A 56,842-nucleotide genomic window follows, 5' to 3' on the forward strand; every position below is an offset into this window, starting at 1 on the left:
GCGGGGGGCCAGCCCCCCGCACCCCCCGGCGTCGTCACAACCCGCTGGCGTCCAGCACTTGGGCGATGACGGGGGCGAGCCGGTCGGCCCAGATCTGCTGGCCTCCGGGTGTGGCGATCAGGTCGTTTCGCACCTCGATCAGCATGTTCGGCCGGCCGTGGCGCAGGGCGTGGCGATCGACGCTGTCGCCGTCCAGATGCCCGTCATAGGGCTGATTTTCGCCGGTGATCCACCCCTCGTCGCGACAGGCGGCGACCATCGCGGGCCCAAGCCTGGCATCGGCATGCGAATAGAGGATGCCCACCTGCCACGGCCGGGGCGGGCGTCCGCGCAACTGCGGGGTGAAGCTGTGGACGGCGCAGATGCAGCGGTCCGGGTGCAGCGCCGCGACCCGCGCCAGCGCCGCATGATAGGGACGGTGCAGCCGGTCCAGCCGGCGCTGGCGCTCGGCCGCGTCGGCCAGCCGGTTCGTCGGGATCACCGTCCCGTCATAGAGCCGCATCAGCAGGGTGGGGTCGTCCTCTCCGCGGTTCGGATCGATCACCAGGCGCGAGAAATCGGACAGGATCGCAGGCGCGTCCAGCCGTTCGGCCAGCCGTTCCGTCAGACCCGCCGCGCCCACGTCATAGGCGATGTGGCGCGCCATGTCGGCGGGCGCGATGCCCAGGGTGCCGCCGCCGACCCAGTCGGGCACGCGGTTCGTGGCGTGATCGCAGGTGATCAGCCACCGCGAGGGGCGGTCCTGACCCAGGATGCGGAAGGGCGTCGCTGTCGTGTCATCGGTCATGATGCAGGCTGTCTACGACGAACGGCGGACAGACGCCAGTTGCCGACCATCGGCAATTGCGGCATAGATAGCGCTAAACCTGAGACAAGGGCGGGATGATGAGACGACATCGCAACGTGAAGATCGTGGCAACCCTGGGACCGGCATCATCGTCGAAGGAGATGATCCGCGCCCTGTTCGATGCCGGGGCCGACGTGTTCCGCCTGAACATGAGCCATGGCAGCCACGACGACCACCGGGAACGCCACACCACCATCCGCGAGATCGAGGCCGAGACCGGCCGTCCCATCGCCATCCTGGCCGACCTGCAGGGCCCCAAGCTGCGCGTGGGTCCCTTTGCCGCCGGGCCGCACGATCTGGCCGTGGGCGATCACTTCCGGTTCGACCTGGCGCCTGATCTGGGCGATGCGACCCGCGTCTCGTTGCCGCACCCCGAGATCTTTGCGGCCCTCATCGAAGGGTCGGAACTGCTGGTCAATGACGGCAAGATCCGCCTGACGGTGCAGAAATGCGGCCCCGATTTCGCCGATTGCGTGGTCACGGTCGCCGGCGCGATCAGCGACCGCAAGGGCGTGAACGTCCCCGACGTGGTGCTGCCGCTGGCCGCGCTGTCGGACAAGGACCGCGCGGACCTGGAATTCGCCTGCGAGCTGGGCGTCGACTGGCTGGCGCTGTCCTTCGTCCAGCGCGCCGAGGACGTCGAGGAGGCCAAGACCCTGGCCAAGGGTCGCGCCGCGATCCTGTCCAAGATCGAAAAGCCCGCCGCCGTCCGCGCCTTTGACGAGATCCTGCAGGCCTCCGACGGGATCATGGTCGCGCGCGGCGATCTGGGCGTGGAACTGCCCGTTCATTCCGTGCCGCCGATCCAGAAGCGTCTGGTCCGCCTGTGCCGCAGCGCCGCCAAGCCGGTGATCGTCGCGACCCAGATGCTGGAATCGATGATCGACAGCCCTATGCCGACCCGCGCCGAGGTCAGCGACGTCGCCAACGCCATCTATGAGGGTGCCGACGCGGTCATGCTGTCCGCCGAGAGCGCCGCCGGCAGCTTCCCGGTCGAGGCCGTGCGCACGATGGACAACGTCGCCCGTTCGGTCGAGGCCGACCCGAACTATCGCTCGATCATCGAGGCGGCGCGCAAGGCCAGCCTGTCGTCCGTCCCCGACGCCATCGTGACTGCCGCGCGCGAGATCGCCGAGACCACCGACGTGGCCGCCATCTGCGCGTTCAGCCAGTCGGGCAAGACGATCAGCCTGATCGCCCGCGAACGGCCCCGCGTGCCGATTCTGGCGCTGTCGCCGATCCTGACCGTCACGCGCCGCATGGTGCTGACCTGGGGCACGCATTGCGTGACCACCCCGCGCATGTCGCGCTTCAAGGAGGCCGTGATCATCGGCACCCGCGCGGCCCGCGAATACGGGTTCGCGGACGAGACGCGGCAGGTCGTGGTGATGGCGGGCGTGCCCTTCAACGTGCCGGGCACGACGAACATCCTGCGCATCGCACCCTGCGATGACCGCTTGATCTTCGCCACCGACCCGGAATAACGCTGGGGCCTTGAAACCCGGGGGGTGCTGATGTCCGATCTTCTTCTGCTGGCAGGGGTTGCCCTGTGCGTGCTGTCCGTGGTGCTGGCCGTGGTCCAGCTGCTGCAGACGCAGCCGCCCCGCGCGGCGATCCTGGCCCTGCTGGGCGGGATCGTCCTGTTGTTCGCGGGGGCCTATCTGGACCCCGAACCGTTCGGCGCGGACACGATTCCCGCCGCCCTGCGGACGGTCACGGGCGGTACGCCCGCCTCCTGACCCTCTTGCACAATCCCGCGCGCCTGTGTAAGGCGACGCTTCCGTTCCCGTGCGGCCGGCCGACATGGCATTGCCGAGCCGCGCGTTCACTCTGATGAAGGAGATGAAAATGCCGAAGATGAAGACCAAATCCGCTGCCAAGAAGCGGTTCTCGATGACGGCCTCGGGCAAGGTCAAGGCAGGTCAGGCCGGCAAACGCCACGGCATGATCAAGCGCACGACCAAGTTCATTCGCGACGCGCGCGGCACCACCATCCTGTCGGATGCGGATGCCAAGATCGTCAAGAAATACATGCCCTACGCTCGCTGATCAGGAGAACCACACATGTCCCGCGTTAAATCCGGCAAGGTGACCCACGCCCGTCACAAGAAAGTCCTTGAGCAAGCCAAGGGCTACTATGGCGCGCGCTCGCGCAACTTCCGCACCGCCACCCAGGCTGTCGACAAGGCAAACCAGTACGCGACCCGCGACCGCAAGAACCGCAAGCGCAACTTCCGCGCGCTGTGGATCCAGCGCATCAACGCCGCCGTCCGCGCCATCGACACCGAAATGACCTATTCGCGCTTCATCAACCTGCTGTCGAAAGCTGGCATCGAGGTTGACCGCAAGGTCCTGGCCGACCTGGCCGTGAACGAGCCCGACGCCTTCGGCGCGATCGTGGCACAGGCCAAAGCCGCCGCCTGATCGCGGCCCACCGCATTGCCGCAAAGGCCCGTTCCCGATCCGGGGGCGGGCCTTTGTCATGCGCGGAACCCGCGCGCCGGTTCGGCGTTATTCCCCCATAGAGACACACCCATCAAGGAGATCCCCATGGGCGAGATGACCGACAAGGCGAAAGCCGCAGGCAACAAGCTGGCAGGCAACGTGAAAGAGGGCATCGGCAAGATGACCGACAACGAGCGTCTGGAAGCCGAAGGCAAGGCGCAGCAGGCAAAAGGGACCGCACAGAACGTGTCGGGCACCGTCAAGGGCAAGCTGGGCAACGACATCTGATCGTAACCCGATTCGACTGCTAAGGCCCCGCGTTTGCGGGGCCTTTTTCATGGTGGCCCCTCAGCCCAGCAGCAGCTTGGCCGCGATGGACCACATGACCACGGCGATGACGGCCTCCAGCACGCGCCATGCGGTGGGGTTCGCAAAGACCGGCCGCAGCCATGCCGCGCCATAGCCCAAGGCGAAGAAGAACAGGAACGACCCCGTCACCGCCCCTGCCGCGAACGCCCCCTGATCCCCCGGGAACCGGGTCGAGATCGTGCCCAGCAGCACCACCGTATCCAGATAGACATGCGGGTTCAGCCATGTCAGCGCCAGACAGGCCAGCACCGTCCGGCGCAGCCCGCCGGGCCCGCCCGCACCGCTCGTCTCCAGCGCGCCGGTCGCGCTGATCGCCGCGCGCAGGCTGCGGGCGCCGTACCAGATCAGGAACGCGGCCCCCGCCACGCGCATCACCGGGTCGATCCACGGCAGCATCGTGGCGATCCGCCCGAAGCTGGTCACCCCCAGCACGATCAGCACCGCATCCGACAGCGCGCAGGTCAGGCAGACCGCCAGCACGTGGTCCCCGCGCAGCCCCTGCCGCAGCACGAACGCGTTCTGCGCCCCGATCGCCATGATCAGGCTGAGGCCGGTCATCAGTCCCGTCAGAAAGATCGCAAGGTTCATGGGGGCATCCGGTCATGGGGTCGCGCTTGATCTAGCCCCCGGCGGCGGATTAGACAAATTCATGTTGCTAAGCCTGGGTAAGGAAAACTGATGCTGGACTATGCCGCCGCCCGCGCCGTCGCGATGATCGTGCAGACCGGCAGCTTTGACGGGGCGGCCCGCATCCTTGGCGTGACGCCGTCGGCCATCTCGCAACGGGTCCGCACGCTGGAGGACCGGCTTGGCACCGTTCTGATCCGCCGCGGCCAGCCCTGCACCGCGACAGAGGCCGGCGCCCGCCTGTGCCGTCACATGGACCATGTCGGCATGCTGGAACAGACGCTGGCCCAGCACCTGCCGGGTCTGGCCGATGACGATGCGGCGCGGGTGACGGTGACCATCGCCACCAATGCCGACAGCCTGGGCACCTGGCTGATGCCCGCGCTGGCCGCCCATGCGCGTGACAGCGGCCACCTGTTCCAGATCGCCATCGACGACGAACAGCACACCGCCGATGGGCTGCGGCAGGGCAGGGTGCTGGCCGCGGTGACATCGCTGGACAGCCCGGTGCAGGGCTGCGCGGTGCGGCCCTTGGGTCGCCTGCGCTATCACGCGACGGCCAGCCCCGATTTCATGCGGCGTCATTTCCCGGACGGGGTGACGGCGGCTGCGCTGGCCCGCGCCCCGGCGCTGGCCTTCGACCGCAAGGACGGGTTGCAGCTGGCATGGGTCCGGCAGGTCACGGGGCAGTCCCCGGTGCTGCCCGCGCACGGGCTGGCCTCGACCCAGGGGTTCGTGGATGCCTGCCGGGCTGGGCTGGGCTGGGGGCTGAACCCGGCGATGCTGGTCGCGGATGACCTGGCATCGGGGCGGCTGGTCCAGATGGTGCCGGACACGCCGCTGGACGTCGCACTCTACTGGCAAATCGGGCGGCTGGCGGCGGACAGGCTGGCCGGGCTGACCCGCGCGGTGCAGGCGGCGGCATCCGCGGCGCTGTTGCCCGCGACATCTGCGCCGCCACCCGGCGGTTGACCCGCGGCCCCCGCGGCCCCAGCTTGAAGGGATCGCCCCAGCCAAAGGCCGCCCCCATGTTCGACCTGCCCCAAGCCGACCCCGCCAAGGTGCCGCTGGCGACCGTGCCCTTGGCCTGTGGGGCACCGCCATGACCGCGCGCCGCAACGTGCTGGAGCTGATCCCCGCCATCGCCACCCGCCAGCCCATCGTCTCGGGCAAGACCGGCGTCAGCTGGCACATGGTGATGGACCCCACGGCCCTGCGCCGGATCCTCAAGGAAAAGCTGGACGACTATCCGAAATCGGTGACGACCAAGCTGATCCTGAACCCCGCCATCGGCGACAGCCTGTTCGTGGCCGAAGGCGCGCATTGGCGCTGGCAGCGCCGCGCCGCGGCCCCCGCCTTCGCGCAACGCCATGTCGAGGCGCTTGGCCCCGTGATGACCGCCGCCGCCGAGGCGTCCTGCCGCCGCCTGTCGCAGGCGCGCGGCCCGGTGGACCTGTTCCAGGAGACGGTGGCCGCGACCTTCGACGTGATCTCGGACGTGACCTTTTCCGGCGACGGCATGTTCGACCGCGACGCGGTGCACCAGTCGATCGACGCCTATATCGCGCAGACCGCGAAACTGTCGCTGATGGACGTGCTGGGCCTGCCCGCCTGGCTGCCACGGCCGGGGCGGCTGTTTTCCGGGCCTGGTCTGAAGCGGATGAAGGCCATCGCCGACCAGTCCATCGCCGCCCGCGCGCAGGCCGCCGAAAAGCACGGGCCGCCCGACCTTCTGGACTTGCTGCTGGTGGCCCAGGACCCCGAGACCGGCCGCACGATGACCCGGGACGAGCTGCGTGACAACCTGCTGACCTTCATCGTGGCGGGGCACGAGACGACCGCCCTGACCCTGGCCTGGGCGCTGTACCTGATGGCCTTCGCCCCCGACATCCAGGAAGCCGCCGCGGCCGAGGCCCGCGCCGCCCTTGGCGACCGCGCCGCCACCGCCGCCGATCTGGGCGCGCTGCCCCTGACCATGCGCATCGTGAACGAGACGCTGCGCCTGTACCCGCCCGCCGCCTTCCTGTCGCGCACCGCCCAGGCCCGCGACACGCTGTGCGGGCGCCAGGTCAATCCCGGCGACACGGTGATGATGCCGATCTATGCCCTGCACCGCCACCACCTGCTGTGGGACCGGCCCGACGCCTTCGACCCCGACCGCTTTCTGACCGCGCCCGACCGCTATGCCTTCCTGCCCTTCGGGGCGGGGCCGCGCATCTGCATCGGCGCCAGCTTTGCGCTGCAGGAGGCGGTGATCATCCTGTCGACCCTGCTGGCCCGCTTCCGCTTTGCCCGCGTGCCGGGGCGCGAACCCCAGCCGCGCATGATCCTGACGCTCCGCCCCGAAGGCGGGGTCTGGCTGACGGTGACGCGGCGCGACTAAGCGGCTTGCGGTCACTCACATGGCTGTTACAGACTGCCACTTGAAAAGGCAGCGGAGAACGCCATGACCGCCATCGTCGATTTCCTGAACAACATCTTCTGGAACTACGTCCTGATCTACGGCCTGCTGGGCGTAGGCATCTATTTCACCGTCCGTCTGGGCTTCATCCAGTTCCTGAACTTTGCCGAGATGTGGCGCTGCGTGCGCGGCTCCGGAGAGACGGACAAGGACGGCATCACCCCCTTCCAGGCACTGTCCGTATCGCTGGCCAGCCGCGTGGGCACCGGCAACATCGCGGGCGTCGCGGTCGCGCTGACCCTGGGCGGTCCGGGCGCGATCTTCTGGATGTGGATGGTGGCGCTGGTCGGCATGGCCACGGCCTATGCGGAATCCACGCTGGCGCAGCTTTACAAGACGCATGGCGCCGACGGCATGTATCGCGGCGGCCCCGCGCAATACATCGCCCGCGGCCTGGGCCTGCCCTGGCTGGCGGCGCTGTTCGCGGTCGCACTGATCATCGCCTTCGGCCTGGTGTTCAACGCGGTCCAGGCCAACTCCATCGCCCAGGCGGTCGAGGGCGCGTTCGGCGTCAGCGCCGGCATGGTGGGCATCGCGGTCGCGGTCCTGTCGGGTGTCATCATCTTCGGCGGCATCCCCCAGATCGCGCGCACCGCGCAGCTGGTCGTGCCGCTGATGGCGGGCCTCTACCTGATCGCGGCGATCATCATCCTGGTGATGAACATCACCGAGGTGCCGAGCATCCTGGCGGGCATCGTGCGCTCTGCCTTCGGGTTGCAGGAAACCGTGGGCGGCGTCGCGGGCGGCGTCATGGCCGCGATGCTGAACGGCATCAAGCGCGGCCTGTTCTCGAACGAGGCCGGCATGGGCTCGGCCCCCAACATCGCCGCCGTCGCGGTGCCGAACCCGCACCACCCGGCCAGCCAGGGCTTCGTGCAGGCGCTGGGCGTGTTCATCGACACCATCCTGGTCTGCACGGCCACGGCGGTGATGATCCTGTTGGCCGACGTCATGCCCTCGGAACAGCTGACCGGCGTGAACCTGACCCAGGCCGCGCTGACCGACCATTTCGGCAATTTCGGCCAGATCTTCGTGGCGGTGGCGATCTTCTTCTTCGCCTTCACCTCGATCATCGGCAACTACTCCTATGCCGAAAACGCCATCGTCTATCTGGGTGCGGGCAAGCCGGGGATCATGGTCCTGCGGTTGGCTGCGCTGGGCATGGTGATCTGGGGCTCGCTGCAGGCGGTCACGACCGTCTTCAACTTTGCCGATGCCAGCATGGGCCTGATGGCCACGATCAACCTGATCGCCATCGTCGCGCTGTCGGGCACCGTCGCGGTCGTCACCCGCGACTATCTGCGCCAGCGCAAGGCGGGGACCGAACCGCAGTTCCACATCGCCGACCACCCCGGCATCGCGCCGGGCGTGAACCGTGACATCTGGAAATAATCCGGTCCGGGCGCGCGGCCTTTACCCCGCGCGCCCGGCCATGCTAACGCGGGCGCAACGTGAAAGAGGCCCGCGATGGATGATCTGACCCCCCTGCGCCAGCAATGGCTTGACCGCATCAACGCCGCCACCGACCCTCAGGCGATCGAGGAAGTGCGCCTGGCGGCCCTGGGCAAGAAGGGCGATCTGTCCCTGCGCATGCGCGAACTGGGCCGCATGTCGCCCGAGGAACGCCAGACCACCGGCAAGGCCCTGAACCAGATCCGCGACGAGATCGACGCCGCCCTGCGCGCGCGCAAGCTGTCGCTTGAGGATGCGGCGCTGGACGCGCGCCTCAAGGACGAATGGCTGGACGTGACCCTTCCGGGCCGCCCGCGTCGCCAGGGAACGATCCACCCGATCAGCCAAGTCACGGACGAGGTCACCGCGATCTTCGCCGACATGGGCTTCGCCGTCGCCGAAGGTCCGCAGGTCGAAAGCGACTGGTACAATTTCGACGCGCTGAACATCGCCCCAGAACACCCCGCACGCCAGGAACACGACACGTTCTTCATGCACCGCGCACCCGGCGACGACCGGCCGCCGCACGTGCTGCGCACCCACACCTCGCCTGTCCAGATCCGCGCCATGCAGGATCAGGGCGCACCCATCCGCGTCATCGCGCCGGGCCGCGTCTACCGCATGGACATGGACCAGACCCACACGCCGATGTTCCACCAGATCGAGGGCCTGGCCATCGACCGCGACATCAGCATGGCCCATCTGAAATGGACGCTGGAGGAATTCTGCCGCGCCTTCTTCGAGGTCCCTTCGGTCGAGCTGCGCTTCCGCGCGTCGCATTTCCCCTTCACCGAACCCTCGGCCGAGGTCGACATCCGCTGCTCCTGGGAGGGCGGCCAGCTGAAGATCGGCGAGGGCAATTCCTGGCTGGAGATCCTGGGCTCGGGCATGGTCCACCCCCACGTCCTGCGCTCGGGCGGGATCGATCCCGACCAATGGCAGGGCTTCGCCTTCGGCATGGGCATCGACCGCATCGCGATGCTGAAATACGGTATCCCCGACCTGCGCGCGTTCTTCGAATCGGACCTCCGCTGGCTACGCCACTACGGCTTCGCCGCCGGCGACGTGCCCAGCATCAGCGGCGGTCTCAGCCGCTGAATGCCGCGCGCCGCCCCATCCGGGGCGGCACGCGCAAGCCGTCAGCCGGTGACGGGCATCGCCCCAGAGGACGCTGACAGGGCAGGGGCGGTCGGCGTGGCATAGGCCCCCATCTCGAAGGCCAGCTTCTGGCGCAGGGCCTGTTGATCGGCCCGGATGATCCCCGGGATCAGGAACAGGTCGACAAAGGCCCAGATGCCGACCGCAGCCAGCAGGATCAGTCCGACACCGATGATCGCGGTGACCCAGCCCAGAATCCACAGGATCAGCATCGTCACTGCGGTCCCCGTCTTGCCCAGATAGAACCTGTGCGCACCGAACCCCCCAAGGAAGACCAGCAAAAGATAGGCGATCACGGGCGACTTGGCATCATTGGTGACGCGCTGTTCGATCAGGATCTGTTGGTTGGTATCAAGGCGCACGGTGAAATCTCCGGTTCAAATGGAATATGGCGGTGATGATCACCGCCATAACATGATCCCCGATTTTAGATCACGGAAACGTCACCATCCGGTTAACACGCGCGTGTTCAGCGCAGCCGCCGCCGGATATCCTCGCGGTCGGCACGGACCATGCCGGGGATCAGGAACAGGTCGATGATGCACCACAGCACCACGAACCCCACCGCCGGCCAGCCGATCAGGATCGGCACCGTCAGCCAGCCCACGCCCCAGATGGCCAGCATGATGAAGCCGCTGATCCAGCGGCCCAGATACATGCGGTGCACGCCGAACCCCCATAGGAAGATCAGCAGCAGATAGGCGATCAGCGGCGATTTCGCCTCGTTGGCCACCCGCTGCTCGATCAGCAATTCGCGCTGCACATCCATCCGTCCGGCTCTCCTGTCAAAATCCGCGCGCCACATCGGTGCGCGCCTTCAAGATAGGAACCCGCCGCCGCAAGACAAGATCCGGCCCCCGATCCTCTCCGTTGGCCAAATACCCGAAATACCTCTGCCACGCGCAACACCACCGCGCGCAAGCGGTGTACAGCCTGTGCACGCGCGGTGCCTGCCCGGTGCAGCCCCGGTGCGGGGGCAAACCCAATGAAATAAGGCCCCCGGCCGCATCGCGCAGCGGGGGCCCTGCACCAGCACCGTCCGCGCAACAGGCGCGGGGTGCGCAACGCCGCTATTCGACGCGTTCGAACCGCTCGAAGACCAGGCCCACGGGCCGGATCGGCGCGCCCGGCTGATCGGGGCGGTTCACGTCGGTCAGCGCCATCCGGTACTCTCCGGGTTCCAGCACGACCGGCCCCAACCGCGCATCCACGCTGCCGTCCATGTCGTCCGCCTGCGCCACCACCGCCCCGTCCCGAGAGAACAGCGCCAGCTTGGCGTCCACGCCCACCAGCCCACCATAGGCGCTGACCATCAGCGCCGTCTCGCGTTCCAGGGTGAAGGTCAGCCATTGCGCGGTGCCGTCCTGCAGCACGACCGTCTCGCGGTCCGCGGCCAGGTCGATGGCCTGCATCGGGTAATCGCCGTCCGTGGGCGGCGCCAGCTCCCCCTTGCGCCAGGCGGTGCGCAGATAGCTGTCGCGGTCCAGCGCCTCGACGCTGACGGTGATCGTGCCCTCGCCCGAGGAAATCGGCGCGACGCCCAGGCAATAGTCGCCCGCGGCCAGCCCGCTTGGGAAATCCAGGCGCGCGTTCAGCCCGTCCGCATCGTCATTGGCCGCGATCTGCGCGCCCGATCTGTCGAACAGCACCATGTTCGGGTCCAGCCCGTCGCTGACCGCCCGCAGGGTCACGGACGCGCTGTTTTCCAACGCGAATTTCAGATAGCGCACCGTGCCGTCCGTCTGCGCCTGCGCGGGCAGGGCGGCGTCCAGCGGCCCTTGGCCCAGGCTTTCGGCGGGGGTGTCGGCGGTGCAGGCGGCGATGGTGGTATCGACCGGATCGGCCAGCAGGGCGGGCATCTCGGGGCGGGTCAGCTGCACGGTGGCGGTCATGTCCGCGTCCCCGATGGGGATCAGCCGCACGCAGTAATCGCCCGGCCCGACCGACTGTTCGATCCGTGAATTCAGCCCGATGGCGTCGTCATTCTCGGCCAGCAGGTCGCCGTCCGGCGTCTCCAGTCGGATCGACGGGTCGGCGTCCGACATCGCCTCCAGCCGCAGGGGCTGCATGTCGCCGGTCACGCGGAACATGGCATAGGGGTTGTCGCTGGCGGTGGTGGTCATCTGCCGGGACAGGGCGGCACCGGCGGCGGTGATGTCGCTGGCATCCGGACTTTCGCCCAGCCAGGTGGCGGGTTGGCCGGAACACAGGGGCTGGGGCGGGGCGTCCTGCGCCTGCGCGGGCAGGGTCGCCAGCAGCAGCAGGGGCAGGGGGGCAAGACGGGACATGAGACTCATGATGACACCTTGAGGTTGCTTCGCGGCACAGTCGCACCGCGCAGGCCCCCCGGCAAGCACCGTGAATTGCCCTGCAATCGTGGAAATCCGCCGATCCGGCTTGACCCAGACCGCATGGCACGGTTCAAGGCGGCAAAGTCCCCGTGCGGGCCGACCCGGAAGGCAGACGCCATGAAGTTCACCCTCTCCTGGCTCAAGGAGCATCTGGATACCACCGCGACCCTCGACCAGATCGCCGAGGCGCTGACCGACCTTGGCCTGGAGGTCGAGGAGATCGCCGACCCCGCGGCCAAGCTGGGCACGTTCACCCTGGCGCGGATCGAGGATGCGCAGCAACATCCCGATGCCGACCGCCTGCGCGTCTGTCGCGTGATGACGGACGAGGGCGAAAAGCAGATCGTCTGCGGCGCGCCCAATGCGCGGGCGGGCATCACGGTCGTGCTGGCCAAGCCCGGCGATTACGTCCCTGGCATCGACACGACGCTTGGCGTGGGCAAGATCCGCGGCGTCGAAAGCCACGGCATGATGGCCAGCGAACGCGAGCTGGAGCTGTCCGAGGAGCATGACGGCATCATTGAGCTTCCTTCGGGCGAGGTCGGCCAGCGCTTCGTCGATTGGCTGGCGCAGAACGCGCCCGACAAGATCGACCCGATGATCCATATCAAGATCACCCCGAACCGTCCCGACGCCCTGGGCGTCCACGGCATCGCCCGCGATCTGGCTGCGCGCGGTCTGGGGACGCTGAAACCCGTGGCGGTGGACCCGGTGCCGGGGGCTTTCCCCTGTCCGGTGGGCGTGACCATCGACGCCGGGGTTGCCGCCAAGGCACCGTTCTTTGCGGGCCGCGTGGTGCGGGGCGTGACGAACGGCCCGTCGCCCGCTTGGCTGCAAAAGCGGCTGCGCGCGATCGGCCTGCGCCCGATCAATGCGCTGGTGGACATCACCAACTTCTTCACCTTCGACCTGAACCGCCCGCTGCATGTCTTTGACGCGGCCAAGGTCGCGGGCGGCCTGACCCTGCGCGGCGCGCGGGCGGGCGAGGAACTGGTGGCGCTGGACGACAAGACCTATGTCCTGCCCGAAGGCGCGGTGGTGATCTGCGACGACCACGGCATCGAGAGCATCGCGGGCATCATGGGCGGCGCGGCTTCGGGCGCGTCCGAGGAGACGACCGATGTCTTCATCGAGGCCGCCTATTTCGACCCGATCAGCACCGCCGCCACCGGCCGCGCGCTGAAGATCAACAGCGATGCCCGCTATCGGTTCGAACGCGGCATCGACCCGGCCTTCACCCTGTCGGGGCTGGAGAAGGCCACGCGCATGGTGATGGACCTGTGCGGCGGCGAGGCTTCCGAGGTCGTGACCGCGGGCGCGCTGCCCGACACGGCACGCGCCTATGGCCTGGACCCGCAGCGGACCAGCCGCCTGGTGGGCATGGACATCCCCGAGGCCGATCAGCGCGCCACGCTGGAGGCCCTGGCTTTCGCCTTGAGGGCGACATGGCGCATGTGCCGTCCTGGCGCCCCGACGTGCTGGGCGAGGCCGATCTGGTCGAGGAGATCGCCCGCATCGCCAGCCTGACCAAGCTGCAGGGCAAGCCCCTGCCGCGCGCGCAGGCGGGGGTGCCCAAACCCGTGCTGACACCGCTGCAGGTCCGCGAAAAGACCGCGCGTCGGATGGCGGCGGCCTTGGGTTACAACGAATGCGTGACCTACAGCTTTATCGACCAGGCCTCGGCGGCGCTGTTCGGCGGCGGTTCCGACGCCGTGCGCGTCGACAACCCGATCAGCAGCGAGATGTCGCATCTGCGTCCCGACCTGCTGCCCGGCCTGCTGCAGGCCGCGGCGCGCAACCAGGCGCGCGGCTTTGCCGACCTGGCGCTGTTCGAGATGGGCCCGGTCTTTTCGGGCGGAGAGCCGGGCGAGCAGGCGGTCCGCATCAGCGGTCTGCTGGTCGGCCAGACCGCGCCGCGCGACCCGTTCGGCAGCCGCCGCAAGGTGGACCTGTATGACGCCAAGGCCGATGCCGAGGCGATCCTGAACGCCATCGGCGCGCCCGCCAAGGCTCAGGTCAACCGCAAGCTGGATGGCTGGTGGCATCCGGGACGGTCGGGCAACATCGCCTTGGGCCCCAACGTGCTGGCCACGTTCGGGGAAATCCACCCCAAGGTCCTGCGCCAGATGGACGTCAAGGGCCCGGCCGTGGGCTTTACGATTCATCTGGCCGCAGTGCCCTTCCCCAAGGCCAAGACGCCGACGCGACCAGCGCTGGAACTGTCGGAACTGCAGGCTGTCGACCGCGACTTCGCCTTTGTCGTGGATGCGCAGGTCGAGGCGCTGACCCTGGTCAATGCCGCCGCCGGCGCCGACAAGGCGCTGATCGCCGGCGTGTCGGTCTTTGATCAGTTCCAGGGGCTGGAGGGCGGGCAGAAGTCGCTGGCCATCACCGTGCGCCTGCAGCCGCGCGACAAGACCCTGACCGATGCCGATATCGAGGCGGTCAGCCGCAAGATCGTCGAAAAGGTCGAAAAGGCCACGGGCGGCCGCCTGCGCGCCTGACCCGGTGCGCGCCACCGCAACGAAAAGACCCCGACCGGATCTCCGGGCGGGGTCTTTTCATGTCGGGCAATCGATGCGCGTCTTAGAAGATCAGCGACAGGATGCCGATCACGACAAGCAGGCCGATGATGAAGATGATGCCTGCGGCACCGCCGATGAACTTGAGCATGTCGGTCTCCTGTTGGTTTACGCAGGACAACCGGAAAGGGGCAGGGTGGTTCCCGCCTGACGCCGTGCGGCGCAGGAAAACAGGATAATCGCATGTGGGAACGGGTGAGAGGCTGGACAACGACCCATGCGGGACTCGTTACGGCTGCTTCCTTCCGGACCTGACCGATTTGGCGAGGCGCTTGCCCGCGCCAACCTCTCGGGCGCACAGATAGGATGGCCGCGCGGCGGATGCAAGCCCATGCGCGCGGCTTACAGCGTCAGCCGCATCACCGCGAAACCGTCGTCGTTCAGCCCCACGCCCTGCATCCGGTCGGGGTCGGGCACGGGCCGGTCCAGGGCCGCGGGCGCAGTCTCGAACAGGACCGAGGTGCCGGGCTGGGGCACAAAACCCCAGTTCGGCCGCGCCGGAATGCGCACGCGCCGAAGCTGGCGGACATAGCGGCGCAGAACGTCCCGGGTCAGCGCGTCGCGATCCAGGATAACAGTGTTGCGCGACACCAGCGGGCTGAACAGGCCGCAGCTTGCCAGCCGATAGGAGTTCGTGGCCAGTACGAAGGGCTGGTCGTCCGCGATGGGCCGCGTCTGCCAGGTCAGGTCGCGGATTCGGCTGGCCTGCGGATCGGCCGTGCGCCCGTCGGGGTGGAACCGGGCCGGGGCGGACAGGTCGATCCGCCAGCTGACCCCGTCGATGACGTCGAAGTTATAGGCGGGAAAGTCCGGGTTCAGCAGCGGCGCGTCGCGGGCGCCGGGATCCACGCGGTGAAACAGGCTGGCTGATCGTTCCAGCCAGCCGCGCAGCTGTGCCCCCGTCAGGCGGATCGCGGTGATGCGGTTCGGAAAGGAATAGAGGTCGGCCAGATGCCGCAGGCTGAGCGTGCCTGCCGGGACATCGGTGTAATGCTGCGGCCCGCCCCGCCCCCCGGCCCGATAGGCGCCGAGGCCGACAGGACCGGCACCCCGGCATCCGGCGTGCCCGCCAGCCGCTGCCGGACGTGCCAGCGCTGCGCGAGGTTCACAAGGCGCAGGCCGCAATCATGCCCGATCACCGCGAAATGGCTGTTCAGGGGTTGCGCCGTGCGGCCGATGCGCGTGGACAGCTGCCGCAGGGTGGCCTTGTGCGCCGTCGCCACCTGGCGCGAGACCAGCACCGCGGTCGGCATCGCGGGCGTCACCGATTCGGCGCGCACGGCAAAGCGGTCGATCGCCAGCCCGCCATCCGCGCGCCGAGCAAAGCGCAGATCGATCACCCCCAGATGCGAGCCGCCGAACCCCGGCATGACCGCGGGCTTGCCCGCCAGCGTCCCCAGATCTGCGTCGATGCCGGGGCGGCCGCGCCAGCGGGGGCCGGGAAAGACCTCGTGCGTGTGGCCAGCGATCAGGACGTCGATGCCCGGCAGGGCGGCCAGCGCGTGGGCCGCATGTTCCATCCGTGGCAGCGGATCGGGCGCGCCGATGCCGCTATGCGCCAGCGCCACGACCAGATCGACCCCCTGGGCGCGCAGCCGGGGCACCATCCGGCGGGCACAGTCCAGGATGTCGTCGCTGCGCATGACGGCGCGCAGGTCCTGGTCCCATTCCTCGGTCTGGGGGGGAAGAAAGCCGATCACGCCGATGCGCAGCGGCACGGGGTTGCCCTGCGGATCGGTCAACTGACGCTCGATCACGCAGGTGGCGGCGAAATCGACCCCGCGCCGCACCGTCAGGTTCGCGGCCAGCATCGGAAAGCGCGCCCGCGCCACCGCCCGCCGCAGAAAGGGCAGGCCAAAGTTGAAATCGTGGTTGCCAAGCGCCGCCGCGTCATAGCCAAGCGCGTTCATCGCCGCGATGGCCGGGTGGACACCCGCAAACGGCCCGCTGCGCCGCGCCACCAGATCGCCCATCGGGCCGCCCTGCAGGAAATCGCCGTTGTCCAGCAGCACGCTGGCATGCGGCCCGGCCCGCCGTGCCTCGATCAGCGATGCGGTGCGTGCCAGCCCGATCCGGTCCGACGGGCGGTCCGCCAGATAGTCGTAGGGCAGCAGATGCATGTGCAGGTCGCTGGTGGCCAGGATGCGCAGCGTCATGCCATCGGGGGGCGGATGATCCGCGGCCGTGGCGGGCAGTTGCATCGTCTTCCTGTCAAACATCTGATCGCCCGACGCCGCGTTGCGCATGCCGCCATGTCCATTCCGGGCACGGACGACATATCGACCCCATGCTTACTGTATACATTTCGGATCGCACAACCAAAGATTGAAGAAGGGGCTGTTTTTCAGGGCATTGTGGCGCAATCTGCCTTTGACCGAAGGAATGCGCCGCAGACGGGCGTGTCGGGGTTTTCAGGTGCGATCGCCGCGCAAAGTTAATCCCCCGGTTGAACCTGCCGCGCGATCCGGATTATCTGCGTTGGGAAGGGTGGACGGTCCTGGCCGTCCCGGAAGGGTCATTGGGTCGTTTCAGATGAAGTTCTCCACGCGGATCGACACCGACCTTCCCGCGGAACGCCTGTTTGAGGTGGTCGGAAATTTCGACGCTCTGGAACGGATGCTGATCGGCCGCGGTGCAACCGTGGCGCGCATCGATCCGTCGAACGAGCCGGGGATCGGCATGGGCTGGAACATCGGCTTCGACTGGCGGGGCAAGGCGCGGCACCTGCGGTTGGCCGTTACCCGGTTCGACCGCCCCGAACAGATGATGATGGCCGGACATTCCGACGCGCTGGACCTGACCGTGGTGGCCACCGTCGTGGCGCTGAGCCGGGTCAAGTCGCGCCTGATCTTCGAGACCGAGGTGCGGCCGCGCAACATGAAGGCTCGGCTGATGCTGCAGACCGCCAAGCTGGGCAAGGCGCAGCTGGACCGCCGCTTTCAGCGCCGGATCGAGGATTTCGTGCAGCAGATGCGCAGCTTTGCCCGCTAGGCGGGATCAGTCCGCCAGCGTCGCCCGGCGCTGCGCCTCGCGCAGCGGATCGGCCGGATAGACACCCAGGATGTCCAGGCTGGAGGTGAAATAGCTCAGTTCGTCCAGCGCGCGGGCGACGTTGGCGTCCTCGGGGTGGCCCTCGATATCGGCATAGAACTGGGTCGCGGTGAACACGCCGTCGACCATATAGCTTTCCAGCTTGGTCATGTTCACGCCGTTCGTGGCGAACCCGCCCATCGCCTTGTACAGCGCCGCCGGGATGTTGCGCACCCGGAAGACAAAGCTGGTCAGCATGCGGTCCGACCGGCGGCTGTCGTCGGCCTGGCGCGACATGATCAGGAATCGGGTCGTGTTGTTCTGGCGGTCCTCGATCCGGTCGGCCAGGCGGTCCAGGCCATAGATCTCTCCCGCCAGGGGGGCGGCCAAGGCCGCCAGCGACGGATTGCCGCGCGCGGCGACCTCCTTGGCGGAACCGGCGGTGTCGGCCCCGGTGATCGCGCGGATGTCGTTGCTGCGCAGGAAGCCCCGGCACTGGCCCAGCAGGACGGTGTGGCTCATCGCCTCGCGGACCTGATCCAGCGTGGTGCCGGGCACCGCCAGCAGGCTGATATGGACGCGCACGAAGGCCTCGTCGATGATACGCAGGCCGGATTCGGGCAGTAGGTGATGGATATCCGCCACACGCCCATAGGTCGAGTTTTCGACCGGCAGCATGGCCAGGTCGGCGTCGCCCGCGCGCACGGCCTCGATCACGTCCTCGAAGGTGCGGCAGGGCAGGGCCTCCATTCCGGGACGCGCGCTGCGGCAGGCCTCGTGGCTGTAGGCACCCGGTTCTCCCTGGAACGCGATGCGATTCGTGGTCATGGCCGGGCCCCCGCTGTTCGAAATTTGAGCGTGCCGGGGTAACTATACCTTGATCCTTGAAAGCGAAAGCGGATACATACCGCTCGACCTGACGAGCTTACCAAGGCGGGACCGCACGCGATGTTCAATACGATGACCCTGACCAAGGCAGCCGGCGCCCTCATTGGCGCGCTGCTGTTCCTGATGCTGGCCAACTGGGCAGCCAGCGGCCTGTTCACTGTCGGACATGGCGGCGGTCACGGCGACGAGGAAATCGCGCAGGCCTATACCATCCCCGTGCCGGAAACCGTCCCGGCGGGCGAAGAGGAAGCGCCGCTGGACTTTGCGGCCCTGATGGCATCGGCCGATGCGGCCGCGGGCGAACGCGAATGGGCGAAATGCCGCGCCTGTCACGCCCTGGACGGCAGCGACGGCGTCGGCCCGCACCTGAACGGTGTCGTGGGTCGCGCCACCGCCAGCATCGCGGGCTTTGGCTATAGCGGCGCGATGACGGACCATGTCGCGGAATATCCCGTCTGGGACGCCGACCACCTGCAGGCGTTCATCGAGAACCCGCGCGGCCTGGTGTCGGGCACCGCGATGAGCTTTGCCGGCATCCGCGATCCGCAGGCACGCGCCAACCTGATCGCCTTCCTGGAAGCCAATCCCTGATCCGTCCCGCCTGACGGTCCGACATTGCGAAACCCCGGCCCTACGCCGGGGTTTTTTCTTGGCGCGCGTTCACGAAATCGCGGCTTGAAGCCCGGCCCCCCGCTGGCCTAGCCTCTCGCTGGTTCAGCCCGGGAGAGAATACATGCGCCACGCCGCCCGCCTTGCCACGCTGCTTCTTGGAATCGCCGTGGTCCCTGCCTGGGCGCAGGACGCGGCCAGCGATCCGACGGTCATCAAGACGCATGGCATCGCCACCTTCGGCGACCCCGTGCTGCCCGCGGACTTTCCGCATCTGCCCTATGTGAACCCCGACGCGCCCAAGGGCGGCGAGATGTCCCAGCACGGCATCGGCACCTTCGACAGCTACAACCCCTACACCTTCCGGGGACGGGCCACGGCGCCATCGGTGATGATGCTGGAACCGCTGATGGAATCGGTGCTGGACGATCCCTATTCGATGTACTGCCTGCTGTGCGAGACGGTGGAATATCCCGAAAGCCGCGACTGGATCATCTTCAACCTGCGCCCCGAAGCGCGCTTCAGCGACGGCAGCCCGCTGACCGCCGACGACGTGCTGTTCACGTTCGAACTGCTGCGCGACAAGGGCTTTCCGTCCTACAGCGAGGCGCTGCGGACCCGCGTCGCCGGCGCGACCGTGCTGGACACGCACCGCATCCGGTTCGACTTCATGCCCGACATCGAACGCCGCGACGTGCTGGGCCTGATGGGCAACCAGTCGATATTTTCGCGCGCCGAGTTCGAAGCGACGGGCCGCGACATCCAGCAGACCAGCACCACGCCGTTCCTGGGCTCCGGCCCCTACATGTTCGACAGCGCCGATTTCGGGCGCTCGATCACCATGCGGCGCAACCCGGACTATTGGGGCAAGGACCTGCCGATCAACCAGGGCCGGCACAACTTCGACACGCTGAAGTTCGAGTATTTCGGCGATTTCGATGCCGCCTTCGAAGCGTTCAAGGCCGGCATCTATACCTTCCGGGTCGAGCCGTCGGAGCAGTTGTGGTCGACCGGCTATGACTTTCCCGCCGTCGCCGCCGGTGCCGTCGTCAAGGAGGAGATCCCCGACGGCGTGATCGCATCGGGCGACGCCTGGGTCTTCAACCTGCGGCGCGAGAAGTTTCAGGACATCCGCGTGCGCGAGGCGATCGGGCTGATGTTCAATTTCGAATGGTCGAACCAGGCGCTGTTCTATGGGATGAACACCCGGCTGGACAGCTTCTGGGACAACAGCGATCTGCAGGCCGAAGGCCCGCCCACGCCCGAGGAGCTGGCCCTGCTGGAGCCTGTGGCGGCCGATCTGCCGCCGGGCATCCTGACCGACGACCCGGTCACCACCCCCGTCAGCGGCGAACGCCAGCTGGACCGCGGCAACGCGCGCCGCGCGGCGGCCCTGCTGGACGAGGCGGGCTGGGCCACCGGCACTGACGGCATTCGCCGCAACGCCGCGGGGCAGACGCTGCGGGTCGAGTTCCTGGACTTCAACCAAAGCTATGATCGCATCGTGAACCCCTATGTCGAGAACCTGCGCGCCATCGGCGTGGACGCGGTCCTGTCGCGGGTCGATCCGTCGGAACTGACCACCCGCACCCGCAGCCACGATTTCGACATCGTGCGCGACAGCCTGGGCAACGGTTACGGCATCGGCGGCGGCACCGCGCAGGCCTTTGGGTCCGAACACAGCGACGACGTGTTCAACCCGATGGGCCTGGCGAACCCCGCCATCGACCGCCTGATCGAGATCGGCAGCGCCGCATCGACCTTGGAGGAGAACACGCTGGCGATCCGCGCGCTGGACCGCGCGCTGCGCAGCCTGCGGTTCTGGATCCCGCAATGGTACAAGCCGGTGCACACCGTCGCCTATTGGGACGTCTATGACCGGCCCGACAGCCTGCCGCCCTATGGGTTGGGGGTCACCGACTTCTGGTGGTACGACCAGCCCCGCGCGGACGAGCTGCGGGCGGCGGGCCAACTGCGCTGAGACAGCGATGCGCTTGATTTCCCGGCGCGGATTGCCGACAAGCCCAGATAACGACAAGGCCCCGCCAAGGGGCACGCACCGAACGGGGAAGGGCATGCGCTGATGGGCGCCTATATCTTGCGGCGACTGCTGCTGATCATCCCGACCCTGATCGGGATCATGTTGGTGAACTTTACCCTGACGCAATTCGTCCCCGGCGGCCCGATCGAACAGATCGCGGCTCAGGTCCGGGGCGAGGGCGACGTGCTGGGCAACCTGGCCGGCGCCACCGCCGACAGCGCCGAACAACTGGGCGGCGATGCGGGATACGAGGGCGCGCGCGGCCTTCCGCCCGAATTCATCGCGCAGCTGGAAAAGGAATTCGGCTTCGACAAACCCCCGGTCGAGCGGTTCTTTTCCATGCTGTGGAATTACATCCGCTTCGATTTCGGGACCAGCTGGTTCCGGTCGATCAGCGTGATGGACCTGGTGCTGGAAAAGATGCCGGTGTCGATCACCTTGGGGCTGTGGTCGACGCTGATCGCCTATGTCATCTCGATCCCCCTGGGCATCCGCAAGGCGGTGCGTGACGGGTCGCGGTTCGACACCTGGACGTCGGGCGTGATCATCATGGCCTATGCGATCCCGGCATTCCTGTTCGCGGTCATCCTGATGGTGCTGTTCGCGGGCGGGAGCTATTGGCAGATCTTTCCGCTGCGCGGCCTGACATCGGACAATTTCTCGGACCTGTCCGTCTGGGGCAAGGTCAAGGACTATGCCTGGCACGCCGCCCTGCCGGTGATCGCCGCGACGATCAGCAGTTTCGCCACGCTGACGCTGCTGACCAAGAACAGCTTTCTGGACGAGATCAACAAGCAGTACGTGATGACCGCCCGCGCCAAGGGCCTGACCGAACGCAAGGTGCTGTACGGCCACGTGTTCCGCAACGCGATGCTGATCGTGATCGCGGGGTTTCCGGCGATGTTCCTGGGCGTGTTCTTCGGGTCGTCGATCCTGATCGAGACGATCTTCTCACTGGACGGGTTGGGCCGCCTGGGCTTCGAGGCCGCGGTCCAGCGCGACTATCCGGTGATCTTCGGCACGCTGTATGTCTTCGGCCTGATGAGCCTTGTGGTCGGCCTGCTGTCCGACCTGATGTACGTCTTTGTCGATCCGCGCATCGACTTTGAGAAAAGGGCCGGCTGATGGCGATGTCGGAACTGAACCGCCGCCGCTGGCGCAACTTCCGCCGCAACGGGCGCGCCTTCTGGTCGTTGGTGATCTTTAGCGTCCTGTTCGTGACCGCGATGTTCGCCGAGATCGTGGCCAACGACAAACCCATCGTCGTCCGCTATCAGGGCGAATTGTACTGGCCCGCCTATAATTTCTATCCCGAAACGGCGTTCGGCGGCGATTTCGGGACCGAGGCGATCTATCGCGACGAGGCCGTGCAGTGCCTGATCGTCAGCGGCGGCCGAGAGGAATGCTGGGACGAGCCCGACGGCTTCATGGCCGCGGTGCGGTCGGGGTCCACGGACGTGCCAGAGGCGGAACAGGGCTGGATGATCTGGCCGCCGATCCCCTATCACTATCGCACCATCAACAACGTCGGAACCGCGCCGTCCGCGCCCGACGGCAACCACCTGCTGGGCACGGACGACACCGCGCGCGACGTGCTGGCACGGGTGATCTACGGGTTCCGCACCTCGATCCTGTTCACGCTGATCGTGACGGTGGTGGCCTCGACCATCGGCATCACGGCGGGCGCGATCCAGGGCTATTTCGGCGGCCGTACCGACCTGGTGTTCCAGCGCGTGCTGGAGATCTGGGCATCGACGCCCAGCCTGTACGTCATCATCATCCTGTTCGCGATCCTGGGGCGCGGCTTCTGGCTGCTGGTGTTCGTCACCATCCTGTTTGGCTGGCCCGCGCTGGTGGGCGTGGTGCGGGCGGAATTCCTGCGGGCGCGGAACTTCGAATATGTCCGCGCGGCGCGTGCCTTGGGCGTCAGCGACCGCAAGATCATGTTCCGCCACATCCTGCCCAACGCGATGGTCGCCACGCTGACGATGATGCCGTTCGTCGTCACCGGCACGATCAGCGGGTTGGCCGCGCTGGATTACCTGGGCTATGGCCTGCCCGCCGGGGCGGCATCCCTGGGAGAGATGGCCTTGCAGGCGAAACAGAACCTGCAGGCGCCGTGGCTGGCCTTCACGTCCTTCTTCACCTTCGCGATCATGCTGTCGCTGCTGGTGTTCATCTTCGAGGGCATCCGCGATGCCTTCGACCCCCGAAAGACCTTCCGATGAGCGATCAGCCCGTCCGCCCCGCCGCAGGCGCCATGCCCGCCGTGGCAGAACAGCATGGCGGGTCGATGCCCGGCGCATCGCAGGCGCGCCCTGTGCCCGCGCCCTCCACCGACGCGGTGCTGGCCGTCACCGACCTGCGCATCGGCTTTCGGTCCGAGGGCGTCCTGACCGCCGCCGTCAAGGGCGTCAGCTTTCACATCAACCGGGGTGAGACGGTGGCCCTGGTCGGCGAATCCGGGTCGGGCAAGTCGATCACCGCGCTGTCGACCGTGCAGCTGCTGGGCGCCTCGGCCGAGGTGCAGGGGTCGGTGAAATATGCGGGCCGCGAGATGGTCGGCGCGTCCGACCGCACCCTGCGCGAGATCCGCGGCAACGACATCAGCTTCATCTTCCAAGAGCCGATGACCTCGCTGAACCCGCTGCACACGCTGGAAAAGCAGCTGTCGGAAAGCCTGGCCCTGCACCAGGGGCTGTCGGGGGCCAAGCGCGCACGCGGATCATCGAGCTGCTGACCCGCGTCGGCATCCGCGACCCGGAAACGCGCCTGGCCGACTATCCGCACCAGCTGTCGGGCGGTCAGCGTCAGCGCGTGATGATCGCGATGGCCTTGGCCAACGGTCCCGACCTGCTGATCGCGGACGAACCCACCACCGCGCTGGACGTGACCATCCAGGCCCAGATCCTGGCCCTGCTGGCCGAGCTGAAGGCCGACGAAGGGCTGTCGATGCTGTTCATCAGCCACGACCTGGGCATCGTGCGCCGCATCGCCGACCGCGTCTGCGTGATGAAGGACGGAGAGATCGTCGAGCAGGGCGCGGTCGAGGACATCTTTGCCCGTCCCCAGCACCCCTATACCCAAAAACTGCTGGCCGCCGAACCCAAGGGCCAGGCCGACCCGGTCGCCCCCGACGCGCCGGTCCTGGTCGAGACGCGCGACCTGAAGGTCTGGTTTCCCGTCAAGCGCGGCCTGCTGCGCCGGGTGACGGGGCATATCAAGGCCGTGGACGGCGCGACCCTGTCGCTGCGCGCGGGCGAGACCCTGGGCATCGTCGGCGAATCGGGGTCGGGCAAGACCACGCTGGCCTTGGGGATCATGCGGCTGATCGAAAGCGACGGCCCGATCCTGTATCTGGGCCAGGACATCCAGACCTGGACCAGCGGCCAGCTGCGCCGCCTGCGCCGCGACATGCAGATCGTGTTCCAGGACCCGTTCGGCAGCCTGTCGCCCCGCATGACGATCGAGCAGATCATCACCGAGGGCCTGGGCGTCCACGGCGTCGAGCCGGGCCGCGACCGCCGCCAGATGGTCACCGAGATCATGACCGAGGTCGGGTTGAACCCAGACCTGATGCACCGATATCCGCACGAATTCAGCGGCGGTCAGCGCCAGCGCATCGCCATCGCCCGCGCGATGATCCTGCGCCCCGAGGTCGTCGTGCTGGACGAACCGACCAGCGCGCTGGACATGACCGTGCAGGTGCAGATCGTGGACCTTCTGCGCGACCTGCAGCGGAAGTACGGGCTGGCCTATCTGTTCATCAGCCACGACCTGCGCGTGGTGCGCGCGATGGCGCATCACATCATGGTCATGCGCGCCGGAGAGGTCGTGGAACACGGCAGCGTCGCCCAGATCTTTGACGCGCCCCAGCAGGATTACACCCGCGCCCTGCTGCGCGCGGCCTTTCCGATCCACGAATGAAGATCCTGTTCGTCCACCAGAACTTTCCGGGCCAGTTCCCGCATCTGGCCCCTGCCCTGGCCGCGCGCGGGCATCAGGTGCTGGCCCTGACGGATGAGAACAACCAGCGGCCCAGCCCGATCCGGACCCTGCGCTACAAGGCGCCGGGGGCGGTGCAGACCGACAGCGCCCTGGGCCGGACCTATGCCGAACATGTCGAACGCGGGTTGCTGGCGGCGCGTGGGGCGCGCGCGCTGCGCGACCGTCACGGGTTTCACCCCGACATCGTCATCGGCCATCCGGGCTGGGGAGAGACGCTGTTCCTGAAGGAAGTCTGGCCCCACGCCCGCCTGCTGGTCTATGCCGAGTTGATGTACCGCACCCGCGGCCATGACGTGGGCTTTGACCCCGAGATCAGCCCCGACCGGGACGAGGTGCGGTTCATGACCGTCGCGCGGTCCGCGCATCTGGTCCAGGCGATGGTGCAGGCCGATGCGGCCATCGCGCCCACCCGCTATCAGGCCGACAGCTTTCCCCCGGACCTGCGCGGCAAGATCACCGTCATCCATGACGGCATCGACACCGCCCGCGTGGCCCCGGACCCCGCAGCCCGCCTGACCCTGCCGGACGGCCCGACCCTGCGCGCGGGGGATGAGGTGCTGTCCTTTGTGTCCCGCTCGCTGGAGCCCTATCGCGGGTTTCACGTCCTGATGCGGGCGCTGCCCGAGGTTCTGGCCGCGCGTCCCGACGCGCAGGTCGTCCTGGTCGGGGCCGAGGGCACCAGCTATGGTGCCAAGCCGCGCGATGCGAACAGCTGGAAGGACAAGCTGCTGGCAGAGGTCGGGGGCCGGCTGGACCTGTCGCGGGTGCATTTCCTGGGCCGCGTGCCCTATGGCGACTATCTGTCGCTGATGCAGGTCGCGCGGGTGCATTGCTATCTGACCTATCCGTTCGTTCTGTCCTGGTCGCTGACCGAGGGGATGGCGGCGGGGGCCTATGTCGTGGCATCCGACACCGATCCGGTGCGCGAGCTGATCACCGACGGAGTGAACGGGCGGCTGGTGCCGTTCTTCGACATTCCGGCGCTGTCGGGCGCCCTGATCCGGGGGCTGGAGGGCGACCCGCAGGCCGATGCGATCCGCAAGGCGGCGCGGGCCACCATCCTGGGGGGCTATGATCTGGCGTCGCAATCGCTGCCGCGCCAGATTGCCTGGGTGGAAAGCCAGGGCGCGATGCGATAGACCCTTGGCCACGCTTGCCAAAAGGGCCGCATCATGACGCAGATCAGGCTGACCAACACCCGCACCCGCCGCAAGGAGGACTTTGTCCCCATCGATCCGGCCAATGTGCGTCTGTATCTGTGTGGGCCCACCGTCTATGACCGCGCGCATCTGGGCAACGCCCGGCCGGTGCTGGTCTTCGATCTGCTGGTCCGGCTGCTGCGGCACGAATACGGCGACCGGGCGGTCACCTATGTGCGCAACTTCACCGACGTGGACGACAAGATCAACGCGGAGGCGCAGCGCCGCCGCGCGGCCGGGTCCGACCTGTCGCTGGAGGCGCTGATCGCTGAGCGGACCGAGGAGACGATCGGCTGGTATCACGCCGACATGGATGCGCTTGGCGCGCTGCGCCCGGACCATGAGCCGCGGGCGACGGCCTATGTCGGCCAGATGGTCGCGATGACCGCGGACCTGATTGCCAAGGGCCACGCCTATGAGGCCGAGGGGCATGTGCTGTTCGACGTGCGGTCCTTCCCCGATTACGGCCAACTGTCGGGCCGGTCGGTCGATGACATGATCGCGGGCGCGCGGGTCGAGGTGGCGCCCTTCAAGCGCGATCCGATGGATTTCGTGCTATGGAAGCCGTCGTCGGACGACTTGCCTGGCTGGGACAGCCCCTGGGGCCGGGGGCGTCCGGGTTGGCACATCGAATGCTCGGCCATGTCGGCGGCGCTGTTGGGGCCGCATTTCGACATCCACGGCGGCGGCATCGACCTGCAATTCCCGCACCACGAGAACGAGATCGCGCAGAGCTGCTGCGCCCACCCGCAAGCGGGCTTCGCCAATGTCTGGCTGCACAACGAGATGCTGCAGGTCGAAGGCAAGAAGATGTCCAAGTCCTTGGGCAACTTCTTCACCGTCCGTGACCTGCTGGATCGGGGCGTGCCCGGAGAGGTGATCCGTTTCGTCATGCTGTCCACGCATTACCGCAAGCCGATGGACTGGACCGAGACGAAGGCGCAGGAGGCCGAAGCCGTGCTTCGGCGGTGGCATGGGCTTGTTGCGGGCATCGAACCCGCAACAAGCCCGGCACCCGCGCTGATCGAGGCGCTTGCCGATGACCTGAACGCTGCGGGTGCCATCGCGGTGTTGCACGACCTGGCGGGCCGGGAGGATGCGGCAGGTCTGCTGGCGTCGGCCCGGATGCTGGGGCTGCTGTTGCCGGGCATGGGAGAGTGGGCACAGGCCGATGGCGAAGCGGCAGGCCAGATCGAAGCACTGCTGGCCGCGCGCCTGGCGGCACGGCAGGCGCGTGATTTCGGGCGGGCGGATGCGATCCGCGACGGGTTCGCGGCGGCGGGCGTCGAGGTCAAGGATACGGCCCAGGGCCCGGAATGGTCGCTGGCCGCAGGGTTCAACCCGGCGCGGCTGGCCGATCTGGCCCGGACCCACGGCACATGACCCTGGAGGCCTGCACCGAGGCGCTGCGCCAGCATGACCCTGACCGGTTCGGCGCGGTGCTGGTGGCCGAGGCGGCGGACCGCCCGGCGCTGGTCACATTGTACGCGCTGAATCTGGAGATCGCCCGCGCGCCGTTCCAGTCGGCCGAGCCGATGCTGGCCGAGATGCGGCTGCAATGGTGGATCGACCGGCTGGAGCAGATGGGGCAGGGCACCGCGCCGCCGCTGCATGACGTGCTGACGCCCTTGTGGGAAGCTTGGGGGACCGATGCGGGCGCCCTGTCGGACCTGGCCGAGGCACGGCGCAGGGATTGCGAACGCCAGCCGTTTGACGGGCCGCAGGCGGTGCTGGCCTATGTCGATGCGACGGCGGGCGCGCTGATGTGGACCGCCGCGCGCCGCTGCGGCGCGCCCGAGGGCGCGCGAGAGATCGTGGCCCATCAGGCGCGCGGGGCCGGTCTGGCCGCGTGGCTGCGCGCGCTGCCGCAATTGCAGGCAGTCCGCTTGGGGCTGGAACCGGCCCGCCCCGAGGACGCGCAGACGCTGGCCGAACAGGCGCGCGACGGGTTGCGCATGGCGGCGCGGATGCACCGCAAGCTGCCGCGCCGGGCGGCGGCAGCGCTGTATCCCGGGCCCCGCGTGCCGCGCCTGTTGTCCGAGATCATGGCCGGGCGCACCGATCCGTTCGAGGCCACGACCCCGATCACGCCGTTTCAACGGCGCGCGTCGCTGGCGCGGCTGGCGCTGACCGGGCATTGGTGGCGCTAGGCGGGCCAGAAACCTCTTTTCCTTGCGCGCGGCCTGTGACAGCAATTGCGAAAGGCCCGGCGGGGCGGACGGAGGGGGATCGCCATGGCAAAGGCCAAGTTCGACGATCAGGCGCGGGCCGGGCTGTCGCTGATCGCACCGCCGTTCCTGTATGCGCTGGTGATCCTGGCGGCACCGCTGCTGACCATCCTGGCCTACAGCTTTCTGACCGACGGCTATCTTGAGATCATCCGCGACTTCACGCTGGACAACTATACCCAGGTGCTGACCGATCCGATCGTGCGCACGGTGATGCTGCGGTCGCTGGTCGTGGCGGCCATCGTGACGCTGGCGACCGTGGTGATGGCCTTTCCGGTCGCCTATTACGTCAGCTTTTGCGTGCGGCCCGAAAAGAAGGCCATGTGGCTGTTCCTGATCACGATTCCCTTCTGGACCAGCTATCTGATCCGGGTGTTCCTGTGGAAAGTGATCCTGGGATATAATGGCGTCATCAACTCGTCCCTGACGGGCCTTGGCATCATCGACGAGCCGCTGACCTTCATCCTCTACAACACCAACGCGATCGTGCTGACGCTGGCCCATGCCTATGCGCCCTTCGCGATCCTGCCGATCTTCGTGGCGCTGGAAAAGATCGACCGCTCGCTGCTGGAGGCCGGGCGCGATCTGGGCGAAAGCCGGCTGATGACCTTCTGGCGGGTCACTCTGCCGCTGGCGATGCCGGGCGTCATCGCGGCGGTGCTGATCGTGTTCATCCCGACCATCGGCGACTATGTCACACCCGAGGTGATCGGCGGCGGCAAGATCCCCATGATCGCCAACCTGATCCAGGTCCAGATGCTGGCGCTGGACAACCGGCCCCTGGGATCCGCGCTGGCGGTGACGGCGATGGCCATCGTGGCGGTGGTCAGCCTGATCTTCCTGTTCCTCAACCGTCGTTTCCTCAAGGTGCGCCAATGAACCGCCAGGGACGCGGCCTGCAGGCCTATGCCATCTTCTATCTGCTGTTCCTGTACGCGCCGATCATCCTGCTGCCGATGTTCGCGTTCAATTCCGGCACGATCATCGCCTTTCCACTGCAGGGGGTGACGACCGACTGGTTCCAACAGATGTGGGCCGATGCGACGCTGCGCCGGGCGCTGACCAATTCGCTGACGGTGGCGGTGGCGTCGTCGATCCTGGCCACGTGTTTCGGCATCTTCGCGGCACGCGCCTCGACCCGGTTCGTGTTCCCGGGCAAGGGCGGGATGATGGGGTTCATCATGCTGCCCATGGTGCTGCCGGAAATCATCGTGGCCATGTCGCTGCTGGTCGTGCTGCTGGGCATGGGGGTGCAACTGTCGCTGATGACGGTCATCGCGGGGCACACGCTGATCTGCATGCCCTATGCCATCGCCGTGCTGACCACGGCATTCTCATCGCTGGACCGCAGCCTGGAGGAGGCGGCTTACGACCTGGGCGAAAGCAAATGGGGTGCGTTCCGGCTGGTCACGCTGCCCCTGGTCATGCCGGGCATCATCAGCGCGCTGCTGATCAGCTTCACCATCAGCCTGGACGAATTCATCCTGGCGTTCTTTCTGGCGGGGAACGAGCCCACGCTGCCCACCTATATCTTCAGCCAGCTGCGCTTTCCGCGCGCGATCCCCGTCATCATGGCGTTGGGCACGGTGCTGGTGATCCTGTCGATCGTCCTTCTGGCGATCGGCGAATATTTCCGCCGCCGGGGCAATGCCCGCATCGGCGGCAAGCCCACCGGAGGGTTGATGTGACCGAAGCCAAGCCGATGATCGAATGCAAGGGCGTCCACAAGTATTACGGCGACTATCACGCGCTGCGCGGGATCGACCTGACCATCCGGGCCGGAGAGTTCTTCTCCCTGCTGGGCCCATCGGGCTGCGGCAAGACCACGCTTCTGCGCACCATCGCGGGCTTCGAGGATATCAGCGACGGCGCCATCCTGATCGGCGGCAAGCGCATGGAGGAGGTGCCCGCGAACAAGCGGCCCACCAATATGGTGTTCCAGTCCTATGCCATCTTCCCACACCTGACCGTCGCCGAGAACGTGGCCTTCGGCCTGCGCCGCGATCCGCGCTCTAAGGCCGACAAGGCCGCAGCGGTCGAGGAGGCGCTGGCGATGGTCGGCCTCAAGGGATACGGCGCGCGGTCCGCCCATGCCCTGTCCGGGGGCCAGCGGCAGCGGGTGGCGCTGGCCCGCGCGCTGATCCTGAAGCCCAAGGTGCTGCTGCTGGACGAGCCGTTGTCCGCGCTGGACCGCAAGATGCGCGAACAGATGCAGGTCGAGCTGATCAAGCTGCAGCGGCAGGTGGGCATCACCTTTGTCCTGGTCACCCATGACCAAGAGGAGGCGCTGGTCATGTCCGACCGCATCGCCGTCATGTTCGAGGGAGAGATCGCACAGCTGGACGGCCCCGAGGCGCTGTATGCCCGCCCGGCCACGCGCCGGGTCGCGGATTTCATCGGGGTGATGAATTTCCTGCCCGCCACGATCCTGTCGGAGGCGGGCGGCATGGTCACCGTCGATGTCGCGGGCCTGGGCCAGGTCGAGCTGCCAGAACGCCAGATCAGCCGCGCCAATCCCGACGACGAAGGCGCGGTGATCGGTTTCCGCCCGGAAACCATGACCCTCGTTGGCGCGGGCGCGACCCATACCCAACCCCGCGAAACCAACGCCACCATCGACGAGGTCGTCTATTACGGCGACATGACCTATTACGACCTCAGCCTGGACGGGGTGGCGCGCAGCGACGGAAAATCGCGCACCGTCCGGATCTCCATGCGCAACGTCTTTGGCCGCGACGTCCAGGAGGTCGGCACGCGGACGCGGCTGGCGTGGTCGCCCGGATCGCTGGTGCTTTTTCGCTGACGCGAAGGGGGGCCTGTTCCGCTAGCGCGGTGTCAGGCTGACCCAGATGCCGTCGCGCGCCCGGATCGTCAGTCGGGCGACGGGCATCGGCTGGCGGTCCGTGACCTGCAACCGCCATCGCGCGGTGATGGCGGCCAGCATCACCACCCCCTCGATCATCGCCAGCCCCGCGCCGGGGCAGGCGCGCGGTCCGGCTGAAAACGGCAGAAAGGCCGCGCGGGCGCTGGCGCGGCCTTCGGTCGTGTCCCACCGGGCGGGGTCGAAATCGTCGGGCCGGTCCCACAACCGGTTGTGCCGGTGCAGGTGCCACGGAGAGATCACCAACTGCGCCCCGCGCGGCACATGACGGTCGCGAAACGTCTCGGCGGTCGTGGCCTCGCGCACGAACATGGCGACGGCGGGATACAGGCGCAGCGCCTCGCGGAACACGGCGCGGGTGGCGCGCAATCCGCTGACGCTGGCGAAATCGTCCAGGGTCGCGGCCTCCTCCGCGACGCGGTCCTGCCAGTCAGGATGGGCCGCCAGCAACCACAGCGCCCAAGCCAGGACGGATGCGCTGGTCTCGTGCCCCGCCAGGAACATCACCGCGACCTGGTCGATCATCTCGGCTTCCGAAAACGGCGTGCCGGTGTCCGGGTCGGGGGTGGTCATGATCCGCGTCGCCAGATCGTCGGGCGCGGTGCCCGCCGCGATGGCGCGCGCGCGGTCGCGGACAAGGTCGCGGATCAGCCCGCGGATGCGCGCGGCGGTGGCGCGGGTGCGGTGCGAATGCGGTCGCGGCATCCATGCGGGCAGGGGCAGCAGGGCTGCCAGGTTCACCAGCGGCTGCGCCGCCTGATGGTCGCGGAACGCCTCGAACACGTCAGCGGCGATGCGGTGTTCGACGGGCAGGGAAAACAGGGTGCGAAAGATCACGTCGGCGGCGGCATGGGCTGCATGGGGCTCAACGTCCTGCACCCCCGGTTCCAAGCGCTGGCTGGCGGCACGCGCGGCATCCAGCACGGCGGGAAAGCTGTCGCGCAGGCGGCCGCCGTCGAAGGCCGGGTCGATGATGCGCCGCTGGCGCGCCCAGTCCGCGCCGTTCGCGATGAAGACCCCGTTGCCCAGCAGCGGCGCCAGCCCCTCGCGCATGCGGTTCGATTTCGGGAAATCGCCGGGGCGGTCCTGCAGGATCAGCCAGATCAGCGCCGGGTCGTTGCAGAAGAAGCTGTGGATCAGCGGATTGCGGAATTCGGCCATCCAGGCGCCGTACAGCCGTTCCGGCAGCGCGCCCAGCAGGTCGCGGGTCAGCGCCATGGGCGCGGCGACGTTCAGCGCCAGCGTGGCCGCGATCTGGGCGTCGTCGGTGGTGCCAGCCGCGCCGGAGGGCACCATGCCGGCATTGTTGATCAGGATGTCCAGCCCGGTTCCCGCGACCGCACGCGCGATCGCGGCGCGGCCGTCGGGGGTGGTGACATCCGCCGGCAGGACCAACGCATCGCGCAATCCGGCGGCGGTCTGTTCCAGGGGTGCCGCGCGGCGGCCCACCAGGATCAGGCGATGGCCGTGACGGTCGGCCTGGATCGCCAGCGCGCGTCCGATGCCCGACCCGGCACCCGTGATCAGGACCGTCATGCCGCCACCCCGGCGGCGGGCAGCGGCACCAGCAGCGCGCCGGGACAGCGGGCGATCCGCGCGGCCACCTGACGGTCGGCAGTGCCCGACGGGCGGGTCAGTCCGACCTCTCGCGGGTCGGCAAAGACCAGCGCGTCAGGGCGGGCATAGTCGGGCAGCCGTGCCAGCCGCGCGGTCAGCGCCGCCATGTCGGGGCTGCCCGTGGCCGCCAGGACCAGCATCAGCCGGTCGCCCTCGGTCAGGATCAGGGCGGCGGCGGGGATGGCCGGATCGGCCAGGGCCGCAGCCTCGACCCATTCCGGCGCGATGTTGCGCCCCGAGGCGCGCAGGATCATCGCGTCGCGCCGCCCCAGCACCGTCAGGCGTCCATCGGTCAACTGGCCCAGATCGCCAGTCCGCCACGGCCCGCGATGGGGCGCGTGACCCAGATAGCCGGACATGACGGCGGGGCCATCCACCACGATCTCTCCGTCATCGATCCGCAGGTCGATACCATCCAGCGGGACCATCGCGGTGCCGCCCGCAGGGGTCATGGCCACGACCGACGATGCCTCGGACAGGCCATAGCCTTCGGCCACGGGCAGGCCCAGGGCGCGTGCCTCGGCCAGAAGGGCGGGCGAGACGGGCGCGCCGCCCACGGCGATATAGCGCAGGCTGTCCGGCGCCCGTGCGCCCTGCCGCAGGGCCGCGACCCACAAGGTCAGCTGGCGCGGTGCCAGCACGGTCACGGTCGGGCGACAGGCCGCGGCAATGCGCGCCAGGGCGGTGCCGTCGCCCGTGAACAGGCAGGCCGCCCCTTCGGCCGCGATGACGGTTTCCGCGCCGGTCAGCACCGGCACGAAGATGCCGCAGATCTGTTCCAGCAGCTGCGCCTGCGGCAGGACGGACAGATAGCGGTCGTCCGGCATGGCCCCGATGGCCGCGGCCAGCGCGCGGGTCTGGGCGGTCAGCTGGCGGTCGCCCAGCACGACCCCCTTGGGCCGCCCCGTCGTCCCCGAGGTATAGATCACCCGGTCCGCGCCCCCCGCATAAACCAGCGGCAGCGACCTGTCCGATTGTGGCAGCAGGTCGATCAGCGCGGCCCCCGAATCCGCCAGCAGATGGTCGACCTGCCCGGTCGAAAAGAAGCCCGGCACCGGCACCACGCGGCATCCGGCCAGCGTCGCCGCCAGATCGGCGATGACATAGTCCAGCCCGACAAGCCGCAGGCCCACAGTGCGGGGGCCATCGGTAAAGCCCGCGGCGGTGCGACCGACGGTCCGGGCCAGATCGGCCCAGCTGATCCGGCGGTCGCCGTCGCGAAACGCGGTGGCGTCGGGCCGTTGGCGGGCATGGCGGGCGAGGGCGTCGAAGATCGGGGTCATTGGGCGGAAACCTTGCGAAGGATGCGGGACGGGCGGGGCATGAAGCGCAGCGGCTCTGACCGTTCGGCCAGTGCGCAGACCCACGGGTCGGCGTCGTAGTACCGGCCCCAGCAGGCCGCATCGGACAGGCATTCGGCCCGCGCCGGGGCCAGCGCCAGCAGCGGCACGCCGGTCCGCTGCAGCATCGCGACAAGGGCGGCGGTGGCGGTGAACAGGCCCCAGCTTTTGCCGCGCAGGCGGGCATCAGCGGCGATCGCCTCGATCAGGGGCAGGGTGGCGATGGGGCGGGGGCAGGCCATCGACACGACCTCCAGAATGTCGTCATCGCGAACTTCGCGCCCGCTGCGTTCGGTCAGCAGCCGGGCGACCGGCTGGTCCAGATAGACCTGCGAAAAGAACCCCGCCGCCGCATCGCGCAGCCCCGCCGCCCCCAGCACCGCGCCGGATGCCGACCGTGCGACGGCCAGCGGGACCGCGGGCAGGGTCATGGTGGCCCCGTAGGTGTCGTGGAAATGCGACTGGATCATCAGGGCTGCGGCCTGCCAGCCGGGGTCGGGTGGTGACAGGATCTGCATGTGCATGGCATGGTCGGACAGGTGGCGCAGTGCATGCATGGCGGGGCCTTTGCGTGGTTCGTGCCCCCCGTCTGACCGCCGAAGCTTGCAGCAGGCTTACAGGCCCCGGCGCCGCCATCACGACGCCGTGAGGCTCCGATTTCCGTTGCTCCGGGCGTCTGGTCCCGCCATGTCTGGACGGGACGAAGGGAAATCCGATGCGTGTCCTGGTGATCGAAGACGAGGCCGATATCGCCGATGCGCTGGTCCGGTTCCTGCGGGCGCAGGGGCATGCGGTCGATCACGTGCTGGACCTGGACACTGCGCGGGCGGCGCTGGAAGTGGCGGCGTTCGACGCGATCCTGCTGGATCTGGCGTTGCCGGACGGGTCCGGGCTGACGCTGCTGCGCGAACAGCGCCATCGCGGCAACCGGGTGCCGGTGATCATTGCCACCGCGCGCGACCAGATTACCGAACGCATCGCGGGTCTGGATGCGGGCGCGGACGATTACGTCGTCAAGCCCTATGACCTGTCAGAGATAGAGGCCCGTCTGCGCGCCCATGCCCGCCGCGCCTCGGGCGACCCGGCCACGGAAAGCTGGCTGGGTGGGCTGCGCGTTGACCGCGCCGGTGCCCGGCTGTTCCGCGAGGATACCGAGATCCGCCTGACCTCTCGCGAATGGGCGCTGTTCGATGCGCTGCTGTCGGCGCGGGGCAGGGTGCTGTCCAAGCAGGTGCTGGAGGATCGTCTGTACGCCTTTGACGATGCCATCGAAGGGAACGCGGTCGAGGTCTATGTCTCGCGTCTGCGGGGCAAGCTGGGGGCCGATGCGATCCAGACCCGGCGGGGCCTTGGATACCTGATCCCGTGACGCGGCCTTGGTCCCTGCGCGGGCGGCTGGTCCGCCGGGTGGTGCTGGGGGCCTGTGCCGCATGGCTGGCAGGGGTCGCGTTGGCGATGCTGGTCATCTCTCACGAGATGACCGAGCTGATGGATGACAGCCTGGAAGGCTCGGCCCGGCTGTCGCTGGCGCTGTATCGGGGGGCGGGGCAGGTCGGAGACCTGGTGTCGGGCGACAATGCGATCAGGATCGTCGAGGCGGGCGTCGCGGTGACCGAGGCGCCCTGGCCGCCGGTGACGGGCGATGGCGGCCAGGACCTGCCCGGCTGGCGGGTCTTTCGGCTGTCCGATCCCGACAGCGACATCGTCGTCGAGGTCGGTCATACCAGCGCGTGGCGACGCGACGAACTGCGCGAAAGCCTGTTCTGGCTGGTGGCGCTGATGCTGCCGGTGCTGCTGGCGGCGCCCATCGCGATCCGGGGGGCGGTGGGATCGGCGCTGCGCCCGGCGACGCGGTTTGCGACCGAACTGCGCGGGCGGTCCGCGCAGGACCTGTCCCCCGTCGTGACCCCCGACCTGCCGGTCGAGCTGGCCCCGATCCCGCAGGCGCTGAACGGCTATCTGGACACGATCCGCGCCCGGATCGACGCGGAACGCCAGTTCGCGACCAACGCGGCGCATGAGCTGCGCACCCCCATCGCCGCCGCATCGGGACAGGCCCAGCTGATCGCCGCGGGTCTGGCCGACGGCGCGGCGGCGGGGCGGCTGGCGGGGGCGCTGGGCCGCATGGCGCACCTGGTCGAACGGCTGCTGCAGCTGTCGCGGGCCGATGCCGGGGCGATGGGCGCGGGCTCCTGCGATCTGGTGCGCGTGGCGCGGATGGTGATCGACGATGTCGGCCAGCCGGTGATGTTCGACGATGGAGAGATGACGACGGCCCCCGTCCCCATCGACCCCGACGCGCTGGCGCTGATCCTGCGCAACCTGCTGCGCAACGCGGCCGATCACGGGACGGGGGACCTGCGGGTGCTGATTTCGGCCGGGCCGGTGCTGACCGTCAGCAATGCCGTCGGCCCGGGCGCGGCTTTTAGGCATGCCACCTTCGACAAGGGCGTGGGCTCTCATGGTGCCGGGCTGGGCCTTGCCATCGTGACGCGCATGGCCGCGGCCCACGGGCTGGGCGTGCGCTATGCGATGACAGCCGATCGTGCCCGGGTCACGTTGGACTTTGGTCAGGGCGCACCGGGCCCGGATGCCTGAGGGTGCGTCCCCGCGATGCGGATTAAGCGACCTTTTGTCTTTTGCACAGGTCGGGCATATGCTGGCCAGATGGATCAGGGAAAGACGTCGCAGCAGCAGGATCGGGACGATCAGGGGTCGATGGACCCCCAGCCCGCTGGCCACGTGCCGCCCACGCTGAAAAGCGACACCCGGCAGACCAACTGGCGCCGTGCCAACCTGCTGAAATACAGCGCCCACCTTGCGGTGCAGCGGGCGCTGGCCTCCGGCCAGTTGCAAAAGCGCCCGTGCGAGGTCTGCGGCGCAGAGACGGTCGATGCCCATCACGACCATTACGACCAGCCGTTGGTCGTGCGCTGGCTGTGCCGGACGCATCACGTCAAGCTGCACCATTACGGCGAGGACATGTTCCCGGTCGGCAACAGGGCGGATGATCAGGACTGAACGATCGCCCTGCCACAAGGCGTTTCGCCCGCATTATCTGACGGGCATAGTGCACGCACAGCGGCGGCGATGCGAAGACCGGATCCGCAGCACGGATCCGGCGATCGGTCTTACGGCTGGCCCACGACGTTGGCGACCCGCGCAATATCAGGTGTGTACCAACGACATAGCCCGTCGCCGGCACATCCCTACCATGCGTTGTACGCCAGGTACTTGCCCGACATCTCCAGCTTGACGCGGTCGCCCTTGGGGTTGGCCACGCGGGTCAGCGACATCTCGAAATCGATGGCGGACATGATGCCGGTGCCGAACTTCTCCTCGATCAGGGCCTTGATGGTCGGGCCGTAGACGCCGAAGATCTCGTACAGGCGATAGAGGCAGGGGTCGGTCGGCACCGCCTGGCTCCAGATCTTGGTGGGCGATTCGGACAGCAGATCGGCCGCGCCGGCCGGCAGGTCCAGCGCGGTGACCAGCGCCTGTGCCTTGTCAGCGGGAAAGGCGTTCATGCCCATGCAGGCGGAATGCGTGAACACCGGGGACATGCCGATGCGTTCGGCGATCCCTTCCCAGGACAGGCCCTGCGCCTTTCTGGCGGCCAGGATCAGGGCGGTGACATCCTCGCGGGTCAGGGTGGGGGCAATCTGGTCTTTCATGGTCGTCTCCTTGGGGTAAAGGGGGTCACAGGCCCAGCTGGGTCAGGCACGGGTGATCGGCGGGGCGGGGGCCTGCGTCCAGTGGAACAGGCGGTCGCCATCCCCGATGGCCAGATCGTTGATGGATGCGTGGCGCACGGCCATCAGGCCGCCGGCGTCGAACTGCCAGTTCTCGTTGCCATAGGACCGGAACCACTGGCCCGCCGCGTCATGCCATTCATAGCAGAACCGCACGGCGATGCGGTCGGGGGCGTGGCACCACAGCTCCTTGATCAGGCGATAGCCCTGTTCGGCCTGCCACTTGCGGGTCAGAAAGGCCTGCACCTGATCGCGGCCGTGCAGAAACTCGGACCGGTTCCGCCAGACGGTGTCGGGCGTATAGGCCAGCGCCACGCGGGCCGGGTCGCGGCCATTCCAGGCGTCCTCGGCCATGCGGACCTTGAGGATCGCGTCGTCGCGCGAAAAGGGCGGCACCGGCGGGCGGGTCATTCGGCGATGGCCCGCAGGTGCGCGGGTGCGGGTGCGGGCGGCGCCGTCAGGTCGATGCGCACCCTGTCCGGGCTTTGCGCCGCCCCGCCCGACGCCTGGCCCGCCAGCTCCTTGGACCGCTTGCCCAGGAACTGCACCAGGTGGTTGCGGATCGGATAATAGTTCGGGTGATCCACGATGTCGGTGCGGGTGCGGGGCCGCGGGATGGTGATCTGGACCGATTCCGCCACGCGGGCAAAGGGCCCGTTGGTCATCAGCAGGATGCGGTCGGCCAGCAGGATCGCCTCGTCGATGTCGTGGGTGATCATGAACACGGTCTGGTTCGTGCCGCCCCAGATCTTGAGCAGCTCGTCCTGGATGGTGCCGCGGGTCAGCGCATCCAGCGCGCCGAACGGCTCGTCCAGCAGCAGCAGCTTGGGGTGGTTGGCAAAGGCGCGGGCGATGGACACGCGCTGGCGCATGCCGCCCGACAGCTGGCTGGGCTTGCGGTGGATCGCCTCTGCGCTGAGTCCGACCATCGACAGGTATTCGGTCGACACCTCGTCGACCTTGGCGCGGCTCCAGTCCGGGTGGCGGGCGCGCACCCCGAAGCGGACATTGCCAAGCGCGGTCAGCCACGGCAGCAGGGAGTAGTTCTGGAACACCACGCCGCGGTCCAGGCTGGGGCCGGAAATCTCGGTCCCGTCCATGGTGACGACGCCGGAAGTGGGCTGCGCCAAGCCCGCCAGGATGTTCATGATCGTCGACTTTCCGCAGCCGGAATGGCCCAGGATCACGACGAATTCACCCTTTTCGATGCCGAAGCTGGCGTTTTCAAAGACGGTCATCCGACCGCCCTTGCCGTCGGGAAAGCGCTGCGACAACAGCTCGACGCTGACAAACGGTTTGCTCATCGGATGGCTCCCTTATTCCGCATAGGTCAGGCGGCGCTGCAGGACCGCGAAGACGCTGTCCAAAAGCATGCCGACGATGCCGATCAGAAGGATCGAGAAGATCACGGACGACAGGTCCAGGTTGTTCCACTCGTTCCAGACGTAATACCCGATGCCGGTGCCGCCGACCAACATCTCGGCCGCGACGATGACCAGCCAGGCGATGCCGATGGAAATCCGCATGCCGGTGATGATGGTGGGCGCCGCCGCGGGCAGGATCACGGTCAGCGCGGTGCGCAGGGACCCCAGTTCGTGGGTGCGCGCCACGTTGACCCAATCGGCCCGCACGCCCGACACCCCGAACGCGGTGTTCAGCAGCATCGGCCAGATCGAGCAGATGAAGATCACAAAGATCGCGCTGGCCTCGCTGTCCTGGATGATGAACAGCGCCAGCGGCATCCATGCCAGCGGAGAGATCGGCCGCAGCACCTGGATGAACGGGTTCAGCGCCTTGTAGGCCACCGGCGACATCCCGATCAGGAAGCCAAGCGGGATCGCGATCAGGGCGGCCATGCCGTATCCGGTCAAGACGCGGCCCAGGGAATAGGCGATCTGGATGCCGATGCCCTTGTCGTTCGGGCCCGCGTCATAGAACGGATTGCTCAGCTGTTCCCACGCCTTGACGGCGACCTGCGACGGGGCGGGGATGCCCGCGCGGGCAGAACCGCCGCCCATCAGGCGTTCGTATTCGGTCATCTCGGTTGCCAAATGCTGGGCTGGGATCGCCAGTTCCCAAGCCAGCAGCGCCAAGGCCAGGATCAGCACGGACAACAGCGCCGCGCGGCTGTTTTCGGACCAGACGCTCATGCGCCGCGTCCGATGGCAAAGCTGGCCAGATATCCTTCGGGATCGGCGGGATCGAAGGTCTTGCCCATGATCTGATGGCTTTTGTAGTTCTCGGCCGGGGCGTCATAGCCCAGATCCTGCATCACGCTGCGGGCGTCGGTGGCCAGATAGACCTGCTCGGCGATGCCGCGATAGTCGACGTCACCGTCGATATAACCCCACCGCTTCATCTGGGTCAGGATCCAGACGCCCATGGACTGCCACGGAAAGGGGTCGAAATCGATCCGGTCGGGCACCTGGCGCACCTCTCCCAGCCCGTCGGCGAATGTGCCGGTCAGCACCTGTTCGATCACCGGCACCGGCTGGTTCAGATAGTTGGCGGGCGCGATGGCCTGGGCGATCTCGGACCGGTTGGCGGGGTCGCTGGCATATTGCGTGGCGTCGATGATGGCGCGCAGCAGGGCGCCATAGGTATTCGGCATCTCGGTCGCGAACCGGGCGGGTGCCGCGAAGGCGCAGCAGGGATGGCCCTCCCACAGGTCCTTGGTCAGCAGGTGGATGAATCCGATCCCCTCCCACACGGCGCGCTGGTTGAAGGGGTCGGGCGATAGGAACCCGTCCAGGTTCCCCGCGCGCAGGTTGGCCACCATGTCCGGCGGCGGCACCACGCGGATCTGGATGTCGCGGTCGGGGTCCAGCCCGTGTTCCGCAACATAGTACCGCAGCAGAAAGTTGTGCATCGAATATTCGAAGGGCACGCCGAAGGTCAGGCCCTTCCACTGTTTCGGGTCGCGCTTGTCCATGTGGTCGTTCGACAGCACGATGGCCTGGCCGTTGATGTTCTCGACCGCCGGCATGATGAACGGCTGCGCGGTGGACCCGGCGCCCATGGTCATCGCCAGCGGCATCGGCGTCAGCATGTGGCTGGCGTCGTATTCGCCCGACAGCGACTTGTCGCGCGCCACCGCCCAGCCCGCCGTCTTGATCACTGACACGTCCAGACCGTGACGGGCATAGAACCCCATCGGTTCGGCCATGATGATCGGCGTCGCGCAGGTGATGGCGACGAAGCCGATGTTGAGGTTGGTCTTTTCCAGCGGACCCATCGCGTCCAGCACCGCGGCCTTGGCCTGATCCAGCGGCAGGACCGATGCCAGCGCCGCCGCCATCGTGCCGCCGCCCAGCATGCCCATGAAGGACCGCCGCGACACGTCGCTGTGCCCGAACACCGACCGGACGATCGCGCTTTCCACGGCGCGCTCGATCATCGCCTCGGTCGATGCGGGGGCGGTCTGGGCCACGGTCGCGCAGCGGGTGCAGGCGCACCCCGCGCCGTGGCGCAGGTCGGTCTGGGCCGAGAAGGGATCACCCAGGGCTCTGATCGTCATGTCGGACCTCGTTCATTTCGGTTGGGTCCAGTTTGCGGGCGACGGAGGTGTCGGAAAAAGTCTCATGACAAAACTGCCTAAATTTTATTTATTTATTAATTTCATATAGATATGGGCTGTCACTACCCGCACAACCTTACGATTTTTCGTGAATTACGAAATGTCGATTGATGGCCCGTGGGCCGCCGCGCGACAGTCGGTGGCATGAACCACACGCCATCGATCACCCTGCTGGACAGTCTGCCCATGGCCGCCGTGGTCGTGGACACGCGGCGCGACCGCGTCGTCGCGGCCAACCGGGATGCGGTGCGGCTGCTGGCGCTGCCCCCCGATGCCATGCGCTTTTCCGCGCTGCTGGGTCGCGCCGTGCCGCGGTTCATCGTCTTTGCCGATGAGGTCGCCCATCGCGGTCACGCCTGGGCGCGCGACATCGCGATGACCGACGGCCACGGGCGTCCGCTGACCGTGGAGTTGCGCGCGACGCCGATGCCGGGCGATGCAGACCACCTGCTGATCACCGTGCTGGACCTGGACGAGCTGGACCAACGCGCCGAGGCGACCGAGGCCGCGCGCACCTTTCGGTCGGGGCTTATGGAGTGGAAGCGGGCGCAGACCTTCTTTGCCGATCTGGAACGGCAGAACCAGCTGATCCTGAATGCGGCGGGCGAGGGGATCTATGGCGTGAACGCTGAAGGCAAGACGACCTTCCTGAACCGTGCCGCGCAGGAGATGCTGGGCTGGACCGCCGCCGATCTTCTGGGCCACGACATCCATTCGGTGATCCATCACCACCACCTGAACGGCGAACACTATCCCGCACATGACTGCCCGATCTATCGCAGCTTCCGCTTCGAGCAGGTCCACCGGATCGAGGACGAGGTGTTCTGGCGCAAGGACGGCCGCCCGATCCGCGTCGAATACGTGTCCACGCCGATCTATGACCACAAGGTGCTGGCCGGGGCGGTGGTGATCTTTCGCGACATCACCGAGCGGTACGAAAGCCAGCGCCGCCTGCGCGAGGCGCTGGACCAGGTCGATGCGCTGCGCGACCGGCTGGAACAGGAGAACGCCTATCTGCAGGAGGCGATCACCAGCGAACGCGCGCATCACGACATCATCGGCGGGTCCGGGGCCACGCGGCAGGTGCTGACGCGCATCGCGCTGGTCGCGCCGACCGATGCGCCGGTGATGATCACCGGCGAGGCGGGCACCGGCAAGGCGCTGGTGGCGACCGCGATCCACAAGGACAGCCCGCGCCAGCGCCGGCCGCTGATCTCGTTCAAGTGCAGTGCGCATGCGCCCGACGCGATCGAGACCGAACTGTTCGGCCAGATGCGCAGCCACCTGCTGGGCACGCAGCGCGACCGCCCCGGCAAGCTGGAGCTGGCGCATGGCGGCACGCTGTTCCTGGACGATCTGGCCGAGATGCCGCCCGAACTGCAGGGGCGCCTGCTGCACGCGCTGCAGACGGCGCAGGTCACGCGGCTGGGCGACCTGCGCGCCCGCCCGCTGGACATCCGCGTGATCGCCGCCCTGATCCGCCCCCCCGAGGTCGAGATCGCCGCAGGTCGCCTGCGCGAGGATCTGGCGCTGTTCCTGAACGTCTTTCCGATCCAGTGCAGCCCGCTCCGCGACCGTCCCGAGGACATTCCGGCGCTGGCCGATCACCTGCTGGGGCTGGCCTGCAAGCGGATGAACCGCCCTTGTCCGGTGATCTCGACCCGCACGATGCAGCGTCTGCAGGCCTATGACTGGCCGGGCAACGTGCGGGAATTGGGCAATGTCATCGAACGCGCGGTGATCCTGTCGACCGGGCACAGCAAGCTGGTGCTGGACATGGGCGACGACGGCCAGCCCGCCGCCACCCCCGGTCGCGCCGTGCTGACCGATTCCCAGATGCGCACCCTGGCCCGCGACAACGTGCTGAACGCGATGCGCGAGGCGGGCGGTAAGGTATCGGGCCCCGACGGTGCCGCGGCCCTGTTGGGCGTGCCGGCGACGACGCTGTATTCGCGCCTTGCCAAGCTTGGCGTTCTGGATGCCGAATGGGCGGGCACCACCATCCTCGGGCGCTGCACGGGCTGGGTCCTCAAGGCCGTTGCACCGGCCCTGAGTTTGGTCAGACAGGTACGGGACGCGCACCTGTGCCGGCGATGGTCATGCGGTCTTTCACCCCCTCGGCCCAAGGGCGCAGCAGCGACATGCGGCGTCGGTCCACGCTTGCAGGTGACGGGTCACGCGCCGGTCTGACCTTGGGTCGCGACAGATCGGACATGCCCTGACAGGCGTCACGGCACCATCAGGCGGATGGCGCGCAGCCGCGTCTGGATGTCGGCCCCCGCGATGGTCCCGGTCGCAAGACCGTCTTCCAGCTCGGTCAACCGGTCGCGCAGCGCGGTCATGCCCAGCAGCGCCACGGACCCGGCCATGCGATGGGCCAGCCGCGCTGCATCCGGCAGGGTCGCGCGGTCGCCTGTCAGGTCATGCAGCCGGGTCAGGCTGTCGTCAAACTCGGCCAGGATACGGTCCAGCATCCGGTCGGCATGCGCCTCGCCGATATTGCCGGCAAGGTGGCGCCGGGCGGCCTCTCTGGCCGAGGGCGCGTGCAAAGGGAGCATGAAGCGATCCAGCAGCGGGTCCAGGGTCTGGAACGACAGCGGTTTTGTCAGTGATGCCGACATGCCCGCCGCCTGGAACCGGTCCTGATCCTCGGTCCGGGCATGGGCGGTCAGGGCGATGATGGGCGTGGCGACGTTCTGACCCCCGGCCCGTATCTCCGACGCGGCGGTGATGCCGTCCATGCGGGGCATGCTGATGTCCATGAAGATCAGGTCGAACCGCTGCGCCCGCGCGGCATCGACGCCCTGCTGTCCGTCGACCGCCTCGGCGACGTCGCAATTGCGGGCGTGCAGCATTTCGCGGACGACCATCCGGTTGACCTCGTTGTCCTCGACCACCAGCACCGCGCGCCGGGGACCGGGGGCGGGGGTCGCGGGGTCGGTCGGTTCCGCCTCCGGAGATGGCAGGGGCTGGTCGGCCAGCGGTACGGTCAGGATGAAGCAGGCACCCTGGCCGGTCTCGCTTTCCACGCGGATGTCGCCGTCCATCAGCCGGGTCAGGCGGCGCACGATGCCAAGGCCCAGCCCCGTCCCCTCGACCTTGCGGCGGAACGACGGGTCCAAGGTCACGAATTCCTGAAAGATGCGCACGTGGTCTTCGGGCGCGATCCCGATGCCGGTATCGCAGACGCTGAATTCGACCACCCCGGCCCGCCGCCGGTCGATGGTGACCGTGATCCGGCCGTCTTCGGTGAACTTGATGGCGTTGCCGATCAGGTTGACCAGAATCTGCGTCAGGCGCACCGGATCGCCCAGCACCGGGCAGGCCGCATCCCCGATCACGCGCGCGGACATCGTGTTCCCGCGCTGTTGCGCCCGCGCATGCAGGGCGTCCAGCAGATCCAGCACCAGCTTGTGCGGGTCAAAGGCGACCTGCTCCAGCCGCAAGGCCCCGGCGTCGGCGCGCGCGATGTCCAGGACCGAATTGACATGACCCAGCAGCAGCTCTCCGGATTGGGCCATCACGTCGGCATAACGGCGCTGACGCGGGTTCAGGTCGGTGGTGGACAACAGTTCCAGCGTGCCCAGCAGACCGTTCAGCGGGGTGCGCATCTCGTGGCTCATGACGGTCAGCATCTCGTCCTTGGCGCGCTCTCCGGCGACGGCGCGGTCGCGAGCGCGGATCAGCTCGTCCGCCTCCTGGACCTGACGGGTGATGTCGCGCACGAAGGCGATCATGACCGGACCCCTTTCACTGGGCGCGCGGGCGACCGTGGCCTCGATCGGAAAGATCTCTCCGGACTTGCGCATGGCGGTGGCCTGGATCGGACGGCCTGGATCGGTGGCGGGCGTGGACACGTCGGCCAGGAAATCGCGCACCTCTCCGCGGGCGGCCTCGGGGACGATCAGCGTCAGCATGTCGGCGCCCAGGGCCTCCTCTGCATCATAGCCATAGATGCGTTGCGCCGATTCGTTGAAATCCAGGATGCGGCCGTCGGTATCGGCCACCACGATGGCATCATGCGACGTGGCGATCACCGTCCGCAGCCGCGCATGGGTGGTGGCGATCCGCGCCGTCTGCCGCCGCGCGCGTTCCGCCATGACCCCCAAGGCCGCGACGACCAGCGTCACCGCCACCACCATCAGCCCGACCAGCAACGCCAGGTCGTGAATGGCCGCGGAGACCTGTTCGCGCTGTCGGTCGGATTGCCCCGAGAACAGCCGGACCCCCTCCAGCGAGGCCGACCGCACCACCGGGCGAAGGGCTGCGACACGTGTCTGCAGCGACGGCAGCGCATCGCGCAGGCGGTCGTCGGGGCCGTCGACCAGCGGGATGATGGCGTCCAGGACGGCCTCTGTCTGGTCCAGCCTGCGGCGGGCCGGTTCGTCCTGCCGAAGGGTCTGGAACACCCGGCCCGTGGTCAGCGTCCGCATGCGGGAATAAAGGATGTCGAACCGGGTCCTGACCTCGGCCAGCATCGCGGAGTCGTCGGGCTGCGCGCGGGCATCCGCGACCGAGACAAGCAGGGCTAGCAGCTCGACCTCGGATTGCGCAAGCGACCACTGGATGCTGTCGGAATTGGCTGTCGCCAGCTGATCGATCTGGCGCCGCGCATCGGCGCTGACCACCCAGACCACGAACCCGCACACGGCGATCGACGCCGTCAGAACGGCCACCGCAACCTGAAGCCGGGTCCGGATGGCGCTCATGGCACCGGGGCGGTGCTGATGCGGTTCAGCTGCCAGATGCTGCGGGAATAGATGACCTCTGTCTGGTACTGCCGGTCGGCGTCATAGGGATAGACGATCCACAACGGCCCCTTGTCGCGGACCGACATTTCGCTGTCGTCGATCAGATAGGCCACCAGGGGCACCTCGGGGCCGATCTCGGCCAAGGGAATGCTGATGGCGTAATCGTTGATGGCGGTCGCTGTCACTTCGCCGGCGCTGCCTGCGCCGGTTGCGATGCCGGAATCCTCCAGGATGCTGGCCAGCGGGACGCCCGTAAAGCTGTGGACCCCCTCGGTCCAGACGGTCGATGTCCGGATCTCCGCCTCGCCCAGGGCCTGCAGCGCGGGCAGGTCATAGCTGCGCGACCCGCCCGGCCCGTCGACGCTGAGCAGAGGCGCGTCCTGCGCAAGGGCCGGCCCTGCCAAGACCAGGACGGCGGACAGAAACGTACCGCGGACAAATGTGCGAACCATGAGGAAATCCCGTTGCAGCGTGGCGATCATGGTCGGGAATGTCGCATGGACGACAGAGGTGCGCACGAAATCATTCGTATCGAATGCTATACGAACGGATAGTCCGCCTGTATCCTTTCGGGGATGCGGGCGGGACATGCGGATAAGGGCGGATCGTTCGCGAAGGATCATCGGGTATCACGGACCCCGGCAACACAGGCTAGCACGTCTGGTTTGCCGCGTAAGAGGTGAAGTCGTGAAAATTTTATTGGCTGATGATCATGATCTGATCCGCGAAACCCTGGTCCTGTACCTGGGCGCGCAGATCGACGCCCAGGTTGTCGAGGTCGGCGATGTCGCCGGCGCGGAACGGGCGATTGCGCAGGCGGGGGATGTTCCCTTCGACCTGGCGCTGCTGGACTATGACATGCCGGGCATGGACGGGCTGGCGGGACTGGCCCTGATCCGCGGCCTGATGCATCCGCGCCCCGTCGCGATCCTGTCGGGGACCGCCTCGCGCAGCGTGGCGCGGGACGCGATGGCGGCGGGGGCGCGGGGCTTTCTGCCCAAGACGATGAACGCGCGGTCGCTGGCCGCGGCGGTGACCTTCATCGCATCCGGAGAGATCTTCGTGCCTTACGGCTATCTGGAGCAGGACGATCACGCCCCCGCGGGCGCGTTGACCGCGCGAGAGACCCAGGTGCTGCGCGGTCTGACCGAGGGTCGGTCGAACAAGGATATCGGGCGGCTGCTGGGCCTGCAGGAGGTCACGGTCAAGCTGCACGTCAAGACCCTGTGCCGCAAGCTGGACGCCAGGAACCGGACGCAGGCCGCGATGATCGCCCGCGACCGCAAGATGATCACCTGAACTGACGAACGATCCGTTCCGGGTCTGACCCGCCTTGGGCGGGCTGCCCGGTCCTGTCCAGGCCGCACCCATCGGTGCCGGTCGCGGGCCTTTCCATGCCATCCGAACCAGAAACGGGGCCGCACATGCGCGACTTGACGATCGACCATCCCGACCATCCCATCGCCGCCGACCGCGGCATGTTCCGCATCACCCGCCCCGCCGCGGGCCACAGCTGCGAGATCCACCTGCGGACCGGGCGCCTGACCGCGGCGAACGCCACCGCCTTTCGCGACCAGGTCTATGACCTGATCGACCGGGGCGAGGATCGGCTGGTCGTCGATCTGGCCGCCGTCGATTTCGTGGACAGCACCGCCATCAGCGCGCTGGTGGGCGTCCTCAAGCGGCTGGGCATGCGCGGAGAGATCGTGCTGTGCGGCCTGTCGGGCAGCGTCGCGGGCATGTTCCGCATCACCCGCATGGACAAGGTCTTTCCGGTCTTTGCCGATTGCGCCGCGGCATCGGCGGCGTTGGGGGGGCGGTCATGATGGCCCGGTCCTTGCGGATCGCGGTTCCGCTGCTGTCACTGCTGCTGCCGTTTCAGGCAATGGCCCTGGACAGCCCGCTGCCACAGGCGCTGCAATCGCTGGTGGGCCAGCAGGTGGAGCGGCCCGCGCCCCGCTTTGGCCGCCACGGTGCCCTGACCGACCGCGAGATGGCGATGGCCCGCGCCGCCTGGAGCTATTTCGAGGCCGGGTTCCAGCCCGAGACCGGGCTGGTGAACGCGGTGGGCAGCTATCCCTCGACGACGCTGTGGGACACCGCGTCCTATGTCAGCGCCCTTGTCGCGGCGTACGAGCTGGGCATCATCGACAAGCGCGATTTCGACCGCCGGGCGACCCTGCTGATCGGCACGCTGCGCAATCTGGACCTGTATCGCGGAGAGGCCCCGAACAAGGTCTACAACACCAAGACCGGGCAAAAGGTGAACTATGCCAACGAACCCGGAGAGGTGGGGTTCTCGGTCCTGGACATGGGCCGCATGCTGGTCTGGCTGCGCATCCTGCGCGAACGCTATCCCTATCTGGCCAACGGGGTCGACAACGTCCCGCTGCGCTGGAACTTCTGCAATATCGTCAACGACGACGGGCGGCTGTTCGGGTCGATCGTGTCGGGCGACGGCGACACCCGCTATGTCCAGGAAGGCCGCCTGGGATACGAGGAATACGCCGCCAAGGGTTTTGCCCTGTGGGGGTTCGACGTCGCGGGCGCACTGGAGCCCGCGCCGCTGGCCTATACCACCATCCACGACATCGACATTCCCTATGACGGGCGCGATCCGCGGGTCTTTCACAACCAGAACTATGTCCTGACCGAAAGCTATCTGCTGGACGGGCTGGAGATGGGCTGGGACATGCCAACGGCCGATCCCGCAGGCCCCGGTGTCGCGTCGCAGGGGTGGCGGGCCGAATTCGCGCATCGGATCTTTCTGGTCCAGCAGCGGCGGTTCGAAAGCACCGGCATCATCACCGCCCGGTCGGAACACCAGGTCGAGGGGCAACCCTATTTCGTCTATGACTCGATCTTTGCCGACGGCTATGCTTGGAACACGCTGGACCCCAGCGACGTCTATCAGCCCGACCGGGCGGCGGTGTCGTCCAAGGCCGCGCTGGGCATGTGGGCGCTGTGGGACGTGCCCTATACCCAACTGCTGTTCGACACCGTGGCCGATCTGTCCGAGGCAGACGGCGGCTTTTTCGAGGGCCTGTACGAGAACGGCAACGGCGTCATCCCGCTGCAGACCGCGAACAACAACGGCATCATCCTGGCGGCGCTGCTCTACAAGGTGCAGGGGCCGATCCTGCAATTCGCCAACCCCAACACGACGGTCTGGGACATGGCCTATTCGCTGACCGACATCCGCGCGAACAAGTGCCTGCCCGAACCCATGCTGCGCGAAGTGCCGTGCTGCGCCTGCGGCGATCTGCCGGCACCGGTCCCGACCATCGCGGCCACCGATTTCGTCCTGTGCCGCCCGGTCGAGGGCGAGGACGGCATCGCCGCCACCGACTGTTCCACCGGGCCGCATGTCATGGCCAAGCCCGAACCGCGCGACGTGCTGCCGCGTCAGTGCCGCACGGCCGGGGTGCAGCCATGACGACCAGTCGCATGCTGTGGTTCGACGCGAACCGCGTCTGCGCGGCCGCGGGCGTGGTGCTGATCCACAGCACCACTGATTTCGCGGGCCGCCCGTTCCCCGATGCCAGCGTGGCGGAGCGCGCGGTGCCGGTGCTGCTGCGGTCCATCGGCGAATTCTCGGGGTCCGAGATGTTCTTTCTGTTCTCGCTGTTCCTGATGGCCCTGCGCATCGACCGTCACCGGCCCGGCTATCGCGAGGCGATCGTGACGCAGGCGCACCGGCTGCTGGTGCCCTTTGCCTTCTGGACGCTGTTCTATGCGCTGTTTCGGCTGATCAAGGCCGACGCCTTTGGCTATGCGCCGCAATACCTGGCGCAGCTAGGCCAGATCAAGACCTGGGTCGCCTATCTGCTGCTGGGCAAGGCGCAGTACCACATGCACTTCCTGCCCACCCTGTTCGCAATCTTCCTGTTCTATCCGGTGATGCGGCTGGCGATGCGCTATCCGATGCTGGGGGTGCTGCTGTTCGCGACCCTGGGCGCGATGGATCACGCGCAGGGGTTCCTGTATTCCATCGACCTGGCGCCGCTGGCACGCGACTATCTGGTGCGGGTGACCAAGGTCTGCGGCTATGTCGGCTATGGCCTGGCGGCCTTCGCGCTGTATTCGCTGTGGAAGGACGGCCTGCCGCGCGGAGAGACGCGGCTGATCCGGCGCGGTGCGCTGTATCTGGTGCTGCTGGCCTATCTGGCGACGCTGCCCTTCTTTGGCGCGGCCCTGCTGACCGGCAGCTTTCCGGTGCGGGCGGGCTGGGACTACTATGGCCATTTCCTGATGCCGCTCCTGGTGTTCTGCGCCTTTCTGGGCAGCCAGTACAACGCCTGGTCGCCCCGCTGGTCGACAGCCGCGCGTTATACGTTCGGGGTCTATCTGGTCCATCCCGCGGTCATCGACCTGTTCGACATCGCGCTGATCACATCGGGGCTGGCCCTGTCGCCCGGCGTTCTGGTCGTGACGCGTTTCGCCGTGGTCCTGCCGCTGGCCTTCGGACTGGCGGTGGCGATCGGCCGTCTGCCCGCCACCGCCTGGACCATCGGCCTTGGCCCCACGCCCTGGTCCGCCCGCAAGGCGCGCCCGCAGCCCAAGGCTGTGCCGGCATGAGCGTCCCGTATTTCCGTGCCTTCGAGGATCGCAGGCCGCCCGAACCCCTGCCGTACGACCCGCTGCGCGAGGCGCTGTGGCAGTTCCTGGCGGTCGTCACGCTGGTGATCGGCGGATGGTACATCGCCTGGCGCTGGACCCATTCGCTGAACCCGGACGCGCTGTGGTTCGCGGCCCTGCTGGCCGTGGCGGAAACGCTGGCCTATCTGGGCCTGGTCCTGTTCGTCGTCAGCCTGTGGCGCGACCAGCCGGTGACCTGTCCCGACGCGCCCGCGACGCGGGGCGAGGTCGATCCCGCGGCGCTGGACCCGTCGCTGCCGATCACCGTCGACGTGTTCTTTGCAACCTATGACGAGGACCCGGAACTGGTCCGGCTTGGCCTGATCGACGCCAAGGCCATGGCCTATCCCCATCCGATCGACATCCGCATCCACGTGCTGGACGACGGCCGCCGCCCCGCCATGGCCGAGGTCGCGCGCCAAGAGGGCGTGGGCTACATCACCCGCGCCACGAACGAGGGGTTCAAGGCCGGCAACCTGCGCAACGCGATGGAGCAGACCTCGGGCGACTTCCTGTTGATCTGCGACGCGGACACGCGGCCGTTCCCGACCTGCCTGTCGCGCACCCTGGGCCATTTCCGCGACCCGCGCCTGGCTTGGGTGCAGACGCCGCAATGGTTCTATGACCTGCCCGAAGGGCGGCGGCTGCCCCAGGTCCTGCAGGCCCGGTGGGGCGCGCGGGCCGGACGGGCAGGGCACGCGGTCGAGCGGATCGTCGGCGCATGCCGGATCGGGCGCGACCCCTTCGCGAACGATCCGCAGATGTTCTATGACGTGATCCAGCGCCGCCGGAACCACGCCAACGCGGCCTTCTGCTGCGGCGCGGGGTCGATCCACCGGCGCGAGGCGGTGATGGAGGCCGCGCTGCGCGCCTTCGGCGCCAAGGTCGAACGCCGCGTGATCGAGGCCGAGGAGGAGATCACGCTGGAGACGCGGGAACGCGTCGTGGCCCCCGATCTTCTGGACGCGATCCGCACCGAGGCGGTCGGCACCGAGATCCTCAGCCCCTACCGGTTCCACGTGTCCGAGGACATCTATACCTCGATCGTGCTGCATGCCGACCGCGACCGCGGCTGGACATCGCTGCTGCACCCCTTCGTCGAGACGCGGATGCTGTCGCCCCAGGACCTGATCAGCTGGACCATCCAGCGGTTCAAGTATGCGGGCGGCAGCCTGGACATTCTGGTCAACGACAACCCGCTGTTCCGTCGCGGCCTGACCCTGCGCCAGCGCCTGATGTACGGGGCGACCTTCTATTCCTATCTGGGCGCCCTGTGGAACGTCGTGTTCCTGTTCGCACCCGCCGCCTATCTGTTCACCGGCATCTCGCCCGTGGCGGCCTATTCGCCGCAGTTCTTCCTGCATGTCGTGCCGTTCATCCTGTCGCTGGAACTGGCGATGATGGTGGGCACCTGGGGGATCGCGGGCCACGCCGCCAAGACCAGCTATCTGGCGTCCTTTCCCATCGGGTTGCGTGCGCTGTGGACCGTGCTGCGCGGCCAGCGCATCGCATTCCGCGTGACGCCCAAGGACCGGCAGGCGGGCCGCTTTCTGCATCTGGTGCGTCCGCAGATCGCGGTCGTGGTGCTGACAGTGGCGGGCGTCGCCTGGGGCACGCTGGCGCTGTGGGCCTTCGACACCGGGCATACCGCGACAGGCGTGGTGACCAACGCCCTGTGGGGCCTGAACAACTGCATCGCCATGGCGGGCATCATCCGCGCCGCGCTGTGGCAACCGACCCCGTCCATCGCAGAGGAAACCTGATGCGCTTTCGCCAGAACCTGGTCCGCGCGCGCGGCCATATCGTCTTTATCCTGGGGGTCATCGGCGGGCTGATGGTCGTGACCTGGCTGGAACAGGCCGGACCCTCGGCGGCGGGTCAGGCGCCCGTCACAGCCCTGGCCGCGATCGAGGCCACCACGCCGCTGCCGCTGACCATCCCCGGCCGGTCCAGCGCCGCCGACCTGGACCATGCCGCCATCGCCTGGACGTATTTCAGGACCAACACCGATCCCGACACGGGGCTGGCGAATTCGGTGGACGGCTATCCCTCGACCACCATGTGGGAGACCGGGTCCCTGATCGTGGCCGTCGTCGCGGCTGAACGGCTGGCGCTGATCGACGCGGCCGAGGCCCGCGCGCGGCTGACGGCCATCCTGACCAGCCTGGACCGGCTGCCGCTATTCCAGGACAGCCTGCCTAACAAGGCCTATGACACGCGGTCGCTGAAGATGGTCGATTACGCCAACCGGCCCACCCAGCAAGGGCTGGGCTGGTCGGCGCTGGACATGGCGCGGCTGATGTCGGCGCTGGCCATCGCGCGCGGCGCGCATCCCGACCTGGCCCCGGCCATCGCGGCCGCGACCGATGGCTGGCGGCTGGACCGGATGGTCCGCGACGGCCAGCTGTACGGCACCAGCGTCGTCGACGGAGAGGTCCGCGAGAACCAGGAGGGGCGCCTGGCTATGAACAATACGCCGCCAAGGCGATGATGCTGTCGGGGTTCGACGTGGTGCACGCCTATGATCCCGCCGATCGCGCGATGATCCGGTCCGTGATGGGCCAGGACATTCCCGTCGACACGCGCTTGCATCGCGGCCGCATCCCGGCCTTTGTCGTCAGCGAGCCCTATCTGTTCGACGGGTTGGAATTCGGCTTTGACGCGCGGTCCTCGCGCATCGCGTCCGCGGTCTATCTGGCCCAGCAGGCGCGCCACGACCAGACCGGCCAACTGACCGCGGTGACCGAGACACATCTGGATGAGGCGCCGTTCTTTGCCTATTCGACCGTCTGGGGCGGCGGCGCGCCATGGTCCGTCCTCACCTTTCAGGGCGATCGGATCGACAGCCGCCGCACCCTGGCCACCAAGGCCGCCTTCGGCTGGGACGCGCTGTACGGCACGCCCTATACCGCGCAGCTGGTCGACGCCGTGACCCCCACCGCCGACCCCCTGCGCGGCTGGCCCGAGGGCCTCTACGAGGCCGACGGCACCATCAACGGCTCGGTCACCGCGAACACGAACGCGCTGGTCCTCGCGGCGCTGGCGTTCAAGGCCACCGGCCCGCTGCTGCGGCGCGCGCCATGAGGGCGGTCCTGCTGATCCTGGCGCTGGCTTGGCCCACGTGGTCCGCCGCCGCCCCCTGCGTCGGTCCGGCGCTGGACCGACCCCTGCCGGGCGCACAGGACGTCCGACAGGTCAGCGCCGACGTGCCGACCGCGCGGTTTCCGGGCCTGTGGCAGCAGGGCCGCGTGGACGGCTTGGTCTATCGCATCTTCGGGGACGGCACGGCGGTCCTGTCCGACGACCTCGGCGCGCCGCGCTGGCAGATCCGGGTCGATTGCGCCGAACCGACCTGCCGGACCGCGGAGACCGGCGCGCCTGACGCGGGTGCCGACCGCGTCGCCGCCGCCTTGGGGCGCTGTCTGACCGGGCAGGCCGTGACCGCGGCCGACCTGCGCCGCGCGGCCCCGGCGTTTCCGACCGGCCTGCCCGATGACGTGCCGGATCAGGGCGCGGGCTGCCCCTGCCGCCGCGCTGGCCACCGCGGCCGGTCAGGCGCCGCGCCGTTTGGCGATGGAATGCCGGCCCGATCCGGCGCTGCTCGGCGACACGCCCGCGCACACGCTGCAGCGGATGTTGCTGGCGGCCGGACAGGACCCTGGCCCCGATGATAGCGTGCTGGGCCCACGCAGCCAGATTGCGTTGCAGGCGGCGCTGGGGCCAAAGGCCAGCACGGATGTCCCGCGCGCGATCCTGGCGCTGCAGGCGATGCGGTGCCGGGGTTGATCGATGCAGCGGTGGGCGCATATCCTGATGGTCGCGGCCGTGGCAATCTGGGTCGCGGGCGCCGCGGCTGCCTGGCCCGGCCCCCAGATCCTGCGCACCGACGATCCGGCCGTGCCGGGCGCGGTCGAGGTCCTGTCGGATACCCCCAACGCCCATGTCTGGTCGCGATCGCAGGTCGGCCGGCTGGGGGAATGGCGCTATCGTCTGTATCCTGACGGCTCGGCGGTGGTGATGCCTGACGGCGATGCGCGGGCGCGCCCGCTGCACCTGGATTGCATCCGCGGGGATGCCTGCCACATCTGGTCTGGCACCCGGCTGGTGACCCGTGTGCCGGCCACCGCCAGTCCCCGGCCGCTGGTTCCCGACGCGGTGAACGCCGAAACGCTTGCCCACTATCTGGCCGAATGGGTTCTGGCCGGGTCGGGACCCGAACACCTCATTGCCGCGCGCCCGATCGATGCCGATCCGGCCACGCCTGCCCGCCAGAGCCGCCGCGACAGCATTGCGCCGCCGCTGGCACGGGACGGCTATCGCCTGGCCATGTTCCCCGCCTCGCCCGCGCTGTGCCTGTCCGGGGGGACCGGCTGCGACGTTCCCGCCTCGGCGCAGCCGCCGGCGGACCTGACCGAGCTGGCGCGGCGGTTGCGCCTGTCCTGCGGCGTGACTGCCGGGGCGGCGCTGCGGTCTGCCCGCGGCGATGGGGGTCTGGGGCCTGCGCGGTTGACGCTGGGCTGTGCCGCGCGGCTGTCGGACAGGTTCACGCTGAACCTGGGCGTGACCGGCCGCACCTGGGCGGGGCGGAACCCCGACGTCACCTATGCCCTGACGTGGCGCGCGACCGACCGCCTGTCGCTGAGCTATGCCAGCAAGGCTATCCGCCTGGACGGTTCCTGGGGCGGGCTGCTGGACGGCAGGGTGCGCGCGGACCTGACCCTGCCGCGGATCCCCCTGCCGGCAGGGCGGGGGCCGATTGCCGGATGCGCGTCGCGCTGCCCGATCCGACCCGGGATGCGCTGGTGCTGACCTGTGGCGTCAGGCTGACCGAGCGGTTGTCCCTGGGGCTGTCGGCCCATGCCTATGCGGCGGGCGTGCAGCAGCCTTGGGACCCCGACTATACCTACAGCGCGACGTGGAAGGTGACCGAGCGCCTGCGCGTCAGCTATGCCAACCATGCCGCCAACCGGTTTCCCTGGAACCGCGGCGACGGGCACGCCACCCGCCTGCGGGACGGCACCCTGTCGCTGACCTATGATCTGTCCTTCTGAGAGAGGCTCCATGACCCGCATCCGCCTTGTACTGCTGACCCTGCTGATGGCTATCGCCTTGCCCGCCGCGCCGCGGGCGGAGGTGCGGATGGGGGAATCGGTCTTCAGCCCCGTCTTGGGGCGGGCGCTGTCCTATGACATCTACCTGCCGCCCGGCAGCGAGGGGGGCGGGCGCGACTATCCGGTCCTGTACCTGCTGCATGGCGGTGGGACGGGGCAGCCGTCCGACTGGTTCACGCTGGCGGGGGTCGATCAGGTGCTGGACCGATTGATCGCCGAGGGCCGGATCCGGCCCCTGATCGCGGTCGCGCCGGACGGACGGCGGCCGGATGACGGCCCGGCCAGCTATTTCCTGGACGACGCGGACGGGGCCGCGCGCTGGCAGACCGCCTTTCTGGAAGACGTGATGCCCGCGATCGAGGCGCGCCACCCGGTGCTGCCCGACCGGCGGGCGGTCATGGGCATCTCTATGGGCGGGTTCGCGGCGCTGGTCTATCGGCTGGATCATCCCGACCTGTTCACAGGAGCCGCGGCGCTGAGCCCGGCGCTGCGCACGGACGAACAGTTGATGGCGCTGTCGCCCGACGACTATGCCGACCGCTTCGCGACCCTCCTGGGGCCGGGCCTTGCGGGCACGGCGCGGCTGACCGACCGGTGGAACGGGTTCAGCCCCGCGGCGATGGCTGCCGGTGCGTCCAGTCTGTCGCGCATCCCGTCGATCTATGTCGATACCGGGTCGGACGACAGCTTCTTCGAGGGGACGGCCCAACTGCACATCGCCCTGCGCAATGCGGGCATCCGCCACCGCTTTCGCGTGACCGAAGGAGGGCACGATTGGCCTGCCTGGCGCGCCATGCTGGAGGGCGCCCTGCTGCATGTCGACGCCGTGCTGTCCCGCGATTACGGGGAATAGGCGTCTTATGCACCGGGGCGCAGGTCC

At 68.1% G+C, this 56,842-nt stretch carries 51 protein-coding genes, 1 other RNA gene and 4 pseudogenes; 37 read left to right on the plus strand and 19 right to left on the minus strand.

What is annotated here, in order from left to right:
• Nucleotides 1-34: 34 nt before the first annotated feature.
• A complete protein-coding gene (locus TY51_RS01385; RefSeq protein WP_042244887.1) occupies nt 35-787 on the minus strand; it encodes an N-formylglutamate amidohydrolase in 753 nt (250 codons plus the stop codon).
• A gap of 98 nt (nt 788-885) precedes the next feature.
• On the opposite strand from TY51_RS01385, the gene pyk reads away from it, so the two are divergent.
• From pyk to TY51_RS01410, 5 genes are all read left to right on the plus strand, one after another.
• A complete protein-coding gene (gene pyk / locus TY51_RS01390) occupies nt 886-2,331 on the plus strand; it encodes a pyruvate kinase (RefSeq protein WP_042244890.1) in 1,446 nt (481 codons plus the stop codon).
• Nucleotides 2,332-2,361: 30 nt separating this feature from the next.
• A complete protein-coding gene (locus TY51_RS01395; protein WP_156117823.1) occupies nt 2,362-2,586 on the plus strand; it encodes a hypothetical protein in 225 nt (74 codons plus the stop codon).
• 109 nt (nt 2,587-2,695) lie between these two features.
• Nucleotides 2,696-2,896, plus strand: coding sequence for a 50S ribosomal protein L35 (gene rpmI, locus TY51_RS01400; protein ID WP_042244892.1), 201 nt, complete (start codon nt 2,696-2,698; stop codon nt 2,894-2,896).
• A gap of 15 nt (nt 2,897-2,911) precedes the next feature.
• A complete protein-coding gene (rplT, locus tag TY51_RS01405) occupies nt 2,912-3,271 on the plus strand; it encodes a 50S ribosomal protein L20 (RefSeq protein WP_042244895.1) in 360 nt (119 codons plus the stop codon).
• A 126-nt stretch (nt 3,272-3,397) separates the two neighbouring features.
• Nucleotides 3,398-3,580, plus strand: coding sequence for a CsbD family protein (locus TY51_RS01410; RefSeq protein ID WP_042244898.1), 183 nt, complete (start codon nt 3,398-3,400; stop codon nt 3,578-3,580).
• 60 nt (nt 3,581-3,640) lie between these two features.
• Here the strand turns inward: TY51_RS01410 and TY51_RS01415 are convergent, their stop codons facing one another.
• On the minus strand, nt 3,641-4,249 hold the full coding sequence (locus TY51_RS01415; RefSeq protein WP_042244901.1) for a LysE/ArgO family amino acid transporter: 609 nt from the start codon (nt 4,247-4,249) through the stop codon (nt 3,641-3,643).
• A 90-nt stretch (nt 4,250-4,339) separates the two neighbouring features.
• On the opposite strand from TY51_RS01415, the gene TY51_RS01420 reads away from it, so the two are divergent.
• The 4 genes from TY51_RS01420 (at nt 4,340) to pheS (ending at nt 9,299) form a co-directional block, all read left to right on the plus strand.
• Nucleotides 4,340-5,260 (plus strand): LysR family transcriptional regulator ArgP, encoded by a 921-nt coding sequence (locus TY51_RS01420; RefSeq protein ID WP_042244903.1) that lies wholly within the window; start codon nt 4,340-4,342, stop codon nt 5,258-5,260.
• Nucleotides 5,261-5,390: 130 nt separating this feature from the next.
• A complete protein-coding gene (locus TY51_RS01425; protein WP_081994645.1) occupies nt 5,391-6,671 on the plus strand; it encodes a cytochrome P450 in 1,281 nt (426 codons plus the stop codon).
• 63 nt (nt 6,672-6,734) lie between these two features.
• The gene (locus tag TY51_RS01430) at nt 6,735-8,141 is read left to right on the plus strand and encodes a sodium:alanine symporter family protein (RefSeq protein ID WP_042244906.1); all 1,407 of its coding nucleotides are present in this window, start codon (nt 6,735-6,737) and stop codon (nt 8,139-8,141) included.
• Nucleotides 8,142-8,216: 75 nt separating this feature from the next.
• On the plus strand, nt 8,217-9,299 hold the full coding sequence (gene pheS, locus TY51_RS01435) for a phenylalanine--tRNA ligase subunit alpha (protein ID WP_042244909.1): 1,083 nt from the start codon (nt 8,217-8,219) through the stop codon (nt 9,297-9,299).
• Between the two features lie 41 nt (nt 9,300-9,340).
• On the opposite strand, the gene TY51_RS01440 is transcribed toward pheS, so the two are convergent.
• From TY51_RS01440 to TY51_RS01450, 3 genes are all read right to left on the minus strand, one after another.
• Nucleotides 9,341-9,721 (minus strand): TM2 domain-containing protein, encoded by a 381-nt coding sequence (locus tag TY51_RS01440; protein WP_042244912.1) that lies wholly within the window; start codon nt 9,719-9,721, stop codon nt 9,341-9,343.
• Between the two features lie 107 nt (nt 9,722-9,828).
• A complete protein-coding gene (locus tag TY51_RS01445) occupies nt 9,829-10,128 on the minus strand; it encodes a TM2 domain-containing protein (RefSeq protein WP_042244914.1) in 300 nt (99 codons plus the stop codon).
• A gap of 301 nt (nt 10,129-10,429) precedes the next feature.
• Entirely contained in the window at nt 10,430-11,656 is a 1,227-nt protein-coding gene (locus TY51_RS01450) for a DVUA0089 family protein (protein WP_156117824.1), read from the minus strand.
• A 171-nt stretch (nt 11,657-11,827) separates the two neighbouring features.
• Here TY51_RS01450 and pheT point away from each other — a divergent pair.
• A pseudogene (pheT, locus tag TY51_RS01455) lies at nt 11,828-14,214 on the plus strand (phenylalanine--tRNA ligase subunit beta).
• Nucleotides 14,215-14,485: 271 nt separating this feature from the next.
• Here the strand turns inward: pheT and ffs are convergent.
• From ffs to TY51_RS01460, 3 genes are all read right to left on the minus strand, one after another.
• An RNA gene (ffs, locus tag TY51_RS20695) (signal recognition particle sRNA small type) lies at nt 14,486-14,584 on the minus strand.
• A gap of 50 nt (nt 14,585-14,634) precedes the next feature.
• Nucleotides 14,635-15,252 (minus strand): 5'-nucleotidase C-terminal domain-containing protein, encoded by a 618-nt coding sequence (locus tag TY51_RS23000; protein ID WP_231558849.1) that lies wholly within the window; start codon nt 15,250-15,252, stop codon nt 14,635-14,637.
• Nucleotides 15,195-16,493, minus strand: a complete 1,299-nt coding sequence (locus tag TY51_RS01460) for a metallophosphoesterase (protein ID WP_231558844.1) — start codon at nt 16,491-16,493, stop codon at nt 15,195-15,197. Before TY51_RS01460 ends, TY51_RS23000 begins: the two co-directional genes overlap by 58 nt.
• Before the next feature lie 331 nt (nt 16,494-16,824).
• On the opposite strand from TY51_RS01460, the gene TY51_RS01465 reads away from it, so the two are divergent.
• On the plus strand, nt 16,825-17,283 hold the full coding sequence (locus tag TY51_RS01465) for an SRPBCC family protein (RefSeq protein ID WP_042244920.1): 459 nt from the start codon (nt 16,825-16,827) through the stop codon (nt 17,281-17,283).
• Nucleotides 17,284-17,289: 6 nt separating this feature from the next.
• Here the strand turns inward: TY51_RS01465 and TY51_RS01470 are convergent, their stop codons facing one another.
• Entirely contained in the window at nt 17,290-18,150 is an 861-nt protein-coding gene (locus TY51_RS01470; RefSeq protein WP_042244923.1) for a prephenate dehydratase, read from the minus strand.
• A 120-nt stretch (nt 18,151-18,270) separates the two neighbouring features.
• Between TY51_RS01470 and TY51_RS01475 the strand changes: the two genes are divergently transcribed.
• The 12 genes and pseudogenes from TY51_RS01475 (at nt 18,271) to TY51_RS01525 (ending at nt 31,098) form a co-directional block, all read left to right on the plus strand.
• Nucleotides 18,271-18,801, plus strand: a complete 531-nt coding sequence (locus TY51_RS01475; protein ID WP_042244926.1) for a cytochrome c family protein — start codon at nt 18,271-18,273, stop codon at nt 18,799-18,801.
• 142 nt (nt 18,802-18,943) lie between these two features.
• Nucleotides 18,944-20,800: an extracellular solute-binding protein gene (locus TY51_RS01480; protein WP_042244929.1), complete on the plus strand. Its 1,857-nt coding sequence runs from the start codon at nt 18,944-18,946 to the stop codon at nt 20,798-20,800.
• 102 nt (nt 20,801-20,902) lie between these two features.
• The gene (locus TY51_RS01485; RefSeq protein WP_042244932.1) at nt 20,903-21,985 is read left to right on the plus strand and encodes a microcin C ABC transporter permease YejB; all 1,083 of its coding nucleotides are present in this window, start codon (nt 20,903-20,905) and stop codon (nt 21,983-21,985) included.
• Nucleotides 21,985-23,088 carry an ABC transporter permease gene (locus tag TY51_RS01490; RefSeq protein ID WP_042244936.1) on the plus strand — a complete coding sequence of 368 codons (1,104 nt, stop codon included), beginning with the start codon at nt 21,985-21,987 and terminating at the stop codon, nt 23,086-23,088. Before TY51_RS01485 ends, TY51_RS01490 begins: the two co-directional genes overlap by 1 nt.
• 65 nt (nt 23,089-23,153) lie before the next feature.
• Nucleotides 23,154-23,935, plus strand: a pseudogene (locus tag TY51_RS24445) (ATP-binding cassette domain-containing protein); the annotation flags it as partial.
• An 18-nt stretch (nt 23,936-23,953) separates the two neighbouring features.
• The gene (locus TY51_RS24450) at nt 23,954-24,787 is read left to right on the plus strand and encodes an ATP-binding cassette domain-containing protein (protein ID WP_373960216.1); all 834 of its coding nucleotides are present in this window, start codon (nt 23,954-23,956) and stop codon (nt 24,785-24,787) included.
• Complete coding sequence (locus tag TY51_RS01500) at nt 24,784-26,007, plus strand: glycosyltransferase (protein WP_042244939.1); 1,224 nt, start codon at nt 24,784-24,786, stop codon at nt 26,005-26,007. Before TY51_RS24450 ends, TY51_RS01500 begins: the two co-directional genes overlap by 4 nt.
• Before the next feature lie 33 nt (nt 26,008-26,040).
• Nucleotides 26,041-27,450, plus strand: a complete 1,410-nt coding sequence (gene cysS / locus TY51_RS01505) for a cysteine--tRNA ligase (protein WP_042244942.1) — start codon at nt 26,041-26,043, stop codon at nt 27,448-27,450.
• The gene (locus TY51_RS01510; RefSeq protein WP_042244945.1) at nt 27,447-28,217 is read left to right on the plus strand and encodes a squalene/phytoene synthase family protein; all 771 of its coding nucleotides are present in this window, start codon (nt 27,447-27,449) and stop codon (nt 28,215-28,217) included. The genes cysS and TY51_RS01510 overlap by 4 nt, the downstream gene beginning before the upstream one ends.
• Nucleotides 28,218-28,301: 84 nt before the next feature.
• Nucleotides 28,302-29,174, plus strand: coding sequence for an ABC transporter permease (locus tag TY51_RS01515; protein WP_042244948.1), 873 nt, complete (start codon nt 28,302-28,304; stop codon nt 29,172-29,174).
• A complete protein-coding gene (locus tag TY51_RS01520) occupies nt 29,171-29,983 on the plus strand; it encodes an ABC transporter permease (protein WP_042244950.1) in 813 nt (270 codons plus the stop codon). The genes TY51_RS01515 and TY51_RS01520 overlap by 4 nt, the downstream gene beginning before the upstream one ends.
• Before the next feature lie 14 nt (nt 29,984-29,997).
• A complete protein-coding gene (locus TY51_RS01525) occupies nt 29,998-31,098 on the plus strand; it encodes an ABC transporter ATP-binding protein (RefSeq protein ID WP_042245011.1) in 1,101 nt (366 codons plus the stop codon).
• 21 nt (nt 31,099-31,119) lie between these two features.
• On the opposite strand, the gene TY51_RS01530 is transcribed toward TY51_RS01525, so the two are convergent.
• Genes TY51_RS01530 through TY51_RS19980 form a run of 3 tightly spaced genes read right to left on the minus strand, consistent with a single transcriptional unit; the run spans nt 31,120 to nt 34,690 of the window.
• Nucleotides 31,120-32,712: a cytochrome P450 gene (locus TY51_RS01530; RefSeq protein ID WP_081994646.1), complete on the minus strand. Its 1,593-nt coding sequence runs from the start codon at nt 32,710-32,712 to the stop codon at nt 31,120-31,122.
• Nucleotides 32,709-34,076 carry a class I adenylate-forming enzyme family protein gene (locus tag TY51_RS01535; RefSeq protein ID WP_052649648.1) on the minus strand — a complete coding sequence of 456 codons (1,368 nt, stop codon included), beginning with the start codon at nt 34,074-34,076 and terminating at the stop codon, nt 32,709-32,711. Before TY51_RS01535 ends, TY51_RS01530 begins: the two co-directional genes overlap by 4 nt.
• Nucleotides 34,073-34,690, minus strand: a complete 618-nt coding sequence (locus tag TY51_RS19980) for a thermostable hemolysin (protein ID WP_052649650.1) — start codon at nt 34,688-34,690, stop codon at nt 34,073-34,075. The genes TY51_RS01535 and TY51_RS19980 overlap by 4 nt, the downstream gene beginning before the upstream one ends.
• 158 nt (nt 34,691-34,848) lie before the next feature.
• Here TY51_RS19980 and TY51_RS01545 point away from each other — a divergent pair, with 158 nt between their 5' ends.
• The 3 genes from TY51_RS01545 to TY51_RS01555 all read left to right on the plus strand — a co-directional run bounded on the left by TY51_RS01545 (nt 34,849) and on the right by TY51_RS01555 (nt 37,154).
• Nucleotides 34,849-35,502, plus strand: coding sequence for a response regulator transcription factor (locus tag TY51_RS01545; protein ID WP_042244954.1), 654 nt, complete (start codon nt 34,849-34,851; stop codon nt 35,500-35,502).
• Nucleotides 35,499-36,731 (plus strand): HAMP domain-containing sensor histidine kinase, encoded by a 1,233-nt coding sequence (locus tag TY51_RS01550; protein WP_042244957.1) that lies wholly within the window; start codon nt 35,499-35,501, stop codon nt 36,729-36,731. Before TY51_RS01545 ends, TY51_RS01550 begins: the two co-directional genes overlap by 4 nt.
• A 69-nt stretch (nt 36,732-36,800) precedes the next feature.
• The gene (locus TY51_RS01555) at nt 36,801-37,154 is read left to right on the plus strand and encodes a hypothetical protein (RefSeq protein WP_197054596.1); all 354 of its coding nucleotides are present in this window, start codon (nt 36,801-36,803) and stop codon (nt 37,152-37,154) included.
• 188 nt (nt 37,155-37,342) lie between these two features.
• Here TY51_RS01555 and cynS read toward each other — a convergent pair whose 3' ends face one another.
• From cynS to TY51_RS01580, 5 genes and pseudogenes are all read right to left on the minus strand, one after another.
• On the minus strand, nt 37,343-37,807 hold the full coding sequence (cynS, locus tag TY51_RS01560) for a cyanase (protein WP_042244960.1): 465 nt from the start codon (nt 37,805-37,807) through the stop codon (nt 37,343-37,345).
• Nucleotides 37,808-37,832: 25 nt separating this feature from the next.
• Nucleotides 37,833-38,296, minus strand: a pseudogene (locus tag TY51_RS01565) (DUF1348 family protein).
• Entirely contained in the window at nt 38,293-39,189 is an 897-nt protein-coding gene (locus tag TY51_RS01570; protein WP_042244963.1) for an ABC transporter ATP-binding protein, read from the minus strand. Before TY51_RS01570 ends, TY51_RS01565 begins: the two are co-directional and overlap by 4 nt.
• 12 nt (nt 39,190-39,201) lie before the next feature.
• Nucleotides 39,202-40,035, minus strand: coding sequence for a nitrate ABC transporter permease (ntrB, locus tag TY51_RS01575; protein WP_042244965.1), 834 nt, complete (start codon nt 40,033-40,035; stop codon nt 39,202-39,204).
• Nucleotides 40,032-41,402: a CmpA/NrtA family ABC transporter substrate-binding protein gene (locus TY51_RS01580; RefSeq protein WP_042244968.1), complete on the minus strand. Its 1,371-nt coding sequence runs from the start codon at nt 41,400-41,402 to the stop codon at nt 40,032-40,034. The genes ntrB and TY51_RS01580 overlap by 4 nt, the downstream gene beginning before the upstream one ends.
• Nucleotides 41,403-41,606: 204 nt before the next feature.
• Here TY51_RS01580 and TY51_RS01585 point away from each other — a divergent pair, with 204 nt between their 5' ends.
• A complete protein-coding gene (locus TY51_RS01585; protein WP_081994648.1) occupies nt 41,607-43,652 on the plus strand; it encodes a sigma 54-interacting transcriptional regulator in 2,046 nt (681 codons plus the stop codon).
• A 38-nt stretch (nt 43,653-43,690) separates the two neighbouring features.
• Here the strand turns inward: TY51_RS01585 and TY51_RS01590 are convergent, their stop codons facing one another.
• Together TY51_RS01590 and TY51_RS01595 are read right to left on the minus strand one after the other, a co-directional pair.
• Nucleotides 43,691-46,138, minus strand: coding sequence for an ATP-binding protein (locus tag TY51_RS01590; RefSeq protein WP_197054597.1), 2,448 nt, complete (start codon nt 46,136-46,138; stop codon nt 43,691-43,693).
• A gap of 29 nt (nt 46,139-46,167) precedes the next feature.
• Nucleotides 46,168-46,665 carry a hypothetical protein gene (locus tag TY51_RS01595; protein WP_042245032.1) on the minus strand — a complete coding sequence of 166 codons (498 nt, stop codon included), beginning with the start codon at nt 46,663-46,665 and terminating at the stop codon, nt 46,168-46,170.
• A gap of 247 nt (nt 46,666-46,912) precedes the next feature.
• Between TY51_RS01595 and TY51_RS01600 the strand changes: the two genes are divergently transcribed.
• From TY51_RS01600 to TY51_RS01645, 10 genes and pseudogenes are all read left to right on the plus strand, one after another.
• Complete coding sequence (locus tag TY51_RS01600) at nt 46,913-47,512, plus strand: response regulator (RefSeq protein ID WP_231558845.1); 600 nt, start codon at nt 46,913-46,915, stop codon at nt 47,510-47,512.
• 125 nt (nt 47,513-47,637) lie between these two features.
• Nucleotides 47,638-48,039, plus strand: coding sequence for an STAS domain-containing protein (locus tag TY51_RS01605; RefSeq protein ID WP_231558846.1), 402 nt, complete (start codon nt 47,638-47,640; stop codon nt 48,037-48,039).
• Entirely contained in the window at nt 48,036-49,649 is a 1,614-nt protein-coding gene (locus TY51_RS01610) for a DUF3131 domain-containing protein (protein WP_156117825.1), read from the plus strand. The genes TY51_RS01605 and TY51_RS01610 overlap by 4 nt, the downstream gene beginning before the upstream one ends.
• A complete protein-coding gene (locus tag TY51_RS01615) occupies nt 49,646-50,791 on the plus strand; it encodes an acyltransferase (RefSeq protein WP_042244975.1) in 1,146 nt (381 codons plus the stop codon). Before TY51_RS01610 ends, TY51_RS01615 begins: the two co-directional genes overlap by 4 nt.
• Entirely contained in the window at nt 50,788-52,614 is a 1,827-nt protein-coding gene (locus TY51_RS01620) for a glycosyltransferase (RefSeq protein WP_042244977.1), read from the plus strand. Before TY51_RS01615 ends, TY51_RS01620 begins: the two co-directional genes overlap by 4 nt.
• A gap of 71 nt (nt 52,615-52,685) precedes the next feature.
• Nucleotides 52,686-53,935 (plus strand): annotated as a pseudogene (locus TY51_RS01625) (DUF3131 domain-containing protein).
• Complete coding sequence (locus tag TY51_RS01630) at nt 53,932-54,522, plus strand: hypothetical protein (protein WP_042244980.1); 591 nt, start codon at nt 53,932-53,934, stop codon at nt 54,520-54,522. Before TY51_RS01625 ends, TY51_RS01630 begins: the two are co-directional and overlap by 4 nt.
• A 118-nt stretch (nt 54,523-54,640) precedes the next feature.
• On the plus strand, nt 54,641-55,660 hold the full coding sequence (locus TY51_RS01635) for a hypothetical protein (RefSeq protein WP_042244983.1): 1,020 nt from the start codon (nt 54,641-54,643) through the stop codon (nt 55,658-55,660).
• Nucleotides 55,654-55,902, plus strand: a complete 249-nt coding sequence (locus TY51_RS01640) for a hypothetical protein (protein ID WP_197054598.1) — start codon at nt 55,654-55,656, stop codon at nt 55,900-55,902. The genes TY51_RS01635 and TY51_RS01640 overlap by 7 nt, the downstream gene beginning before the upstream one ends.
• Nucleotides 55,903-55,912: 10 nt before the next feature.
• A complete protein-coding gene (locus TY51_RS01645) occupies nt 55,913-56,815 on the plus strand; it encodes an esterase family protein (protein WP_042244989.1) in 903 nt (300 codons plus the stop codon).
• Nucleotides 56,816-56,842 lie beyond the last annotated feature (27 nt).

Source organism: Paracoccus sp. PAMC 22219, assembly GCF_000787695.1.
In the GTDB taxonomy this organism is placed as follows: Bacteria; Pseudomonadota; Alphaproteobacteria; order Rhodobacterales; family Rhodobacteraceae; genus Paracoccus.

Excerpts from the sequence above, each read along its gene's own strand:
- TY51_RS01470 (WP_042244923.1), bottom strand. The coding sequence starts at position 18,150 with ATGACCACGAATCGCATCGCGTTCCAGGGAGAACCGGGTGCCTACAGC.
- TY51_RS01525 (WP_042245011.1), top strand. The coding sequence starts at position 29,998 with ATGATCGAATGCAAGGGCGTCCACAAGTATTACGGCGACTATCACGCG.
- TY51_RS01620 (WP_042244977.1), top strand. The coding sequence starts at position 50,788 with ATGAGCGTCCCGTATTTCCGTGCCTTCGAGGATCGCAGGCCGCCCGAA.
- TY51_RS01450 (WP_156117824.1), bottom strand. The coding sequence starts at position 11,656 with ATGAGTCTCATGTCCCGTCTTGCCCCCCTGCCCCTGCTGCTGCTGGCG.
- TY51_RS01535 (WP_052649648.1), bottom strand. The coding sequence starts at position 34,076 with ATGACCCCGATCTTCGACGCCCTCGCCCGCCATGCCCGCCAACGGCCC.
- TY51_RS01645 (WP_042244989.1), top strand. The coding sequence starts at position 55,913 with ATGACCCGCATCCGCCTTGTACTGCTGACCCTGCTGATGGCTATCGCC.
- rpmI (WP_042244892.1), top strand. The coding sequence starts at position 2,696 with ATGCCGAAGATGAAGACCAAATCCGCTGCCAAGAAGCGGTTCTCGATG.
- TY51_RS01580 (WP_042244968.1), bottom strand. The coding sequence starts at position 41,402 with ATGACGATCAGAGCCCTGGGTGATCCCTTCTCGGCCCAGACCGACCTG.
- TY51_RS01545 (WP_042244954.1), top strand. The coding sequence starts at position 34,849 with ATGCGTGTCCTGGTGATCGAAGACGAGGCCGATATCGCCGATGCGCTG.
- TY51_RS01555 (WP_197054596.1), top strand. The coding sequence starts at position 36,801 with ATGGATCAGGGAAAGACGTCGCAGCAGCAGGATCGGGACGATCAGGGG.
- pheS (WP_042244909.1), top strand. The coding sequence starts at position 8,217 with ATGGATGATCTGACCCCCCTGCGCCAGCAATGGCTTGACCGCATCAAC.
- TY51_RS01585 (WP_081994648.1), top strand. The coding sequence starts at position 41,607 with ATGAACCACACGCCATCGATCACCCTGCTGGACAGTCTGCCCATGGCC.
- TY51_RS01485 (WP_042244932.1), top strand. The coding sequence starts at position 20,903 with ATGGGCGCCTATATCTTGCGGCGACTGCTGCTGATCATCCCGACCCTG.
- TY51_RS01445 (WP_042244914.1), bottom strand. The coding sequence starts at position 10,128 with ATGGATGTGCAGCGCGAATTGCTGATCGAGCAGCGGGTGGCCAACGAG.
- TY51_RS01630 (WP_042244980.1), top strand. The coding sequence starts at position 53,932 with ATGAGGGCGGTCCTGCTGATCCTGGCGCTGGCTTGGCCCACGTGGTCC.
- TY51_RS01420 (WP_042244903.1), top strand. The coding sequence starts at position 4,340 with ATGCTGGACTATGCCGCCGCCCGCGCCGTCGCGATGATCGTGCAGACC.
- TY51_RS01520 (WP_042244950.1), top strand. The coding sequence starts at position 29,171 with ATGAACCGCCAGGGACGCGGCCTGCAGGCCTATGCCATCTTCTATCTG.
- TY51_RS01610 (WP_156117825.1), top strand. The coding sequence starts at position 48,036 with ATGATGGCCCGGTCCTTGCGGATCGCGGTTCCGCTGCTGTCACTGCTG.
- TY51_RS01615 (WP_042244975.1), top strand. The coding sequence starts at position 49,646 with ATGACGACCAGTCGCATGCTGTGGTTCGACGCGAACCGCGTCTGCGCG.
- TY51_RS01595 (WP_042245032.1), bottom strand. The coding sequence starts at position 46,665 with ATGGTTCGCACATTTGTCCGCGGTACGTTTCTGTCCGCCGTCCTGGTC.
- pyk (WP_042244890.1), top strand. The coding sequence starts at position 886 with ATGAGACGACATCGCAACGTGAAGATCGTGGCAACCCTGGGACCGGCA.
- rplT (WP_042244895.1), top strand. The coding sequence starts at position 2,912 with ATGTCCCGCGTTAAATCCGGCAAGGTGACCCACGCCCGTCACAAGAAA.
- TY51_RS01475 (WP_042244926.1), top strand. The coding sequence starts at position 18,271 with ATGTTCAATACGATGACCCTGACCAAGGCAGCCGGCGCCCTCATTGGC.
- TY51_RS01480 (WP_042244929.1), top strand. The coding sequence starts at position 18,944 with ATGCGCCACGCCGCCCGCCTTGCCACGCTGCTTCTTGGAATCGCCGTG.
- TY51_RS01490 (WP_042244936.1), top strand. The coding sequence starts at position 21,985 with ATGGCGATGTCGGAACTGAACCGCCGCCGCTGGCGCAACTTCCGCCGC.
- TY51_RS01635 (WP_042244983.1), top strand. The coding sequence starts at position 54,641 with ATGCAGCGGTGGGCGCATATCCTGATGGTCGCGGCCGTGGCAATCTGG.
- TY51_RS01570 (WP_042244963.1), bottom strand. The coding sequence starts at position 39,189 with ATGAGCAAACCGTTTGTCAGCGTCGAGCTGTTGTCGCAGCGCTTTCCC.
- TY51_RS01425 (WP_081994645.1), top strand. The coding sequence starts at position 5,391 with ATGACCGCGCGCCGCAACGTGCTGGAGCTGATCCCCGCCATCGCCACC.
- TY51_RS01430 (WP_042244906.1), top strand. The coding sequence starts at position 6,735 with ATGACCGCCATCGTCGATTTCCTGAACAACATCTTCTGGAACTACGTC.
- TY51_RS19980 (WP_052649650.1), bottom strand. The coding sequence starts at position 34,690 with ATGCATGCACTGCGCCACCTGTCCGACCATGCCATGCACATGCAGATC.
- TY51_RS01410 (WP_042244898.1), top strand. The coding sequence starts at position 3,398 with ATGGGCGAGATGACCGACAAGGCGAAAGCCGCAGGCAACAAGCTGGCA.
- TY51_RS01530 (WP_081994646.1), bottom strand. The coding sequence starts at position 32,712 with ATGACGGTCCTGATCACGGGTGCCGGGTCGGGCATCGGACGCGCGCTG.
- TY51_RS01460 (WP_231558844.1), bottom strand. The coding sequence starts at position 16,493 with ATGCAACTGCCCGCCACGGCCGCGGATCATCCGCCCCCCGATGGCATG.
- TY51_RS01415 (WP_042244901.1), bottom strand. The coding sequence starts at position 4,249 with ATGAACCTTGCGATCTTTCTGACGGGACTGATGACCGGCCTCAGCCTG.
- cysS (WP_042244942.1), top strand. The coding sequence starts at position 26,041 with ATGACGCAGATCAGGCTGACCAACACCCGCACCCGCCGCAAGGAGGAC.
- TY51_RS01515 (WP_042244948.1), top strand. The coding sequence starts at position 28,302 with ATGGCAAAGGCCAAGTTCGACGATCAGGCGCGGGCCGGGCTGTCGCTG.
- TY51_RS01500 (WP_042244939.1), top strand. The coding sequence starts at position 24,784 with ATGAAGATCCTGTTCGTCCACCAGAACTTTCCGGGCCAGTTCCCGCAT.
- TY51_RS01395 (WP_156117823.1), top strand. The coding sequence starts at position 2,362 with ATGTCCGATCTTCTTCTGCTGGCAGGGGTTGCCCTGTGCGTGCTGTCC.
- TY51_RS01605 (WP_231558846.1), top strand. The coding sequence starts at position 47,638 with ATGCGCGACTTGACGATCGACCATCCCGACCATCCCATCGCCGCCGAC.
- TY51_RS01510 (WP_042244945.1), top strand. The coding sequence starts at position 27,447 with ATGACCCTGGAGGCCTGCACCGAGGCGCTGCGCCAGCATGACCCTGAC.
- TY51_RS01385 (WP_042244887.1), bottom strand. The coding sequence starts at position 787 with ATGACCGATGACACGACAGCGACGCCCTTCCGCATCCTGGGTCAGGAC.
- ntrB (WP_042244965.1), bottom strand. The coding sequence starts at position 40,035 with ATGAGCGTCTGGTCCGAAAACAGCCGCGCGGCGCTGTTGTCCGTGCTG.
- cynS (WP_042244960.1), bottom strand. The coding sequence starts at position 37,807 with ATGAAAGACCAGATTGCCCCCACCCTGACCCGCGAGGATGTCACCGCC.
- TY51_RS01465 (WP_042244920.1), top strand. The coding sequence starts at position 16,825 with ATGAAGTTCTCCACGCGGATCGACACCGACCTTCCCGCGGAACGCCTG.